We start from the raw sequence: 57671 nt of genomic DNA, 5'->3' as shown, positions 1-57671 counted from the left end.
AAGGCGATATTAAATTCGACTTGATTGTTTATTGCGCCATTGGCTGATTTGTTTTTATTTTGGTTATACCAATTGGCGTCGGCAAAGGTTTGTCTAATAAGTGCAATACTGCCCATTAATGATGACGGATAATCTTGTTCAGATGAGCCTTTATCGAATGCCATAAAAGGTTGACTGCGGGCGCGATAAATCACTTCATTGGCGGTTTTTTCTGCTAATGACAGGCTAACACCCGTCCCTCGGAAGATTCCGTCGAGTTTGCTACTTTGCACACTCGTAAAACCATTATTGATCCACTCTTTAGCGCGTTCTTTATTGGGATAAACGTAATTAAACCATTCTTTTTCAGAATGAATTGCGCCATTGTCCGCATTGCCGCCGATACGTTTAATATCATAGACAGGGCGAGTGAGCCCAAGTTTTGGATATTCGAACTCAATCCCATAATCGGTGAAAGGATCGATAAATCCAGGGTAAATAGTATAACCACTCAAATCGATTTTAAATGCGCCAGCGGGAATGTCACCGTGCTCAATAATGGCTTTAATTCGATTATTTTCAACCAATAAAGTGGCATCACTTAAACGCTTACCCGGCGCAATGATTAATTCAGCATGGGTAAAAGCCGTGAGTTTATTGGAGGTTGTCCCTGTATTGATTTGGGCATATGTGGTCTGTGAGACTAAGCTAGCGATTATGCTGCAGCTTATAATTATCTTATTGTTTATCTGCATTATTTTATTCAATCGAGTGAGGGTGAATAAAGAGTAACTGAAAGCAGATGTAAATACTAAGGTTGAATTGTAACGCAATTTGAGCGGGAATGAGGCGTGGGATTTACGCTTGTTGTTTTAGATTGCAGCCAATAATGGATATAAAAAAGCCCGCAATGAATGCGAGCTTTTATGCAAATAGGTGTTGGTTACTCGAACCGCCACACCGAATTGGATTAGATTAAGAAATCTTCCATAGAACGACCTTTGTTGATCTCGTTCTTAAATACGGTTGGCATACGGCCTTGGCCAGTCCACTGAACCATTTCACCGTCAACTTCGATTTGGTATTTAGCTGGACGAGGAGCGCGTTTTTTCGCGGTTGCTTTAACAGCTACGCCACCTAAGTCATCAATTGATAAACCAACGGCTTCCATTTGTTGACGGATTTCTTCAATCTTAGCATTACGAGCTGCCATGGCTTGTTCTTCTTCCTCAGCCATAGACTCGCGTTCTACTAAAATTTTATCTAATTTGTCGGCTAAATCACGTAACTCTTCAACGCTAAGTTCTTTAACTGCTGCTTTAAAACGACGGCCGTGAGTTAATATCTCTAAAAATTCGCTCATATCTATTTTCGTCCCACTCTAATTTTTAATACAGGATAATGGTGAACAACACCTAAATGATAGAAACTAATATAGCTCGAATCAAATAAAATTATGCGTTTTAAGTAAATTAAATATTATTTATATTTTGAACTTTTCTTATTTCCTCAAATAAGTGTTCAAAAAAGTAGCCGTTGCTGAGGATTAAAAAATGCAAACAGGCGTTTGACTTTGGTTGACGTTAACGTTAACAGGACGTAAAGTTGCTCTATCCTGCATTGGTATTAACCAATGTTTTGTCCATGTACATGAAAGTGTAGGAAGGAAACCCTATGAAAGTATTGGTGCCCGTTAAGCGCGTTGTTGATGCCAATGTGAAGGTCAGGGTCAAAGCTGACAATACAAGTGTTGACACCGCAAACCTGAAAATGGCGTTGAACCCTTTTTGTGAAATCGCAGTAGAAGAAGCGGTTCGTTTAAAAGAAGCGGGTAGCGCTACTGAAGTGGTTGTTGTCAGTATTGGTAATAAAGCCGTTCAAGAACAATTGCGTACTGCGCTCGCATTAGGTGCAGACCGTGCGATCCATATCGATACTGAAGACGAACTGGTGCCAGTATCTATCGCCAAATTGCTCAAAGCGGTACAAGACAAAGAACAAGCTGAACTGGTGATTTTTGGTAAGCAATCTATCGATGGCGATAACAATCAAACTGGTCAAATGTTCGCGGCGCTGATGGATATGCCACAGGCGACCTTTGCTTCTGAGATCAAATTAGAAGGTCATTCTGTGCAAGTCGCTCGCGAAGTTGACGGTGGTATGCAAACCTTACTTATGCCGCTGCCTGCAGTTGTGACTGCCGATCTACGTTTGAACGAACCTCGTTATGCTTCACTGCCTAACATTATGAAAGCCAAGCGTAAGCCATTAGAAGTCTTTACTGTGGCCGACTTAGGCGTGACATTAAAGAGTCACCAAACGGTTGTGAAGGTCACTCCGCCAGCAGAACGTAAAGCAGGCATCATGGTAGCGTCGGTAGCTGAGCTAGTTGAAAAGTTAAAAAATGAAGCGAAGGTGATCTAAATGGCCATTTTAGTATTAGCTGAACATGATAATGCCGCACTGAAACTCGATACGGCAAAAATCGTCACTGCCGCCCGCGCTATTGGCGATGAAGTGCACGTATTGGTTGCGGGTCACCAATGTGGCGCGGTTGTCCAAGCTGCACAAGCGCTACAAGGCGTTAGCCAAGTGCTCGTTGCCGATGCCAGCGTGTATGAAGCGCATTTAGCGGAAAATTTTGCCAAATTGCTGGTGGACTTAGCGCCAAACTATGGCCACATTCTGGCTTCTGCTTCGAGCTTAGGTAAGGACACGCTTCCGCGTGTGGCTGCATTATTAGATGTTGCGCAAATCTCTGAAGTCATTACCGTCGTCAGTGCGGATACTTTTGTGCGCCCTGTGTATGCGGGTAACGCCTTAGCGACAGTGCAAAGCCATGATGCCATCAAAGTGATGACAGTGCGCGCCAGTGCCTTTGATGCTGCACCAGAAGGTAACAGCGCGGCTGTGACGACACTCGATAAAGTGTTTGAAGCGAGAACTCAGTTTGTTTCTCAATCTTTGACGGTATCTGCTCGTCCAGAATTAGGTAATGCTGGCATTATCGTATCTGGCGGCCGCGGAATGGGTAGTGGTGAAAACTTCGGCATGTTAGAGCAGCTTGCTGACAAGCTCGGTGCTGCGGTTGGCGCATCACGCGCAGCCGTTGACGCGGGTTTTGTGCCTAACGATTTACAAGTGGGTCAAACTGGTAAGATTGTGGCGCCTAATCTCTATATTGCCGTGGGTATTTCTGGCGCGATTCAACATTTAGCGGGCATGAAAGACGCGAAAGTTATCGTTGCTATCAACAAAGACGCTGAAGCGCCTATTTTCCAAGTTGCCGATTATGGCTTAGTTGCGGACTTATTTGAGGCGGTTCCTGAGCTGATCACAAGTCTCGGTTGATTTAATCTGTGATCTGGGTCACATTAAGTGGCTTTGCGGTAGCATCTGCTAAGCCGCTTATGTTTTTATGTGCCTCACGCCCGCGTACGGGCGTTCTTAGAAGTAGAGGCGCGCCAAATATTAGTAGTGATCAGTAGGGTGATTCCGTTGATCGATTGCGAAAGGATTTGGTGCCGAAGTGGTTCGATTTATCACGATCAACTGCTGGGGTTGCACTTAATAGGTGCAACACTGCCATAGTATTTTCCGATACGGATGTTGGAAATAGTTACTATGGAGCGCTACTGATAGGACAGGTGACCTTGGGTATCTATTGCCTTTCCCCACCAGTTCAGTCGCCCTCCATTCGTATTTAACGAAGATAATAATCAATGACTGTTATGAATTATGCCGATTCGGCACTTTCCTTGCTGCCGCCTGCGGTGGCTATTGTGTTGGCGATCTTAACTCGCCGTGTACTGCTTTCTTTGGGGTTAGGTATTTTAATTGGTGCTTTATTGCTCAATCAATTTTCACCTGTAGCGACGGGTGAATTTGTATTTAATGGCGTTAAAGGACTTTTTTGGACGGGCGAAGGCCTTAATTCGTGGAACTTATATATTCTCGGTTTCTTAATTGTACTGGGAATGATCACAGCGTTAATTACCGTCAGTGGCAGCGCGCGGGCTTTTGCCGATTGGGCGCGTTTACATATACGTAATAAACGTGACGCTAAACTATTAACCATGTTTTTAGGTTGTGTGGTTTTTATTGACGACTATTTCAATAGCTTAGTCGTAGGTTCGGTCGCTAGACCTGTTACCGACCGTTATTATATTTCCCGCGCTAAGTTAGCTTATTTATTAGATTCGACTGCCGCTCCTGTGTGCGTTATTTCTCCTGTATCAAGTTGGGGCGCCTATATTATTGCGCTTATTGGTGGAATATTAACGGCCCACGGTTTTGCTGATACGGGTCATTTGAGTATTTTTATTCAAATGATCCCAATGAATTTCTACGCAATCTTCTCTTTGTTATTATTACTTTTCGTAGTTTTTATGGGATTAGATGTTGGGCCAATGCGCGAGCATGAACTCAATGCCCAACGTGGTAATTTATACGATGAGTCAAAGGGATTACCGCCAGGGGCGAATGCGGATTTACCCGAAGCCGAAACCGGTAAGATCTTAGGCTTATTCCTGCCAATTACTGTGCTGGTATTTGCGACCCTGTATTTTATGATCAACAGTGGCGCTCAAGTACTTGCCGCTGAAGGGATTGAATTTAATATTATTTCAGCGTTTGAGAAAACCGATGTCAGTTCATCCCTTTTCTTTGGTGCATTAATCGGTTTAGCGATTTCGCTGATATTGAATTTAGTCCAAGGCGTTGAGAAATCAATGATAGTCAAAGGCATAGTGCAGGGCGCTCGCTCTATGCTGCCAGCGATTTATATCCTGTTATTTGCTTGGACTATCGCAGGCGTGATTGGCCAGCTCGAAACTGGTAAGTTTATGGCGAGTCTCGCGACGGGCAATATTCCGTTCGCGTTTTTGCCAGCGCTTATGTTTGTGTTAGCGGGTATTACTGCGTTCTCAACCGGTACTAGCTGGGGCACGTTCGGTATCATGTTGCCGATTGCTGCGGATATGGCGATGGGAAGTCACACTGGCATGATGTTACCTATGCTTGCCTCTGTGCTGGCGGGCGCGGTATTTGGCGATCACTGTTCACCGATTTCCGATACCACGATTTTGTCGTCTACGGGCGCGAGTTGTCACCATATCGACCATGTGGTCACTCAGCTACCGTATGCATTGATTGCGGCGTTTATTAGCTTAACGGGTTATGTGGTACTTGGATTTACTGAATCAGTCTCCGCGGGTTTAGTCGCGTGTGCGCTAGTATTTGTGCTCAGTGTTATTGTGCTGAAAATTAAGTCTAAAAGTGTTTAACACGTAAGTTACGACTATTTTTATTTTAAACATGTAGGCGCAATACCAGTATTTTGAATCTAGAGTTTTGTAACATTGCGAATGCATAAGCATTAAGGCACAAGCTAAGGTTTGTGCCTTTTTTCATCTATAATGAAACGGGTTATGAATAGTAAAGGATAAGTGTGCGACCTAAAAATCATGATGACTACCAGCAGGATGCACTTATTGAGTTCAATCGGGATATCACTTGGCGCATGTTTACTGGTGCCCTCATTTATGTTGCCTGCTGGAGCTGTATTGTTATTCCTTACAATGTGCTATTAGGCAATATTATTCCTTGGGAATTGATGTGGGTATGTTTTGCATTCTTGGCGTCATCTGGCGTCATCTGGCGTAATTCGTTTGAGTTTTGTATATGATTTTTATGTGAAATCTAAGAAAGATCCGCATACCAATCGTTTAGGGCTTTATGTGGGATTGTTAGCCAATAGTGCCACTTGGAGTGGAGTGACTGCTTTTATTGTCTACCATCCAGAGTTTGAGTCTATGGGTCATTTCATTATGGTTATTTTTGGCATTTTATATGCCTTTATTAGCCTGAGTCTCTGTATCGATAAAGTGCAATTACGCATTTACCTCATTAGCTATATTTTGCCCATTTCGATTGCTTATTTTACCAAACAGGGGAGTGATAATGTGTATATTGCCTGTTTGCTATGGGCCTCTACAGTACCTGTTTATAGGATCGCTATGATGCACCATAGGGAATATTGGTCTTTGTTTCATCAGGCGTATTTGTTAAAAAACTACTCGGCTAAGCTCGCCGAATTGGCTCGTACCGATGACTTAACGGGTTTAATGAATCAGCGTAGTTTCAATCAGATTTTTGAACAAGAGATCCAGCAGGCAGTAGAGTCTCGTCAAAGCTATGGCTTACTTCTTGTCGATATTGACCATTTTAAAATGATCAATGACTCTTATGGACATTTGACAGGTGATCATTGTTTAAGCCAAATTGGTCTCATTTTAAATAGATTAATCGAGGATAATATAAAGGTTGCACGCTATGGCGGTGAAGAGTTTGTGATTCTATTGCCTAATGCAACTGAGGAAAAAGCGTTGGCGTTAGCTGAAACGATTCGCCAAAACTTGTCTGCGAGTGTTTTTCGTTTTATAGAGCGTGAGTTTACGATCACTGTTAGCGTTGGGGTGGCTGTCACTTATCCACAGCAGATAACGGATGCACAGCGATTATTTCAATTTGCAGATGAGGCTATGTATGCTGCCAAAGCAGCGGGACGTAATCGGGTTGCGTTATACCAATAATTTTTAGTATCTATATGATTATTAAGGTATAAATTGCTTTTAATCCGCTCTTTATTTGCCTTGCAGGCACACTCTTTACGTGTTGCATTGACTTAAAGGGATATGGCCATTTAAGTCAGTGCGTCTTGGATTCAAATGTCACTGATGCTCTGAATTGGTTAGATATTTAAGGTGATTGGTCTTAAACATAGCGGTGATAAGAAGAACTAAAAAAACAGCCAACAAATTGTTGGCTGAAGATTTATCGCCTAAAGGCATTCAATTGAGTGAAATTAGCTTGTTAGCATTAATTTAAATATTGCTATCTAGCCCGCGGCGTTTTAGCAATCCTTGTGTCGTTGGCTCTTGTCCACGGAAGTTTTTGTAGGCTTCCATTGGCGCTATGCTATTGCCCACTTCACGAATGGTTTTGCGGTACTTCATGCCGATTTCACGATTGAGCCCGCCTTGGGTTTGAACATAGGCAAAGGCATCCGCCGCTAAAATCTCACTCCACATATACGCGTAATAACTTGCCGAGTAACCGCCGGGGAAGGCATGGGCAAAATAGGTCGACTTATAACGCGGCGGTACGGCGCTGATATTTAAGCCGTGCTTTCTCAGGGCATTGGCTTCAAAGGTGGCCACATCTTGCAGTGGTGCATCTGGGCTTAATGAATGCCACTCCATATCCACTAATGCGGCGGCCATGTATTCCAGTGTGTCGAAACCTTGGTTAAAGCTGCCGGATTTCAACAGTTTTTGCAGTAGTTCATCGGGAATGGGTTTGCCGGTTTCATAGTGTTTAGCGTAGTTGGCCAACACTTTGGGATGGGCCGCCCAGTCTTCTTCGAAGGTTGATGGGAATTCGACAAAGTCGCGGGAAACCGAAGTGCCCGCCAGACTTGGATATGTCACTTTGGAGAACATACCGTGGGTACCGTGGCCCATTTCATGGAACATGGTGGTGACTTCGTTATAGCTGACGAAGGTCGGTTGACCCTCTGGCGCTTTCTTAATGTTCATCACATTGACGACCACAGGTTTAGTGCCTTCGAGGAAGGATTGGCCGACGAACGAACTCATCCAAGCGCCGCCACGTTTACCTTCACGGGCAAAATAGTCGGCGTAGAAAATGGCCATGCTTGAGCCATCGGCATCAAACATTTCGTAGGCTTTCACATCGGGATGATAAACCGGTAAATCTGGGCGAGGTTTTAGGGTGACGCCATAGAGTTCTTTGAGTGTGTAGAGCACGCCATCTTCGAGGACGCGGTTAAACTCAAAGTATGGGCGAATGCTATTACCATCAAGGGCGTATTTTTCTTGGCGGACTTTCTCGGCGTAGAATTCCCAGTCCCATGGCGCCAGTTCAAATTTGCCGCCAGTCTTGTCGATCATTGCTTGAATATCGGCCGCTTCTTTCTCTGTATTAGCGACTACGGCTGGCACCATAGAGCCAAACATGCTGTAAACCGCTTCTGGCGTTTTGGCCATTTGCGGCGCTAGGCGATAACTGGCCCAGTTTTCATAACCTAATAGGGTGGCGCGCTCAGCGCGCAGTTGTGCTAAACGAGATACCAGCGACGCCGTTTCGTTTTCACCACTTAAGCCACGGTTAGCTGAGGCTTCCCAAATGCGTTGGCGCAGTTCACGGTTTTCCAGTGAGGCCAATACGGGCTGACGAGTGGTGTTGGTGATGTTGATCAGATACTTGCCATCGTGACCCGCTGCTTTAGCATCGTTTGCGGCCGAAGTGATTTCGCTGTCAGTTAATCCTGTAAGCTCATCCTTAGACTCCACGACCACGGCGATTTCTTTGGTTAAGCGCAGTAAACGTTGGGAGAACTCGTTGGTCAGTGTTGACTGTTCTTCGTTAAGAGCACGGATCTTCACTTTCTGCTCGTCGGTGAGTTTAGCGCCCGCCATGATAAAGCGTTGATGATAGACCTCAACCAAACGCACAGCTTCTGGGGTTAACCCTAGGTTAGCGCGATCGTTATAAATGGCTTCGATGCGGGCAAATAGCGCTGGATTTAAGTTGATATTGTCCGAGTGGGCCGCCATTTTGGGTGCCATTTCACCTTGGATTTTACGCAGTTCTGGATTGCTGTTAGAACCCGCTAAATTATAAAACACACTCGATGCGCGGCTGAGCAGGGCGCCACTTTTTTCCATCGCGACAATAGTATTATCGAAACTGGCCGCGGCGGGATTATTCGCAATCGCGAGGATTTCTTGATAGTGCTCGGCCATGCCTTGCTCTAGTGCAGGTGTAAAGTGCTCATTCTTGATGATACTAAAGTCGGGCGCTTGATATTGTAGGCGACTGACTTGAAAGAAGGGGTTTTGGGCTTGTATCGACATGGCGTTAGGGGCTTTGCTTTCTGTGTTGCTACAACCTGCCATAAATCCGGCGGTGAGTGTGGCGCCGATGGCGATGGCAATAAAACGTTTACGCATAATTGAGTGACTTCCTTTGAATTGTTGTTTTTTTAGGACTGTAACGTTAGTAACTTAAATGGGACTGAAAATGGCTTGTTATCGGGCTGTGGCTAAATAAAAAGGAGTCCCGTTTTGATGAGACTCCTTTGACTATTTCCTTGCAGGGAAAATCGGTACCGCTTTTTACTGACTATTTAATCACGCGATGATGAGATGATTAATTAGCGAGTAAACTTGTGGTATTTATCAATACCAGAGCTTCTACCTGAGTTATGACATACTGCACAGGATTCAGTCGTTGGTTGTTTAAACCAATCTGCCACGCTCGGAACGCTGATCTCACCACCGTTGCTCACCATATGCGCTTTCGCAGAATCAATCGTATGGCAGGCATAGCAGTTCGCAGATACAGGGCTGGTCATCTTGCTGCCGGGTTCCAAAATGTATTGATTAGGAATGTTATCTAAATCAATCGCTTTATCATGGCAGGCAACACAACTGGTGACAGGATTGATCGCCCCTGCACCGTTAGCCGCATTCGCTTGAGTTCCATCCGCTTTCATTTCACCAACTTTAGCGCCATTACCCCAGTGCCAGCTGTGAACCATAGGGCCAAAACCTGCGCCTAAAGCGGCTGATGTGCGTGCCATACCGTTATCGTGACAGGCAATACAGCCATTACCGCCGTCATCGAAGGCCCCATTTTTGTGGAATGCAGTGGCATCGTTATGGCAAGTGGTACAGCTGTTAGCGCTCACTATCTCACGACGTTCGAAGCCAGAGACTTTTTGAGCCGTGACAGGGTTAACGACGTCTGAGTAGGCGGTAAAGGATACGCCCATGGAGCCGTCATAACCTGTCGCTCTTAGGCTACCATTACTTTGATAACGTTGATTGCCATCATATTCCATCCAACCTGCGGTACTGAATGTCACGCGGGCAGAGTAAATATAGTTAGCATTCACTGCGCTGATATCCGTCAGTAAGTGACAGATGTTCTTAGTGCCGTCGGTGTTGTAACCATAGTAATAGTTAGTACGATTACCTGGGCGGCCCACTAAACTGCCATTTTCATAGGCATGCAGATAGGCTCCGGCATATACCAGCGGTTTCTTGGCATCAAATACCAGCGGATCTGAGTAGTTGAAGTTATCTTTGATACTAAAGATATTGCCATCGACATCTTTTACTGTGAGGGTTGTACACCAGCCTGGGGCTGTGACTGCCGCTGCTGCACCTGTTGGTGCATAGTGATCTGTTTTCGTTGAAATATCATCGACTTTCACTGGGGCTGCTAATGTGACCTTGTATTTAGCGCGTATAGCTTGGCGTTCAGTAATGCCAGACTTGCCTTCATGCATAGTACGGACATCGGCACCTTTACTTGGGATAGTAACGCCTGGTACACCACCACTATCATGGCAATCGATACAACCGGGTCCTGCTAGGTTAATGTTAGTTGGGGCTTCAACTTGACAGGATGAACAGTTTTGTACTGAAAAGTCTTTAGTAAAATCTTGGTGATTGATATGGCCAATTTTAGATAAGGTGTTTGTCGTATAGCCACCCACAGAGAAACCTTCCGCATTGACCACTGCGCGACTTACTGAGCCGTGACACACTAAGCAGCCTTCTACGAAGGTGACTTCACCGTCCATACCGGTTGCAACATAGCTTGCATGGCGACGAGGACTTGTGGCGTAATCGACGTGACAGGAATAGCAACTATCGGTTGTGGTGGAATGAGTGCCTTCGGGTTTATTGACCACTAAGGGGGCCGAACGTGCGATACCTGTTGCGCTATTGCCGCCAACGCGTAACCACACAATGCCTTCAGTACTAGGATTGACGCCTAACATTGGGGCCACAAAAGTGTAGTGACCGTCGCCTAAAGAGGTCGGTGTGGCGCCTTCTGTCGCTTGAGTTGCCGCGCCACCAATATGCACATTGTCTGCAACGCCATTGAGATCATTTTCGGTACGGTTATCCTTATAAAACAGTATTTAAGGTTAAATTAAGCTTGTGTTAACAAAATTTAATCATTTGGTGGCTGGTGATGGCTTTTATCGTGCTAAGGATTAAATAAAGTGAGCTGGAGTTGGTTAAGTCGACGATGGGAGAGTAAAACGCTGGATAAGTCAGCGCAGTTGCAGTAATTCATGATAAAAGCTTAGTCGCTGCTAGTGTTCTGATGTGAAGCGCAATGTTAGACTAGCGGCCAATTTGGCTCCGATGGCAGACGCGTAAGCGCTAACGTTTTTTAAAGGGTATAAGTCTTGGCTCAATTGTATTTTTATTATTCGGCGATGAACGCTGGTAAATCCACTTCCTTATTACAGTCATCCTATAACTATCGCGAACGCGGTATGAATACCTTAGTGATGACAGCCTCCATAGATGACAGATATGGCAAAGGTAAAGTGGCCTCGCGCATCGGCATTGAAACGGATGCACAGGTTTTTAGTAGCCAAGATGATCTGACTCAGATGATTAGCGATGTGCATCAAGCCACACCATTAAGCTGTGTGCTGGTTGATGAGTGCCAGTTTTTGAGTAAAGAACAGGTTAAGCAGCTGACGCATGTGGTCGATAATATTGATATTCCTGTACTCTGTTATGGTTTAAGAACGGATTTCCAGGGCGAACTTTTTAGCGGCAGTCATTATTTATTAGCGTGGGCCGATAAGTTGGTTGAGCTGAAAACCATTTGCCATTGTGGCCGTAAAGCCAACATGGTGGTGCGCCTCGACGGTGACGGCAAAGTGATGCGCGAGGGCGAGCAAGTGGCGATTGGTGGAAATGAAAGCTACGAGTCCGTTTGCCGTAAACATTTTCGTGAGTTCATCTGGGATTAGTCTTTGCTAGCAGGGTGTTGTTGGCGGTGAGTTTTTTTGTGTGGCTTAATGAGTTGATGTCTTGTTTTACTGAGTGGCAACGGATTTGCTGAGTTGCATGAAAGATATTTATTTTAGTGTTTTTTGGAGCTGTTTTGCCTAATTCCCCGTCAGAGATGAAGTTCGAAAATTATCGTCCTCGTCCACCACAACCCGAACCTAAGGTGAAGGTTAAGACTCCGCGTAAAGCCAGATCTAAGGGCAGGGTCTGGTTCTTATTTTTTATCTTAATTTGCTGTATCGCACTATTGATTGGTCTTGAAGTTAAAACCTCGTTTTATCAAGCCAAATACATCAATCAACATGCTAAGACGCTCACCTATGAATTAGATAACTCACCGAGCACAGCGGTGATTTATCCAAGTTATGGCCCTTTCGATGAGCGCCATGGCTATAGCAAGTTACCTCAGTATATTGACAGGTTACTGCAACGGAATTTTCAGGTGACGCAGCAAGTGGCGTTTTCGCCTGCCTTGCTGGAATACGCGCAGCTGGGATTTTTCCCGCCTTATCACGAAAAGGCACAATCTGGCTTAACGCTGCTCGATTGTCGCAATACCGATTTGTACGAGTTCGCCTATCCCAAACGGGTTTATCAGGACGACGATAAGATCCCCAATGAAATCGTTAATACCTTATTGTTTATTGAAAACCGCGAGTTATGGACCACGGAAGATAAACTCAATCCGGTGATCGACTGGCCACGCTTTGTGGTGGCGGGGATGAGCCAAATTGCAGAGATGGTCGGCATGAATGTGTCCACCGCCGGTGGCAGTACGCTGGCGACTCAGATTGAAAAATTCCGCCATTCTTCCCAAGGCTTAACCTTAAGCATCAAGGATAAGTTACTGCAAATTGGCTCGGCCAGTGTGCGCGTGTACCAGCAAGGTGAGAATACTGAACCCGCTCGTAAGCGTATTGTCCAAGATTATTTAAACACAGTGCCATTATCCTCGGCGCCCAATCATGGTGAAGTGCATGGTATTGGTGACGGGCTGTGGGCCTGGTTTGGCACCGATTTCGATACTGCAAACAAGCTGTTAGCATCGCCACAAATCAAGGGTAATGCCGCCAAGCGCGGACAAGTATTCCGCCAAGTGGTCGCCTTGATGATTGCCCAGCGTCGCCCTTCATACTATTTATTGCAAGGTCATGAAGATCTTGAAAACTTAGTCGATAGCCATATCCGCTTACTCGGTCAATATTATCTTATTGACCGTGGTCTGCGCGATGCCGCACTCGCGCAGAAATTGCAGTTTAGGGTCACTAAGCCGCAACGAAATACTCAATCGGGCGCCGATAAGGGCGTGAATACAGTGCGTATTCGTACCGCGGGCATGTTAAATGTGGGGCTGTACGATTTAGACAGACTCGACTTAACAGTAAACAGTAGCTTGCACAGTGATTTACAGCAGCAAGTGAGTCACTACCTACGCAGCTTGGCGCAAGTGTCGACCGCTGAGCAAGTGGGTTTATTGGGCGAGCGTTTACTCGAGCCAAGCCAACTGCAAAACGTGCTGTATAGCTTTACGCTTTACGAGCGTACCGACACCGCCAACCGAGTTCGTGTGCAGACCGACAGTACCGATCAACCCTTTGATATTAACGAAGGCAGTAAGTTGGAACTGGGTTCAACCGCTAAATTGCGGGTGATGGCGACCTACTTAGAAATCATCGCTGAGATCCACGAAAAATATTCTAAAAAACATGGTATTGAACTGGAATCTATCATTATCGAACCTAGGGATCACTTAACCCGTTGGGCGATTGATTACTTGATTGTGAATCCTGATAGACGTTTAGATCGCATGTTAGATGCAGCGCTACAGCGGGAATATTCTGCCTCAACCAGTGAGCAGTTCTTTACCGGTGGTGGTTTGCATGTGTTTAATAACTTTAAAAAATCGGAAGATGTTAAGACACCGACACTTTATCAAGCTTTGCAGGATTCGATTAACTTGCCGTTTGTGCGCCTCATGCGCGACATAGTCAATTACAGCAGCAGTATGCAAAACGAGGGCAATATGGCCCAGTTGCTGCGTAATGATAAAGATCCGCGCCGCGACGAATACCTGCGAGTATTTGCCGATAGAGAGGGTAATACCTTCGTCACTAAGTTTTATCGCAAGTATAAAAAAGTGGCTGCGAATGAGCGTTTTGGGATGTTCTTCGACGGTTTATCCCAGTCGGAGCAACAATTAACGTCGGCGTATCGCTACCTCTTGCCCGATGAATCTATGTCGGCATTTAAGGCTTTTCTGCAGCAAAGACTGCCGCAGGTGAGTTATACCGATGGTCGTATTAAGAGCTTATATAACAAGTACGGTCCAGATAAATATAACTTGCCAGATCAAGGTTATATCGCACGGGTGCATCCGTTGGAATTGTGGGTGCTGGATTATCTTAATCACAATCCCGATGCCAATTTGAACGATGTGAAACAGGCGAGTGAAGCACAACGCCAAGAGGTTTATCGTTGGTTATTTAGGACGCGACATAAAAACGCCCGTGACGTTCGAGTGCAAGTGATGCTCGAAGTGGAAGCCTTCCTCGACATACATCAGCGTTGGGCCCGTTTAGGTTACCCCTTTGATGCTATGGTGCCATCCTTAGGTTCGGCGCTCGGCAGCTCGGGTGATAGACCTGCGGCCTTGGCCGAGTTGATGGGGATTATCCAAAATGACGGCTATCGTTTGCCTACCGTGCGTATCAATCAGCTGCATTTTGCCGCCGATACGCCCTATGAAGTGACGCTGCAGAATCAGAACACCCAAGGTGAACGAGTTATGCGCCATGAAGTCGCGCAAGCCTTAAAAGCGGCGCTGGCGAACGTAGTGCAAAACGGTACTGCCCGTCGTTTGAAGGGCATTTTTACCGATGAAAAAGGCGAGATGTTAGCCATAGGCGGGAAAACCGGCACCGGTGATAACCGTATTGTGACTCAGATGCAGCAAGGTAAAAAAGTGGCGACGACTGCCATGAACCGCACCGCAACCTTTGTGTTTTATCTGGGGGATAAATACTTCGGCACTTTAACCGCCTTCGTGCCCGGCAGTAAATCTGATGATTTTAGTTTTACTTCGGCGCTGCCATTGCAGGTGATGAAAGGCATGATGCCTATTCTGTCTCCCTATGTGAAAACCGAGCAGGGAATGTGCGTGGTAAATGAATAAAGGCAGGAGGTTAGTGCCGCGCTAACAACTGCAAGTTAGCAAAGCTCGCTAGTAACAAAGAGTGTTCCTGATGAACACTCTTTGTCGTTTTAAGGCTTTAATTTTCTATCGATTGAGCTTGTTGCAGTGGTTAAAAGGCTGTGGTTAAAAGACAGTGGTTAAAGCGAGTGCTTAAGATTGATGCGGTGAGATTTGGTAAATTTTTGATTTCGCTTCATCGGTCACAAGATAAATCAACCCATCAGGCCCTTGCACGATTGAGCGTAATCTTTGTCCCAATTCATTTTTTAGCAACCGCTCTTCTTTAATAATCTTGTCGCCATCAAGCACTAAACGTACTAGCGTTTTTTCCTTTAGGCTGGCGAGTAAAATATTATTTTGCCACTGCGGAAATTTATCGCCCGTGTAAAACATAAAGCCCGCCGTGGCAATTGAGGGAACCCATTTGTAGACGGGTTGCTCCATTCCAGCCTTGTGGGTGCCTTCGCCGATTTTGCCGCCGCCGTAATTCTCACCATAGGTAATCACAGGCCAGCCATAGTTTTTGCCTGCCTCATCAATGTTGAGCTCATCGCCGCCCTGCGGTCCATGCTCACCCGTCCACAATACTTTGCTGGTGGGATTAATGGCCGCGCCTTGCATATTGCGATGACCGATAGACCAGATCTCGGGCAAAGCGCCCGCCGTATTAACGAAGGGGTTATCTTGAGGCACAGAACCATCGGCATTAATCCGCACCACTTTGCCTAAATGATTATCTAATGTTTGGGCGCTATCTTTTTCGCTGTAGCGGTCGCCAAGCGTAATAAACAGCGTGCCGTCAGGCGCCCACACTAAACGAGATCCAAAATGGTGGCCGCTGTTGATTTTAGGTTGCTGACTAAAAACGCGGCTGAGATTTTGAAGCTTGTTGCCATTGAGAGTAGCAAAACTCACCGCAGTGCTATTGAGTTCACTTGCATCACCTTCAGCGGGCTCTGAATAACTGAAATAGATTTTTTTGCTGCTGGCAAAATCTGGTGCAAGCACCACATCGAGTAAACCACCTTGACCTTTGGCATATAGTGGTGGCAAACCCGTTAAGGGGGCGCCCACTTTACCTGCGGCGCTGACAATGCGCATTCTGCCGGCGCGTTCAGTCACGAGCATGCTGCCGTCGGGTAAAAATGTCATGCCCCAGACATTTTCTAACCCTTGGACTATGGTTTTTACCTGAATGTTACCCGTTTCCGTTTTGACGCTAATGGTTGCAGCACTAGCGGTTTGCGCGTAGATAGCGGGCGAGCTTGCAACAAGACACAGGGCAAGACTTAAGGTGCTCAGCTTCAAGGTCTTTAGCTTCAAGCTGCATAGTTTCTTCAAGCTGCATAGTTTAAAGGTGATCCGTTTCATCGCTATCCTTAGTCACAGTGCTTTCCTAAATGATGGCTCAGAGTAACAAGCCAGTAACCTAAGGGCAATTTCTCGATTTGACCTTGTATCTAAACTCACTGTCTTGTTCCCTTGAGTCCAAGAACTGCGCGTTGGCGAATGCATTCAAAGGCTAACGTATTAAAACCTTGTTTCACGCATAAACAGCTCAGCGCATGAAAAACCCTAAGGCCATTGCCAACCCAACTATCACAATAAAGCCGCGCAGCAAGGGCTGTGAAATACGATAGGCCAGCGCCGCGCCGACATAGCCGCCGATAATCGCCATCACAGCAAGCAGCAACAGATATTGCCCATCGATAACATTGCCCGCGGCATAAACCACAACGGCGATGGCGGTGAGCAGGGCTGAAATCAGATTTTTAAGTCCGTTCATCCCATGTAGATTGGTTTGCCCCATCAGCCCAAAACTTGCGAGTAGTATGATGCCTAAGCCACCATTAAAATAACCGCCATAGATACACACAGCCGACAGCATTATCAGTGCCGTTATCGGACTTAACATTGGCGTAGAGGTGTTTTCGCCTTGCTCAGCGATTCTTCGTTTGAGCAACCAAGGGCCAACAATAAAGGCCGCGGTGGCCAGTAAAATCAGCCAAGGGATCAGTTTTGCGAAGACTTGCTCGCTGGTGGTCAGCAAAATACCCGCGCCAATACTGCCGCCGATAAGGGCAATCAAGATCAGATGCTTAAGACTAAGACTCGCCGGATATTCGATATCTTTTCTAAAACGCCAAGCACTGGCGATATAACCGGGTAACAGCGCGGCTGTCCCCGTTGCATTCGCCGCAATCGGTGGAACCCCGACAAACACTAACGCCAAAAGGGTAATAAAACTGCCACCGCCGGCAACCGCATTGAGCATTCCGCCTAAAAAGCCAGCGAGTGCAATAATAAACCAGTCCATAGATACCGCTCCTTTGGACAATGAGAGAGTTAAACAGAGAGTTTATTTGAGTACTAAGAATGAGTCTGTTCTCGTGAGTCAATCTAAGTACGTCACCCTAACAGGATGATTTCGATATTGAAAGTCGAGCAATGATTCGTTACATAATCGAAAGTCGCTTAATGGATAGTCACATACAGCCATTCGTAAATGTGAACACACAGAATGAGTGAACAGGCTTTTACTTGCTTAGTGCTAGGGGACTTGATCCCAAACACCAGACATAAAAATAACCGCAGCGATGGCTTCACTTTGCTCTGTAAAAACATCTTCTCCCCAGCAGTTTTGCCCACGTTCTTGGTAATAAACTTCAAAGGTACTGAGCATAGGTGTTCGAATACAGTACCAACCATCGAAGGTATTCTTGGCAAAATGCACCCAATGCTGCGCATCGGCAGTTTGGATTTGCTGTACGAGTATTTCATTTTGCGACAGTAAAGCCGCAAGTTCACTCTGGGTGGTGATCTGGTGCTCGGCTTTTATTGCCCCGAGAAGATTTTTCAGTCTAATCACGCAGTCCCTTGCTTCTGGCTGCGAACCTAAACCACTTGCTAGCGAATTGCAGCTGCTATTGATGATTGGATCAGCGTCTCATAAATATCAGCTTGGCCTGCAGGAATAAGCTGCCTGTGAATTTCGCGGCGTTTTGCACTGTCGAATAAGCGCTCCGCAACCCAGCCGGTTAAATAGAGTGAGGACAGGCAGCCACCCGCAGTGGCTATATTGCCATTGATAACCAGAGCGCAGTCTTCTACATCCACACCCATGGCCACTAATGCGGGTTTGGCATCGGGATGCGTCGTTGCCGAGATATTGTCGAGTAAGCCTAATTTGGCAAAGAAGAATGAACCCGCGCAGATACTGCCAAGCAATTGCCGTGTGGGATCTAATTTAAGGGCGGACATAAACTCAGTATCTTCGAGTGCGGCTGGCACGCCTTTGTAGCCACTGCTAAATAACACCACGTCTGCATCAGCGACTTCGGCCACATGACCATCGGTTGCAACCGTCATCCCTAAACTCGATCTGTGGCTAGGCTTTGTCCCGAGTACTTTTACTGTCCAATCGGTTTTTGTACGGCCGAGGATGTCACGCATTAGGAAAAAATCGATATCGGTAAATTCATCAAATATCACAATCGCAATCTGGTACATAAGCTTTCCTCTGGCTTGTATTGTGGATGACTTAAGGCTTGAATACGCTCAGCCTTAAGCCTTGGGTCCTCAATATGAATAGAATCATGATTTATTGGTTATCCATTTTTTATGAAAATTTGGTTAATCAAAATCTTAACCAGCACTAAACGATGGCAGTCGCTTGGCGAAAATAGCATGGGCATCAAAATCTTGGCTTTGCATTCTGGTTAATGTGTTGGTTAACACCTCATCGGCAGCATCTTCAATCCGCTGTATCCCTAACGTTGCAACATAATCACTAAATGATGTGGAGACTTGTTCAAACAAAGCTGTGATATCGCCAAAGGCTGGATGACTGAATTGTGGGTTAGGCAAACCCCTAAGGGATCGCAGTTTCAGCAGCATTAACGCTGTCAATGGTAAATATGTGTGCGGCCCACCATTGAACTCAAAAAAGCACTTTTTATCCCCAATAACTGCTTGTTCTACCTGATTATCACACAGGGTTTGCAGCATAGTGCTGATGAATTCGATATCCTGAGTGTCCCAGTTATCTAAAAATGGCGCATAGGGGAAAGGAGCCGTTTTTCGCAGTGTCACTTGCACTTCCGTGGCAAAAGGCGGCTCAATAACGCCCAAATAGCACCCATACAGCAGCACCAAAAAATCGCCTATAAAACTGTGGGAGCGAATTATCCAGCCTGAGCGCCAAGCCATTGCGTTGGCATAATACAGCTCGTCCGCCTCGCGTTTAAGCCCAGCTAACAGCATCAGCACAAGCCGAAACACGCTGATTGTAGACCACATAGCGTTTGCTATCCCGCCAGTTTTTTCTAGCGATGAGCAATATTTATAGTAATCAATGGCGGTTGCAAAATAACCGTAAGCAAGCGAGCACATAAGCGGCTTAGGCTCAAGCAAGCCCGATTCAATATAGGTAAGTTGGGCTACATAGCCCCAATGACACTCGGGTACACCAAACTCAGCTCCAAATAATTCCCACTGGCGAAAATCCTTATCAAACTCACGATATTGTTTCACTCTCTCGAAACCATCTGTCATCCCACTGTCGATATAATCGGTCAGTAAATACTGGTCATATTCAAAGACGTTTTTGGCATAATCGCGCATATGTTTACGACTGCGACTGCGCTTATTGAGAAACTTGGCTAACATCTTGAGCATCCTTATTATTTAGGCTGCGGCAAGTTTACCGCAACGGCGCCAAATATGACTATCTGTAGCATTTTTGAAGCAAGCATTAAGCGACTCCGTTGTAGCGATGGTGAACACACATTCGCCAGCAAAGAACCTTACTAACATATGGTGTTATCAGTTTAATGCGCGACATTGTTCATTATTGAATATGCTGGGATGGGTGAGTAAACCGCACTTTTGCGTTGGCGACCATCGGAAAAAGGGACTTTTTCGTTGAGCCCCCAAGGATGGGTTTACGGCGTGTCGCCAGAGCATTAGTGCTGTTTATGGCGATAAGCTTTCAAAAAGTACCTAGACTGCAAAAGCTCACAGAAAACAAGGTTTGTAGTGAACAAGCTGGTGGTGAATTTTACTCATGGTTCTCCGCTTCGTGGGGACAACAAAAGCAACGAGGCCCAGAATCATTTTCTGGGCCTTGTTGGTATCGTAAAACGTCGGTTAACGCTCAAAACTCTTTAGGCTAAAGCTTCAAACTAACTTGAGTTTCAACCTTAGCCGCTATACGTTACTTGCGCATTTTAGAGAACGCTTAAAACACCATTTCTGGTACATGCTCTGGCACGATTAATTTGCCGGCGGTTTTGCTGACGATTTCTTCTACGCTGACGCCTGGCGCGCGCTCTAACAAATGAAATGCGCCATCTTTGATTTCGATAAAGGCTAAATCTGTGACGACGCGTTTAATGCAGCCGTAACCAGTCAGCGGCAATTCGCATACGGGTAGCAGCTTAGAATTACCGTATTTATCGGCGTGCATCATAGTCACGATAATGTTTTCAGCGCCGGCGACTAAATCCATCGCGCCGCCCATGCCTTTGATGAGTTTGCCGGGGATCATCCATGAGGCGATAGAGCCGTTCACATCGACTTCAAAGGCGCCGAGCACGGTTAAGTCCACATGGCCGCCACGGATCATGGCAAAGCTTTCCGCCGATGAAAAAAACGAGGCGCCTTTGACTGCGGTAACGGTTTGTTTACCCGCGTTGATTAAATCCGGATCTATGGTGTCTTCGGTGGGGAATTCGCCCATGCCGAGTAGGCCGTTTTCCGATTGCAGCATGACTTCCATGCCGCTGGGAATATAGTTAGCGACCAGTGTTGGAATGCCGATGCCGAGGTTGACGTAGTAGCCATCTTTTAATTCTTTGGCGACGCGCTGAGCCAGTTGTTCTCTTGATAATGCCATGATATCTATCCTTTCTATTTGGCTTTGACGCTTTGGCCTTTACTCTTAGGTTTTTACCCTTAGTTTTTACTTTCGGGAGCTAAGTGCCAATTGCGTTAACTGTGTTTCAAGGTTTTGCCAGCGCCTTTTATTTCGCGGCTTTTACCGTGCGCTGCTCGATACGTTTCTCGAACTTGCCTTGAATAACGCGGTCAACATAGATGCCCGGCGTGTGGATATGATCTGGGTCTAGCTCGCCCGGCTCAACAATAAACTCGGCCTCAACCACAGTGATTTTGCCCGCGGTCGCCATCATAGGGTTAAAGTTGGCGGCGGTTTTACGGAACACCAAATTACCCATGGTATCGGCTTTCCATGCGCGCACTAAGGCAAAATCTGCGGTCAGCGACTCTTCTAACACGTAATGGCGCCCTTTGATTTCGCGGGTTTCTTTACCATCAGCGACTGGCGTGCCGTAGCCTGTAGCGGTGAAAAATGCCGGAATACCTGCGCCGCCTGCGCGGATCTTTTCCGCCAGCGTGCCTTGGGGCGTTAAAATCACGTTCAGTTCACCAGAGAGCATTTGCTGTTCAAAGGTGGCATTTTCGCCCACGTAAGAGGCGATCATAGTGGCGATTTGGCGATGTTTTAACAGTAAACCAAGGCCAAAGTCGTCAACCCCAGCGTTGTTTGAAATGGCGGTTAAACCGTTAACGCCCATCTTAACCATTTGATTAATTAAGCCTTCGGGAATGCCGCACAGGCCAAAGCCGCCGACCATAATGGTCATGTCGTTTGATAAGCCGTTTAACGCTTCTTCATAGCTGCTGACGACTTTATTGAGTCCTGCCATTGTGATGTCCTTTTATGCTTTATAAAACGCGCGGGAAATAACGCGCGTTTTTAATAACGGTTGTTGGTGTCGTTAATTATTGTTGTTCTATTTTGCTAACAGGGCAGTGGCCACTTTTGAACCATTGTTGCGATTCAGCTGTGTGTTGATCGCTTGCCCTGCTAACGCGAGTTTTTGTAAATCGATACCTGTTTCGAATCCCATGCCGTGCAGCATATACACTAAGTCTTCGGTGGCAAGATTGCCCGACGCGCCTTTGGCATAGGGGCAGCCGCCAAGACCTGCGACCGAGGAGTCAAACACCCGTACACCTAAGTTTAAGCAGGCCAAAATATTAGCGAGTGCTTGGCCATAGGTGTCGTGAAAGTGTAGCGCCAGTTTGTCCATAGGCACACGTTCTGCCACGGTTTGCAGCATTCTACGGGCTTTTTGCGGCGTGCCGATACCGATAGTGTCGCCAAGGGATATTTCGTAACAGCCCATTTTGTAAAGGATTTCAGACACGCGGGCCACTTCGCTGACCGCTATCTCACCTTCGTAGGGGCAGCCGAGCACACAAGATACATAGCCGCGCACCGGAATATTGTGCGCTTTTGCTAATTCCATCAATGGGATAAAGCGTTCAATCGACTCTTCAATCGAGCAGTTGATATTGCGCTGACTAAAGCTTTGTGAGGCGGCGCCAAATATTGCCACCTCACTCGCTTTTGCATCCAGCGCCAGTTCAAAGCCTTTGACGTTGGGCGTGAGCGCGCTATACACCACGCCGCTTTGGCGCTGTATTTGCTTGAGCACATCGGCAGAATCGGCCATTTGTGGCACCCATTTGGGTGACACAAAACTGCCGGCTTCGATGCGCTTAAGCCCTGCATCTGCCAGCGATTCAATCAAGGCGATTTTAGCTGCCGTTGGCACAGCAACTTCGTTTTGCAGGCCGTCGCGCGCGCCCATCTCGAAGATGCTGACCCTGTCTTTGGCGTCCGCTGCTTGGCTTAGATTGACTAAAGACATCTTAGGCTTCCTTGATCGCGGTTGGCTCGTCGTCAGATACGAGCGGCGCTTCACTTAGCGGCTCAACGTTGAGCAAGGTTGCGCCATCGGTCACTAGCTCGCCTGCCTTAAAGTAGAATTCACTGACTATGCCATCAAAGGGTGCTTCGATTGTGTATTCCATCTTCATGGCTTCCATCACTAGCAAACCTTGGCCCGCTTTAACTTGTGCGCCGACATCGACTAAATGGGTCACTACCGTGCCGTTCATGGGCGCTTTTAACTTGTCAGCATTGCTAGCTTGTTCTTCGATCACTAGCGTTTGCACTGCTTTAAAGTGGTAACTGCCAGAGGATAAAAATAGCGTAAAGTCATCACCTTGTGCGCTAACCGGCACTTTACTCTTATGGCCGTTGATTTCGGCGAGCAGTAAGTCTTGTTTCAGTTCGCCATTGAGCAACCAATCTTGGCCGTGCAGTGGCAACTGATACATGCCGCCTAAATCGAGCATCACCAACTGCTGTAATTCATGGGCGTCATCAAGCAGTGCAATATTGTGTTGGCTACAACTGTTGAGTCTAAAGCCGCTCACTTGACCCCAAGGTGAGTAAGGATCGGCGCTGTTGATCGCTTGCGCTTTGGCGGCTTCTTTACGGGCAAGTACTTGATACAGCGCGGCAAAGGCGAGTGCAGTGTCGGCTTCACTTGAAGCTGTACCAATTAAGGTGTCGCCATAACGGCCAATAAAGTCAGTGCTAAAGTCAGCATTGGCAAACGCTGGGTGCTCGGCAATGTTCGCCAAAAACTCAATGTTGTGCTTAAGGCCGCTGATTTGATACGACTCTAGGGCATGCACTAAACGCTGCAGGGCGCGCGGGCGCGATTCATCCCACACAATAAGCTTGGCAATCATAGGATCGTAGAAGTTACTGATCACATCGTTTTCGCGAATACCCGAATCGATACGGACAAACTTACTTTGCTCAGGTTCACGCAAAAAGTTGAGCTTACCGCTGGCGGGTAAAAACTCATTTTGCGGATCTTCGGCGTAAATACGCACTTCAAAGGAATGGCCGTGAATACGCACTTCATCTTGCTTAAGGGGCAGTGGCTGACCGCTGGCGACCAGCAATTGCCATTTGACTAAATCTTGGCCTGTGACCATTTCGGTGACAGGGTGCTCAACCTGCAGACGGGTGTTCATCTCCATGAAATAGAAGCTATTGTCTGTGTCTAACAGAAACTCTACCGTCCCCGCACCAACATAATCGATGGCTTTGGCAGCGGCGACGGCCGCATCACCCATTTGGGCGCGCAGGGCATCGCTTAAGCCCGGTGCCGGCGCCTCTTCGACCACTTTTTGGTGGCGACGTTGAATCGAGCAATCGCGATCCGATAAGTAAATCGCGTTGCCAAAAGTGTCGGCAAACACTTGTACTTCGACGTGGCGTGGCTGGCGTAAATAACGCTCCATCAATAACTTATCGTTACCAAAAGAAGAGGCCGCTTCACGGCGCGCCGAGTTAACGGCTTCCATGATTTCGCCTTCATTCTCGACGATACGCATGCCTTTACCGCCGCCGCCATACGCCGCTTTAATCAGCATAGGGAAGCCGATTTTCAGTGCCTCCGCTTTTAAGGTCGCATCGGTTTGGTCATCGCCGTGGTAACCGGGCACTAAGGGCACGTTTGCCGCCGTCATAATAGATTTAGCGGCGCTTTTGCTGCCCATGGCATCGATAGCATCGCTACCTGGGCCAACAAAGACGATGCCTGCGGCTTCACATTTACGGGCAAAGTCGGCGTTTTCAGATAAGAAACCATAACCAGGGTGAATGGCTTGGGCGCCCGCTTTTTTGGCGATATCGATAATCAAATCGCCCTTTAAATAGGAGTCTGCCGGCGCACTGCCACCTAGATAGAAAGATTCGTCGGCCATTGCGACATGGCGCGCTTCTTTATCGGCATCGGAATATAGGGCAACGGTGCGAACGCCCATGGCATGGGCGGTTTTGATGATGCGACAGGCGATTTCACCGCGGTTAGCAATCAATAGCTTGGTAAACATTTGCTTGGTTAACATCAAAGGGCTCCTTGGGTATCACTTGGCTTTTGCATTGGCGTAGGAGAGGGGGCGGAGTGCGTTTGTTGCCAGTTCGGCTGACGTTTCTCAAAAAAGGCATTTAAGCCTTCTTGGCCCTCGGTTGATACCCGAATGCGGGCGATACGCTCGCTAGTGTAATCAATGGTGTTTTGGTCTATCACGCCATCTTCAAGGCGTGATAATAAGGTTTTTACCCATGCCATGCCCTGTGGGCTATTGGCAAGGAGCGCCTCAATCATCGGCTTAGCGGCGGCGTCTAAGTCATCGCTTACCTCATGGATGACATTAAGTTTTAGTGCAGTATCGGCATTAAAACGCTCGGCGGTCAGCATGTAGCGGCGCGATGCGCGGTTACCCATAGCGCGGGCAACGTAAGGGCTGATTACCGCAGGAATTAATCCGAGTTTCACTTCGCTCAAACAAAAACTGGCGCGCGTTGTGGCGATAGCGATATCGCTGGCGCAAATCAGCCCCAGTGCACCGCCAAAGGCTGCGCCTTGCACTAATGCAATAGTAGGCTTAGGAAAAGTATCTAAATCTTGCATCAGTTTCGCTAAGGCTTTGGCATCATTTAGATTTTGTTCAAAGTCCATTTTGGCTTGCTTGCGCATCCAATTGAGATCGGCGCCGGCGCTGAAGTTTTTGCCGTTCGCTTTGAGTACCAGCACTTGGCAATCCTTATGCTCAGCAAAATAGCTAAGGACGCTAATCATCTCGCTAATCATCACTTCATCGAAGGCGTTGTGTACTTCCGCTCGGTCAAGAATAAGCTCGGCAACGCCGTTATTCAGCCTGTAGCTCACGTGCTGCAAGTTGCTTAATTCCTGTGGCGTTATTGGTAAATTTGTCATAACTGTTTCCCTATCTTATTGATTTGCTGTGTATACGTATGGTTTACATACGGAACACACCAAAGCGGGTGTCTTCGATAGGGGCATTTAATGCCGCCGATAGGGCAAGGCCGACCACATCACGAGTTTGCGCCGGGTCAATAATGCCGTCATCCCATAAACGGGCACTGGCATGATATGGATGACCTTCTTTATCGTACTGGGCGACAATCGGCGCCTTAAAGGCTTTCTCATCCTCTAATGACCAATCTTCGCCTTTACGGGCTAAACCGTCGCGGCGCACTGTGGCGAGAACGCCAGCCGCTTGCTCGCCGCCCATCACAGAGATACGGGCGTTAGGCCACATCCACATCATGGTCGGTTCGAACGCGCGGCCACACATGCCGTAGTTACCCGCGCCGTAGCTGCCGCCGATAATCACAGTAAATTTAGGCACATTGGCACAAGAAACCGCGGTCACCATTTTAGCGCCGTGTTTGGCTATGCCTTCGTGTTCGTACTTTTTACCCACCATAAAGCCGGTGATATTTTGCAGGAACAGCAGCGGAATTTTGCGCTGGCAGCATAGTTCAATAAAGTGTGCGCCTTTTTGCGCCGACTCTGAGAACAAAATGCCGTTGTTGGCGACAATGCCGACAGGATAGCCGTGAATACGGGCAAAACCACACACTAAGGTCGCGCCATAGTTGGCTTTAAACTCATCAAAATCAGAATCATCGACGATACGGGCGATCACTTCTTTGACATCAAAGGGCTTTTTCAAATCAGTGCCGACAATGCCATACAGTTCGCTAATGTCGAACTTCGGCGGTTTGACTGGGCCATTATTTGATGGGCTTAGGAGTGATTTGATTTCTTTTTGATGATTCAGGCGTGATACCGCGCGGCGGGCAAGCTCTAGCGCGTGCTCATCGTTTTGTGCTAAATGGTCCGCTACGCCGGAAATTTTAGTGTGCACTTCGGCGCCGCCCAGTTCTTCGGCGCTAACTTCTTCGCCAGTGGCCGCTTTCACTAATGGCGGGCCCGCTAAGAAGATAGTGCCTTGATCTTTTACGATAATGGATTCATCCGCCATGGCGGGCACATAGGCACCCCCTGCGGTACATAAACCCATCACCACTGCAATTTGTGGGATGCCTTTGGCGGACATTTGCGCTTGGTTGTAAAAGATGCGGCCGAAATGGTCGCGGTCGGGGAACACTTCATCTTGGCGGGGCAGGTTAGCGCCGCCCGAGTCGACTAAATAAATACAAGGCAAGTGACAACGGCTGGCAATATCTTGGGCACGAAGGTGTTTTTTGACGGTAATCGGGTAGTAAGTGCCACCTTTCACTGTGGCATCGTTGGCGATGATCATGCATTCCACGCCACTCACACGGCCGATACCGGCAATAATGCCTGCGGCGGGCACTTCTTCGTCGTAGACTTCAAACGCGGCAAATTGCGACAGTTCTAAAAAGGGCGAGCCCGCATCGAGCAGCTTTTCAACCCGTTGACGTGGTAGTAATTTACCACGGGATAAATGGCGCTCCAGCGCCACAGGGCCGCCGCCGAGTTCGATTTTATTGAGTTTAGTTTTAAGATCGGCCACTAGGGCGGCCATATCGTCGGATTTTGCTTTAAATTCATCGCTACGGGCGTTGATACGACTGCTTATTTGCGTCACTTTGATTGTCCTTATAAAGCGGAAACTCGGTATCACCTTGCTCGAATGGGTGGCGCAAACTGTAAATTACAGTGAGGGGCTACCCATTCACTTGTGAGAGATTATTTGAACGCGCGTTATTTCGACTCATTGAACAGTTCGCGGCCAATCAGCATGCGGCGAATTTCTGAGGTGCCGGCGCCGATTTCATACAGCTTAGCATCACGCAGTAAGCGGCCGGTGGCGTATTCGTTAACATAACCATTGCCGCCGAGCAGTTGGATTGCATCCAGTGCCATTTTGGTTGCGAGTTCTGCGCTATACAGAATGGCGCCCGCGGCATCTTTACGGGTGGTTTCACCGCGATCGCAGGATTTTGCTACGGCATACACGTAGGATTTGGCGGCATTCATGCCGGTGTACATGTCGGCTAATTTGCCCTGTACCAGTTGGAATTCACCAATCGATTTACCAAATTGCTCACGCTCGTGGATGTAAGGTACAACGATATCCATGCAGGCGTTCATGATCCCCAGCGGGCCACCAGATAGCACGACGCGCTCGTAATCTAGGCCGCTCATTAGCACTTTTACGCCGTTGTTGAGGCCGCCTAAAATGTTTTCTTCTGGCACTTCCACATCTTCAAACACTAATTCGCAGGTGTTAGAGCCGCGCATGCCGAGTTTGTCGAGTTTTTGTGCTTGGCTAAAACCTTTCGAATCACGCTCAACGATAAAGGCGGTAATACCGTGTGCGCCTTTGGTTAAGTCGGTTTTAGCGTAAATCACATAGGTGTGCGCATCGGGACCGTTGGTGATCCACATCTTGTTACCGTTTAAGATGAAACGGTCGCCTTCTTTACGGGCGTGTAACTTCATCGAAACTACGTCAGAACCTGCGTTTGGCTCACTCATGGCGAGTGCGCCAATATGTTCACCGCTCACCAGTTTTGGCAGATACTTGGCTTTTTGCGCAGCATTACCGTTACGGTTGATTTGATTCACACACAGGTTTGAGTGGGCGCCGTAGCTTAGGCCGATAGAGGCCGATGCGCGGGAGATTTCTTCCATTGCCACGACGTGGGCAAGGTAGCCCATGTTCGCGCCGCCGAATTCTTCAGCGACCGTCACACCGAGCAGTCCCATACTCCCCAGTACAGGCCAAAGTTCATTGGGAAAGGCGTTGTCGTGATCCACTTTCGCGGCAATTGGAGCGATTTCATTCGCGGCAAAATCCTGCACTGCATCGCGCAGCATATCGACGTCTTCGCCTAGACCAAAATTCAGACTTGTGTAGAGAGAGTTCATTGCTTGTGTCCTTTCAGATGTTCTAATTTCAGATGGTTAAACTCTGATGTTTAAATTTATAGTTTTTATGATTTTTAGGTGCTTGAGTCTTTTAAATCTTGTATTTAATCCTAGTGCTAACATCCTGCGTCTTGAGATGCGCGAGCCAATCATATTGACTTGATCTTGTTGTCACTGGGATTTAGGCTTTTGCCGTTTTGTTATCTTCTAAGGCTAAGCGGCATTGCTGCTCGGCGGAATTGAGTTCCATCAACACCACTTTAATGTCGTCCATTTGCTGCTGTAGGGCGGATTTCTTTTCTTCCACTAGCGCCAGCATGGTATTGAGCTGTGCGGTGCTGCTCTTGTCGGCATCGTATAATTCGAACAGGCGACGGGTTTCTGCTAAAGAAAAGCCCAAGCGTTTACCGCGAAGAATGAGCTTGAGGCGCACCCTGTCTTTGAGGCTATAAATACGGGTTTGGCCGCGGCGTTTAGGCTTAAGCAAACCTTGGTCTTCGTAAAAACGAATACTACGCGTAGTGATATCAAATTCTTTTGAGAGATCACTGATCGAGTAAGTCGTTTGTGGTGTGTTCGTTGCGCTCATTCATGCACCCTAAATAATCAGTTTTAAGCAAGATATATGAAGTTTACGTAAAGGTAAAGATTTTGGCTTTTATTCTGTTGCCATAAAAGTGTCAATCCCAATTGCCATCAGCCTGTGCGGCCAGATTAAAACGGGTGCTTTAAATTAATGTTCTCACATAAAACCACAAATCTTTTCTGGTTATAGGCTAACGTCTAATAGTGGGCTGGATGCCCCCCTGTTAATAATGGTTGTTGGAAGGGGTAGTTATTGCGGCTGACGATTTTAGCCGCGTCCTGATTGGAGGACATATGTTGACCGAACAGCAAAATGCATCTGTAGCGCAAGCCGCAAATCAAAAACAGAACCAACAAAAACATCAAGCGTTGCACCAAGCATCCTTGCTTAATAAAGCCGAATTCTGGGGAGAAGCGGCGAAGACGCTCGATTGGATTAAACCTGCGCGCACTGTGCTCGATGAGTCGCAGGCACCGTTTTATCACTGGTTCGCCGATGGTGAGATGAACACTTGTTATAACGCCGTTGATCGCCATGTGTTGGCCGGACGCGGTGATCAAGTGGCGATCCAATATGTGAGCCCAGTGACAGACACTGAATACGGCATTAGCTACGCGGAGTTACAGGCTCAAGTAAGCCGACTCGCGGGTTTTATGCAATCGATTGGGATAGAGAAGGGCGACCGTGTGGTGATTTATATGCCTATGGTGCCGGAAACCGCCTTCGCTATGCTGGCCTGTGCTCGCATAGGTGCGATTCATTCTGTGGTTTTTGGTGGCTTTGCCGCCAATGAACTCGCGACTCGGATTAACGATGCCAAGCCTAAATTGGTACTGTCGGCATCCTGCGGAATCGAGCCCTCGGGCGTCATTCCTTATAAGCCTTTACTAGACAAAGCATTGAAACATGCTGTTCATCAGGTTGAGCATTGCCTGATTTTAAATCGTAGCCAGTATCAAGCCGATTTGCAGGAGGGCCGTGACTTAGATTGGCAAGCCGCGTTAGCGACTGCACCTAAGGCTGATTGTGTTTCTCTTAAGGCCATAGATCCCTTGTATGTGCTTTATACCTCTGGCACCACGGGTCAGCCTAAAGGTGTGGTGCGCGATAATGGCGGCCATGCCGTGGCTCTGGCTTGGTCGATGCAACATATTTACGATATTCAAGCGGGCGATGTGTTTTGGGCCGCGTCTGATGTGGGCTGGGTTGTGGGTCACTCTTATATTGTGTATGGACCGCTGCTGGTGGGCGCTACAACCTTAATGTATGAAGGCAAACCTGTCGGTACGCCCGATCCCGGCGCTTTTTGGCGCACGATTGCCAAATATAAAGTCAAAAGTTTTTTCACCGCGCCGACGGCCATTCGCGCAATCAAGCGTGAAGATCCTGATGGTGAGTATCTACAAGGTGTTGATTTAGCTTGTCTTAAAAATGTGTTTTTGGCAGGTGAACGTTGCGATCCCGACACTTTAGTTTGGGCACACACTAAACTCGCTAAACCTGTTATCGATCACTGGTGGCAAACCGAAACGGGTTGGCCAGTCGCGGCAAATTTGATGGGCACAGCGCCCGTCGCCATTAAGCCGGGTTCACCCGCTTTACCTGTGCCTGGTTATGCGGTTGAAGTGGTGGATGAATTGGGTGAACAAGTTGCGCCCAATACCTCGGGGAATGTGGTGATCAAGCTGCCTTTGCCGCCGGGAACCTTGACAACACTGTGGCAAAATGATCAACGCTATCAAGACAGTTACCTGTCTATGTATCCAGGTTATTACTTAACTGGCGATGCGGGTTATACCGATCAAGACGGTTATCTCTACATTATGAGTCGTATCGATGACATCATAAATGTGGCGGGGCACAGGTTATCGACGGGACGTTTTGAAGAAGTCTTGTGTCAACATCCTGATGTAGCCGAAGCGGCGGTGATTGGTGTGGATGATCAACTTAAAGGTCAGGTGCCTTTAGGATTAGTGGTGTTAAAAAAGGGCGTGACGATCAGTGATGAAGAACTGCATAAACAGCTTATTACTCTGGTGCGTCAAGAGATTGGTCCCGTAGCCTCCTTTAGGTTAGTTAGTGCGATTCAAAAATTACCTAAAACGCGCTCGGGTAAGATTTTACGCGGTACTATGCGAAAAATTGCCGATAATCAGCAGTATACCGCACCAGCGACCATAGAAGATCCACAGACCTTAGAGCTAGTGCGCACCGCGCTCACTCGCATGGGGTATGCCGATGCCTTAATCTAAGCTTGCGTTTAGTGAATGGGGATTTCATGTAGGAAATTCCCATTCTAAAAATCGCTTGCTGTTGCGAATTGAAACAAATATCCCCGCTCAATTTGAGCAATAGTCCATTATGATTTGCTATTCTTGCCGCGTATTTATTGAATGTTTTTGCTACTCAATTGCATTATTTTGAGTTGTTTATATGCGGGAATTGAACATTAGCAATTGTTTAATTCATTCAACTAAACCACCACTAGAAGCAATGTGTATCTATGGAGATTTTAGATACACTTCACTGACGACTTTGTATTCTCACCGGCTTAGGGACGACCCTAAACATGCCTTAATTTGGTAGGGGACGACCCCTAATTAGGAGTTCACTATGAGTTGGTTCTTATTAGTCCTTGCGGGTTTATTCGAAATTGGTTGGGCCATAGGGCTTAAATATACCGAAGGTTTTACACGTTTGTGGCCAAGTATCTTTACAGTGGCGTCGATGGCCGTGAGTGTGTTGCTACTAGGACTCGCGGTTAAGCAACTGCCTATCGGTACGGCTTACGGCGTGTGGGTCGGCATTGGCGCTATGGGCACCGCTATCGCGGGAATTATCCTGTTAGGAGAAGGAGTTAGCTTACTTAAGATTGCCAGTTTGATACTGATATTACTGGGCGTTTTAGGGCTTAAACTCGCAAACTAAGTTGTCGATAAACGTGCCAATACAAGTATCACTTGGGCTAAGTCCTAACTAACCCGTTTCGCAATACGGGATTGGCAATCTCACTGTAATCGAGATTGCCAATCGTATGCATCGCCTTTTCTCTCTGGTAATTAAGTTACAAAGATCGGTATAATTACCCCTCAAAATTGGTTAGCTCTAACCTCTGTGACCCGTGGGAATTATATAATGCAAAACCACAGCAATCTTAATGATATCGGCGTAATTGGCCTTGGCGTTATGGGTAAAAACCTAGCGCTAAACATCGCGGATAACCAATATCACGTCAGCGCATTTGACCTCGATCCTGTTAAAGTTAATGGTGTTATACAGCAAGAAAAACAGGAACGCGCTGGACTCGAACCTCGCATTCTTGGCTGTGCTAATCTTACCGAAATGTTAGCCAGTCTCACAAAACCCCGCATTCTTGTGCTTTCTGTTCCCGCGGGCGCACCCGTCGATGGTGTCTGTAGTGCTTTGATTTCTGCCGGAATTGAGTCCGATGATATCGTTATCGATACCGGTAACAGCCTATGGACTGACACTGTTGAGCGTGAAGCGCGCTACAAAGGTCAGTTTGTATTTTTCAGCTCTGCGGTTTCGGGCGGTGAAGTCGGTGCGCGTTTCGGTCCATCACTTATGCCAAGCGGCGATATCGATGCATGGCATCACGTGGCACCTATTTGGAAAGCTATTGCCGCTAAGGTTGATTCAAGTACAGGTTTACCCATAGAGCGCTTCGAACCGGGTAATCCAGTGACAGAAGGCGAGCCATGCACGACTTATATTGGTCCTGCGGGTTCTGGCCATTACGTGAAGATGGTGCATAACGGTATTGAATACGCAGATATGCAGTTGATTTGCGAAGCCTATCAAATGCTGCATGACGGTTTAGGCATGAGCGCTGCAGAAGTGGGCGATGTGTTTAAACGCTGGAACAAAGGTAGCTTAAACAGCTATTTGATGGGGATCAGTGCCGAAGTCTTAAAACAGGCCGATCCATTAACGGGTAAACCGTTGGTGGAAATGATCTTAGATAAAGCGGGCCAAAAAGGCACGGGTTTGTGGACGGCCGTAAGCAGTTTACAAATTGGTTGTCCGGCACCGACGATTGCTGAAGCTGTATATGCTCGCGCCGTAAGTACCCAAAAATCCTTACGTTTACAACTTAGCCAGAAATTGGCTGGGCCAAATGCACCTGCTATCGATGAGGCGCAAAAAGCGCAGTTGATTGAAGCCCTTGAAAGTGCGTTATATTGCGCGAAAGTGTGTTGTTACGCGCAAGGCTTCCAGTTGATGGCAATGACGGCCCATGAGCAAAAATGGCAGTTAAACTTTGCTGAAATTGCAAAAATTTGGCGTGCGGGTTGTATTATTCGCGCGACGTTCTTGCAATCAATCACTCAATCCTATGAAGACAATGCCGAGCTTAGCAATCTGTTGATGGCGGACAGTTTTGCGTCAGCTTTATCTGAAAAGCAAGGCCTATGGCGCATTGCGGTAGCGACTGCGGTAATGCAAGGCATTCCAGCGCCTTGTATTAGCTCAGCACTGGCATATTACGACAGTTATCGCTGCGAAACATTACCAGCGAACTTGCTCCAAGGTCAGCGTGACTTTTTCGGCGCTCACACCTTCGAGCGAATCGATACGCCAGCTGGCGAGAAATATCACTTAGATTGGAGCGCTAAAGAGCGCACCTTAGCTAAGGTTTAATCTAAGGTTCTGCCCGCTATCAAAATGAAAAACGCCCCTTGATAAGGGGCGTTTTTGTTTATGGTCGATGATTATATAACGGCCTATAACTTTTTGACTTCAATTCATTTTAAGTCACTAAGCTAAATCTTAAGCTTGAATTCCTAAGTATTCAGCTCAGATGAAAAGGCTATCAGCTTTTGCCAGAGTGCTTGGGCGACTGGGCCTAAAGGCGAGTGAGGTTTTCGCATCACATAGTAATCGAGTTGAATATTGTTTTGTCTTTCGCGTAGATCCAATGCAATCAATGCACCTTTTTTGAGTGAATCTTCAATCATATAGTGCGGCAGTTTCCCCCAGCCCATGCCACTTTGAATAAGCATTTTCTTGGTATAAAAATCATTAACATACCAACGCCGTTGCCCCGCTTGTACCCCAAACTCAATATTCGCAGTACCTGAGCCCGTATCTTGGATCACGATTTGATATTCGTTAACGAGCTCTCGTGCGTAGTTCAGTGTCGGATGGCGCTCAAGCATGCGCGGCGCGGCGACATCGAGCAGGCTACCGGAAAATAGATAGGCTAATTCTAAATGGCTCGAACGTATGGGCTCAATTCCGCCTGCGGAGATGATGATTTCGGCTTTATCTTGATTCAGCGCTTCGAGCGCACCAGTTAAAAATTCTTGTTTGAGAATGATTTGAGTATAGGGGAACTCATTTTGAGTCAGTTCTAAAATCGGTAGAATTCGAGCGAGATTGAAAGAAGCTTCAAAAGCTAAGGTGATACTCGCTTCGTTGCCTTTGGCTAAATGTTTCGCCACTTGCTTCATTTCCTGCGCTTCATTCAGCACCCGCTGGGTATGTTGCAGCAGTTTTCGGCCTTGCTCTGTGATGGCGAGTCGATATCCTTCACGGTTAAATAAGATGAGATCGAGTTGAGATTCTAACTGTTTGATACTTTGACTAATGGCGGGTTGGGTTTTATGTAGCTTGTCACTGGCGGCTTTGAGTGAGCCCGCCTCAGCCACGGTTTTAAACATCAGCAGTTGGTCTAAGGTCACTGGGATTGCTCGCAAGTCATAAATTATTAGTTTATGAGATATTAGATTTTATTCCATATTTATTTATCTTTTATCGGCTCATAATCTACTCCATTCTCGCTCGTGGTCTGCGCATTTATGCCCAAGACTGATGGCAATATTAAGATCAATGGGGTGTGTGCGATGCGATTTTCAAACTTATGTGTTGCTAAGGGCTCAAGTATCAATGGCTTAGTTGCTGAGGCCGATACGCAGAAGCTATTCCTTTGTGCCAATACACTCAATCGCGCCGCCGCAACCGTTACACTGGCGATGAGTATAGTGTTTTTTATCTCGGGATTTGCCAAGTTATTTGGCGTGCCTATGTTCCATGTTCCGTTTACTTTGATGAATCTTCCCACCGGATTTGGTTATTTTATTGGTTTGATGGAAGTGATTGGCGCCCTTGGATTGTGTCTACGTGACTACCGAGTGCTATCGGCGAGCGGTTTGCTGGCGATTATGATGGGGGCGATTTATTTCCACTTTAACTATGAAGCGGCGATTAATGCACTGCCTGCATTGAGTTTATCGGCTGGACTCTTTCTGGTTATTAAATTGGATGAAATTATTGAGCGTTTAGTGCAATTTCAGCGGCAGTTAGCGCTGAGTCGCTCCGCATTTTAAGTGATAAAAATTGAGTCTGAAGTCAGTCGTGCCGATTTAAGTTAATTAACAAGAGAAAACCATGATGCAAGTTAAAGCGAGTCGTATGCCTGTGCTATTTGTGCCCCACGGTGGTGGCCCAATGCCTTTGCTAAATGATGCCAATCATAATGAGTTACGTGCTTTTTTAACCTCAGTGACTGCGCCCATTCCAACCCCTAAGGCGATTGTGCTGATAACCGCCCATTGGGAAGAATCTATAGTGACCTTGTCGAGTAGCCCTAAGCCCGGAATTTTATACGATTATTATGGTTTTCCACCCGAAGCGTATCAGCTGACGTATCCTGCACCGGGTGAGCCAGAATTAGCCGCACAGATTGCGAATATGCTCGTGGATAAGGGGATCGCCGCTCGCTTAGATAGCGAACGCGCATTTGACCACGGCACCTTTGTACCACTTAAGTTGATGTATCCCGAGGCGAATATTCCCGTAGTACAAATGTCGTTAGTCCGCAGTCTCGATCCTGAGACCCATATAGCGATTGGCGAAGCTTTAGCGCCGCTGCGGGACCAAGGGGTGTTGATTGTGGGCTCAGGGATGTCGTTTCACAATATGCGGGCGTTTTTCTCAAGCGACCCCATGGTACAAAGCCGCAGCGCAGAGTTTGACTATTGGCTGACGCAAACATTAACCGCAAGTGATAGTTCTGCTGAGGTAAAAACAGCATTAACTCATTGGCAATCAGCCCCAGAAGCGCGGTTTAGCCATCCGCGGGAAGAACATTTATTGCCTCTGCATGTGTGTTTTGGTGCTGGTCACAGTGATTCATCCCAAGCTTTGTGTAATTTTAACGGCATTTTATTAAATACACTGATCTCAGGCTATATCTGGCAGTAGGCTGGTAATAGTCTGATGTTGGATTGCCGTGGCTGAACATGGCAGTAAACCTAAGGCTAAGCATATTCAGCCAATAAAAAAGGTTCGTATCTATTGAGGATACGAACCTTTTTCGTATTTAGGATTAAGCTGCGGCTGCTTGTAGCGACCAATTGATTAGCCTAGCGGTGTGACTCTTATGCGGTAAACACTAAACCCACGCTAAACAAGGTACTGAAAATCATGGTTAACTTAGCCGTGCGGCCGAGTAACGGATTTAATGCTTCACCGGACACCGCATAGAAATCGCTGCTGAGTTTACGGGCGATAAGCAGTGATAAGCCCGCAAGTAATACTGGTAACCCAGGTAAAATCCCCATTAGAAAGCCTGCAATCACTAAGCCGAAAGGCAGATAAATCAGCGCTTGATATAACACTTTTGATTGTGCTTCGCCGATACGTACTGCCAGTGTGTGCTTTCCCGCTTGGGTGTCGGTGCGAATATCGCGGGTGTTATTGACCAGCATGATCGCCGCATTGAACAGCCCAATGGCGCAGCCTAATAACCAAGCATTGATTGTTGTATCGCCCGCCTGCAGATAATAACTCCCCACGACGGCGACTAATCCGAAAAAGATAAAGGCCGCGACTTCGCCCAGCCCATGGGACGCGAGGGGATAGGGGCCACCACTGTAACCGAGTGCACCTAAAATGGCTGCCGCGGCGAGAATCGCGATAGGCCAGCCTCCGTGCCAAATTAAATAGGAACCCACAGCAAGTGCCATTAATAGGCAAAATATCATGGCATTGCGGACGCTCGTTGGTGGAATTAAACCACTTTGCGTCACGCGAACGGGTCCTAAGCGTTCGGCCGTGTCTATGCCGTTTTTAAAGTCAAAATAGTCGTTAGCGAGATTGACGGCAATTTGTAATAGCACAGCGCACAGCATAGAAGTGGCAGCAATTAACCAGCTGTAACTCTCAAGATGCAGGGCGAGAATATTGCCTATCAATAGGGGACCTATGGCCGCGGGTAGCGTACGGGGTCTTATAGCTAAAATCCAAGGATTCATGGCGTCCAGTCGTTATTGGTAAATGGGAATGGTATCGAGCAAGGGCTCAATTAGCGCATAGCATAACAAGATTTAACACGAAAGTGAGCACTATCTAATAAACGCATTTAACAGAGTTTGAATTGGCGCACATATGTTCACTGATGTAGACGGAGATTTGTCGTCAAGCTCAAAGAAAATCAAAAAAGTCTGTGTTTCTATAGCTGATGTTGTTGGAGACGCTGCGCCGCTCAAGACATAGGCGTAACGCTAAATCCTATGTTCAACTGGAGATACCACAGGTGCGAGTCGCCTTATGCGGGTTGTTTTCGCGCATTCATTGGCTGCGTTTTGCCGCTACTGTTATGCCGATAAGGATATATTGGGATGCGTTTCGATAATAAGGTGGCGTTAGTCACTGGTGCGGCGGTTGGGCTGGGTAGAGCTTATGCCATTATGTTGGCTGAGCGGGGCGCTAAGGTGGTGCTTGTCGATCAGCCGTTATCGTCCAATGAGTCTCTTTCTACCTATGGCCCTCAAACAATTGCAGCCAACATAGCATTGATGCAAACCTACTGCAGCATTATTAAACTCGGTGGTGACTGCCTCTACTTTGTGCTCGATGTTAGCAAGCGGGATGAAGTAAACCGCATGGTCGAAGAAGTGGTCTTACGTTGGCATCGCATTGATATCTTGATTAATAACGCGGGGGTCTACGGTGCTTGTCCGTTCGAGCACATTAAGCTTGAGCAGTGGCAAAGGCAATTGGATGTCGATCTCAATGGCAGTTTTTATCTGACGCAGGCCGTTTGGCCCTATATGCAACAACAGAATTATGGTCGGATTATGATGACTACTGGGGTTTCGGCCTTGTTTGGTGATGTGCATCAAGTCGGTTTTAGCGCGAGTAAGATGGCGTTGGTGGGTATGGTAAATTGCTTATCAATAGAAGGGGAAATCCATAGTATTCGCGTCAATAGTTTATGCCCGCAGGCCGTCACCGCGATGACAGCCAAACATTTAGCGAGTGCGATTCAGCCGTTATTTTCCTTTGAGTCATTAACCGCAACGACGGCTTTTTTAGTGAGTGAACAGGCCCCCAATGGTCAACATTTGCTCGCAGGTGCGGGCAGTGTCAGCCATGGCATGTTTGTTGAATTTCAGCCTATGTATTTTAATGAGGGGCTCTTTACTCCCGATAATCTCGCGCAGCAGTGGCCCCAAATACATCAATCCTTTCCTGTTACTTTGCACTCCAGTGGCGAGGATAAAGTTTTGTCTTGGTCTCAGTTAAGTGCGCTAGAGCACCATATTAAAATCGATTAATTTGATTGTGGATAATCGATAGAAGACTGGTCAGCTTAAGGTGAACTGGGTTACCCTTAAATATTAATGGCTAATTATGCAGTAGGATCTCATGAGTCAGGTATTAGACGATCTTTTATCATTACTTTCCCTTGAGCAAATTGAAATCGGCCTCTTTCGTGGTCAGAGCCAAGATCTGGGATTTGGGCATGTGTTTGGTGGTCAAGTGATGGGGCAAGCACTGAGCGCCGCTAAGCAAACCGTCCCCGTTGAGCGTAAGGTCCACTCATTACACTCTTACTTTTTACGTGCCGGTGACGAGAAGTTACCGATTGTGTATGAAGTCGAAAACATGCGTGATGGCGGAAGTTTTAGCGCCCGTCGCGTGAGTGCAATTCAAAAAGGTCGGCCGATTTTTCACATGACCTGTTCCTTCCAAGAACCTGAAGAAGGATTTAGTCATCAAGCGATCATGCCGCAAGTACCAGGACCAGACGGTCTCTTGAATCAGCAGGAATTAGCGCTGACTATGCGGGATAAAGTGCCGCCGAGCATACTGGAAAAGTTTATGGCCGATGCGCCCATTGAGATGCGACTGGTTAATCCATTACATCCCTTTGCGCCCAAAGAAACCGAGCCATACCGTCATGTGTGGATGCGGGCCAATGGTCCCATGCCAAATGATGCCCATATTCATGAATATTTACTCGCCTATGCCTCGGACTTTAATTTTCTGGTGACAGCGGCTCAGCCCCATGGCGTGTCGTTTTTAAGTCCTGGAGTGCGCATGGCTACCATAGATCATGCGATGTGGTTCCACCGCCCGATTAATATGGGAGAGTGGTTGCTTTATAGTATTGATAGCCCCAATGCCAGCGGTGGCAGAGGTTATGTCAGAGGGCAGTTTTTCAATCAACAAGGCGAGTTAGTGGCTTCTTCTACCCAAGAAGGTCTGATCCGCATGGTAAAAGGACGTTAGTATGTTGCTTAAAATAAGGTCGTTCGTATTAGTCTCGCTCATGGCTATTCTGCTCAATGGCTGCGTGACGGTTAAACCTGAACCCCCAATTATTATCAATGGTGCAGCGGGTTATTTAGAGAAGATCCCCTTGCCTCAAGGTTGCCAAATCACGATTGCTATCATTGATTTGAATACCCCGGGTGTTATCGTTGCGCAGAAAACCTTTAACATCGCCAGAGCGCCAGTGCCGTTTAAATTTACGCTGCCTGCAAAATCGATCGATAAGAGTATCCAATATGGCGTAGTGGCGATGATCAAGTTCCAAGACCAAGTGATCTTTCAAACCTATGACAGGTTCCCTGTCGTCAATAATGATAAGTTCACGACAGAAGTGTTAATGAAGGCGGTCATGGCGAATTAATCACTCCTAATTATTGCCTGCGCATTATTTTTGTATTGCTGAAGATGTAGCCCTTTCAATTTATATTGCAAGGGCTTTTTTTGGTTAATATTCGGGTATTCATGCTGTAAATGTAAAATCAAATATGATTTTGCTTTACACAGAGCTAAGAATATTAATGCATAAGTTAGTCTCTATTTATAAGGGGTGCCATTTTGTAAAAAGATATCTTCATCGGTGTTGTTAAGAATTGGTTTTAATATTGTTATTAATTTGATTTAAATTTGTTTGGTTTTATTTGTTAAAATGTTTGATTTGTAACGGGAGGTTTTTGCGAATAATAATATTTTTACGGTCACTTGTTCTGCTTTTTAGTGCGCTATCTTGGTGCTACAAGATTTAAGTGTTCAAGTTAATGTGCTGATTTTAAATAACTATTTATATTTTGCATTTTTTGTTTATGAGCTTTAATTTACCTGCTATTCAACCTGCGAAACAGTCTATTTCTCTTTTTTAAGATAAATAGAAGCTGATATACGATTTACTGAATTACGTTCTGTTAACTTGATGTTTTAATTTGTATCTTTGCGTGTTACAAATTGTCGCGATAAAACTCAGTGATCATCATCACAGTAAATTGAATGGTTATTCATAAAAAATGTCAGTTACAGGTGACGTTCTTGGTTGTTGCAGTATGTTCATGCCACCAACCTGAGTTTTATAAATCATACAACTTATAAGAATTAGGGAAGTCACAATGAAAACTAAAATAGCACTAGCAGTGTCTATGGCGCTGCTATCGTCGGCGGCAAATGCGCAAACAGTTTTATCACCTACGGGTGAAACCTTGCAGTTAGATATTCCAAGTGAACTACAAGCCACATCATTACGCGGTAATGCTGCCGGGGCTGAAGTTAAGTTTGTACCAGAAGCGGATTTAGGCGAGGGTGAATTTACTTATATCGTTCGTTTACGTGACAGTTCAGTCGCCAATTATCAAGGAACGACTCCTGGCTTTAAAGCGACGAGCTCACAGAGAGTGCAGACAAGTGGCACTTCAAAAGTCGCGGTGAATGGCAAACTCGATGCTTCAAGACCTGAAGTCAAAAGCTATGTTAGCTATTTAAAAGTCAAACAAAACCGATTTTTAGCTAACGCGAGTGCGGCTATTGGTACCAATCTGCAGCCATTAACGACCTATCAGTATGCGTTAAACGGTATGGCAGTTCGCATGACTCAAGCTCAAGCGAAGAAAATGGCTGAGTTACCTGAGGTTGCGTTTGTTGAGCGCGAGCGCATGGAACAAATGGAAACCGACGTCAGCCAAGCGCTTATCGGTTCTCCAAATGTATGGGATGGCAGTGCAACGGGCACTAAAGCCATGGGTGAAGGTGTGATCGTCGGTATTATCGACTCAGGCATTAACTCTGACCATGCTTCTTTTGCTGATGTTGGCCAGGATGGTTATGACCACACTAACCCATTAGGCCAAGGCATTTATATTGGTGACTGTAAAACTGACTTCGTCAGCATGTGTAACGACAAACTGATCGGTGTCCGTAGCTATCCAGAAATCACCAATAACTTTGATGATGTTAAAGTGTATGGCGATACCCCTCCGGCTAAAAACGGTGAGGATTACGGCGGACATGGTTCGCACGTCGCCAGTACAGCAGCGGGTAACATTTTAGTGAATGTCCCTTATGTGCAAGGTGAAACGGGTAAGTTAGAAGGTGATGGTATTGCGACGGGTCTTGAATTTGCGCAAATCTCAGGTGTTGCACCACATGCAAACATCATTGCTTATCAAATCTGTAATCCGGGTAATGCGGGCGACACTTATTCTGGCTGCCCGACCGCACCTATTTTAAAAGCGTTAGACGATGCAATCAAAGATGGCGTCGATGTGATTAACTTTTCAATCAGCGGTGGTGGAAATCCGTGGAATAGTGCAACAGAGCAAGGTTTCTTAGCTGCACGTAATGCGGGTATTTTTGCTGCCGTTGCTGCGGGTAACACACGTGCCGCGACAAATACTAGCCCTGCTATTAATCAAACACCTTACTCAACGCCTAAAAATGCGCCTTGGTATACTTCGGTTGCTAACTCGACCCACAATCGCGACATAGTTCGCGCCGTTGAATTTAATGGTAAAAACTACCACTACACTGCTGGCTCTGGCCCGGTTCAAACTGAAGTGCTCAAAGGTGTACCTGTTTATGCTGGCACAATCGATGCCGCTAATTTTGAAGCCTGTAAACCATTCGCAGCGGATGCTTTTAAAGACAAGATCGCTGTTTTAAGACGCGGTGGTTGTTCATTCGATATTAAAGTCGCTGCGGCGATGAAAGCTGGCGCTAAGGGTGTGATTGTTTTCAATAGAGATGGTGAAAATAATGCGCGTCTGACCATGTCTGGGCTAGATAAATTGGATATTCCAGCGGTATTTATTGGCGATATCGATGGCTTAGAACTGATTGCTGCTATGGCGGCAAATCCAGCGCTTGAAATCACGCTGTCTCCAACCCCTAAAGTCATCAGTAAAGAAGCGGATGTTTTAGCTGCCAGCTCATTGATTGGACCTAACCTGACTAACGATGTACTCGTGCCTTATGTTGCTGCACCGGGTAGTGACATTTACGCTGCTTATGCAGATCAACAATTCGGCCATGATAAGACGGGAACTGATCCTGCTGATTTCACGTTGATGTCAGGTACTTCGATGGCGAGTCCTCACGTTGCCGGTGCTGGCGCGTTACTTAAATCACTGCATAAAGATTGGACCCCAGATAACATTCGTTCTGCGCTAATGATGACAGCAACGACAGCCCAAGCGATGAAAAAGGCTGATGGCAAAACTGTTGCAGATCCGTTTGACGTAGGCGCAGGCCGTATTCGTGTGGATTTAGCGGCTAAATCTGGCTTAGTGATGGATGAAAGTGCCTTAAACTACGAGATTGCTAACCCTACAACAGGTGGCGATCCACGTAAGTTAAACATTCCAAGCATGGCTGATTCACGTTGTATCGATACTTGTACTTGGACACGTACTGTCACTGCAACGGCTGACGGTAGCTGGACTGCAAAAGGTGTTTCCGCAACCGATAAGTTCGCGTTAACTGTGACGCCAGAAAGCTTCAACCTGAAAAAAGGTGAGAGTCAAACGATCACAGTGACTGCGGATGTGACTGACGTCGGTGCAAGTTGGGGCTTTGGTAACTTAGTATTAGCTTCGGAAGCCTTACCAACGGCTAACATGCCGATCGTGGCTAAGATAGCTAAACGCGATTTACCTACGGTTGTACCCGTTTCAGCTTCACGTGATGCCGATGAGCGCAATTTGGCGCACTTGAAAGCGATCGATCTACCGGGTGTTGCGGCGACAGTGACTGCACTTAAGTTAAGCGACACTTATGAATCAAGTGTGAAACAGGATTCAAATACCGATAGTGCATTTGATGATTTAGCCGATGGCGTAAAAGTATTTAGCTTTAACGTTGAAGACAAAGCGTTATATTTCAATGCATCAATCGGTAATACCACCTCTCCTGACTTAGACATGTTTGTGATACTCGATAAGAAAGATGGTAGTCCACTTTCTATCGCGGCATCTTCTGCGTTTGGTGGTTCAAAAGAAAGCGTGTCTATTAAGGACCCAGTGAAAGGTGAGTATATTGTCGTGATACAAAACTATCAGGCATCTGCAGCCGATGCGGATGATGCTTTTAGTTTGAAACAAGTGACCTTATACGATGAAGCGGGTGATAACTTAACGGCAAATCTTACCGGTGATCATAAAGATTTCAACGTCAACTTAGCTTGGAAACAAGCGATGTTAGTGGGCGATGCTGGCTTGGCAATGCTGACTCTGACCACTACTGATGACAAAGTCGCACCGGTTAAAATTCCGGTTATATTTGAGCGCGTCAGTGATGATGTTTTACCGCCTCTAGGTAGCACTGTTTCTGGCGAGTTAACGCCAGGCGCCGCTAAAGTGATGAAGACACGTGTCGAAGCGAACAAAACGCAAGAAACCCGCGTTTACACCTTAGAAGCGTTATTACCAGAAGGTCATGAAGTGGCTAATATCAGCCATCAAGGTACGCAAGTGGGCAATAAGATCACTTGGACTATCGAGATGGCCTCTGGTGCCGCGGCGCAAGATGTGACGTTTGACTTAGTGCCACGTAAGGCAAGCCAAGACAACCTTGTGACTTTGACCAACAAAGTGAACAACGAGTCGGCTGAAATCTTGAAGCAAGAATATCAATTTGATGTTCCAGAAGTAGCGCCAGTGGCAGTGATTGAAGCACCGGTATCTGTTCAAGAAGGTAAACCACTGTTTATCGATGCGAGCAAGTCATCCGATGCCAATAATGATCCATTAACCTACAAATGGACTCAGTTAGGCGGCGCGAGCTTTAACTTTGACGCTAATGCAGCCAAGCTTAATCTAGTGGCGCCAGAAGTGAGTGGTACAGCTCAAACAGTGTCATTCCAACTTACTGTAGCGGACAACCATGGCAACAAGGATTCAAGTGTCGTGTCTGTGTCTGTGACTGAAACACCAGCTAAGAAAGATGATGGTGGTTCATTAGGTTGGTTAAGCTTGTTATTGCTACCATTTGCCTTTGGTCGTCGTAAACAAGGCTAATCGCTCAGGGTTAAATCGAAAGGTTTAACAGTAATTTAATAGTAAATAGAGAAGGGCTGATATTGATATCAGCCCTTTTTGTTTAATCGATTGAAGTTAGCGATTACTCATCAAAAAATCGACAAAGGCACGGTCTGCTTGACTGACGGGGCGTTGTTTTTTCCATGCGATATGCAGGTTCAAAAATACTGGTGGATCGAAGGGTTTAGCTAGAATGTCATCTTTTGAACTTATTGCCATTTCGAGCACGCTGGTGATCCCAAATCCTTGGGAAACAATCTGTTTGATAAGGTTAATCAGATTAGTCTCGAAGGCGACATTGGGCTTTTTCCCCAGATCCTTGGCTTGCGATAGGATCCACTCGCGGTGGAAATAACCTGTCTTGAACATGACTAATTCATGGTCGAAAAAGTCATTGAGACTGACGGCGTTATGTTCCGCTAAAGGGTGTTCGGCTCCCATAGCTATCACCATTTGCTCACGGATCAACAGCTGACTATCAAATTCGGGTTGTAGGTCTTGGGCGGTAATGATCGCAATATCCACTTCTTCCTGTTGCAACATACGCAACGCGTCGCGCGTCCCGCCTTCAAACAGTGATAGTTTTAACTCGGGGTATTTATGCCGAAAAGCCATTAAGCGCGAGGGCAGGTAGAAAGACCCCAGCATGCCCGGCACGGCAATGCGGACTTCCCCCGAGGTGAGATTGGCCATGGCACGGATTTGCGCTTCGGCCTGCTTAATCTGTTTCAGGATCAAAGTGGCATGTTGATGCAAGACTAAACCTTCGGCCGTGAGTGCGAGCAGCTTGTCATTCTTGTTGCTCGTACGATTGACTAAAGTCACGCCGAGTGCAACTTCTAAGCGCTTGATACTTTGGCTTAACGCCGGTTGAGCCATATTCAGTTTCTTGGCTGCAGCGGTAAAGCTACCAGTACTGGCAAGGGCATCTAAATGTTTGAGTTGGCGGATATCCATCAATCGGGCCCATACTGTTGAATAGTGGCAAGGTCGGTGCGTTGTGGCCATAACAAAAATCAATGATAGCGATAGATATTATCTATTATTGTTATGTTATGCCCAGTGATAACCTTTGTCTATCCTATGAGTGATGCTTTGTCGAGGCTCCTGTGCAAGCCGTGTTAGATACTATGATTGATCATAAACAGCGTGATACCCGACTGATGTGGGCGCTATGTGTTGCCTCTGTGGTGGTGTATATCAACTTGTATCTGATGCAAGGCATGCTGCCGCTGATTGCGGAGCATTTTGCGGTATCAGGGTCTAAAGCGACGTTAATCCTGTCGGTAACCAGTTTTTCTTTAGCCTTTTCATTGCTCTTGTATGCGGTACTGTCAGACCGTATCGGTCGACACACACCGATTATTGTCAGCTTGTGGTTGTTGGCGCTATCTAACTTACTGTTAATTTGGGCACCGGATTTTAACGGGCTAGTGCTAGTGCGATTGCTGCAAGGTGCGTTACTCGCTGCCGTGCCAGCAATTGCTATGGCGTACTTTAAAGAGCAGTTGTCACCGAGCACTATGCTCAAAGCCGCGGGCATTTACATTATGGCGAACAGCATTGGCGGCATTGTTGGCCGTTTGCTCGGTGGCGTTATGTCGCAGTTTTTATCTTGGCAAGAATCCATGTGGCTGTTGTTTTTAGTCACCTTAGCGGGCGTGGCTTTAGTGAACTATTTGCTGCCTTCACTTGCCGATGCGCAGGCCATGTCACAGAGTAAAACCGAGCCCTCTTTATCAAAACGTGCCCGTTTAGCCCAAGATCTTCATGGTTTTAGCCATCATCTGACCGATGCGCAAATGCGCTTGGTTTACGCGATTGGCGGCTTGACCTTTATGATGATGGTGAATCAATTTAGTTTTATTCAGCTGCATTTGATGGCGGCGCCCTATGAATGGAGCCGCTTTCAAGCTACCTTGATTTTTCTGTGTTATTCGAGCGGGACTATTGCGTCGTATTTTACCGCGAAATGGCTCGCCAAATTTGGCCAACATAAGTTGTATCAGTGGTCTTGGTGCGTGATGTTGCTCGGCAGTTTATTGACCCTGTTTGATACCACTTTGACCATTAGCTTAGGCTTTTTGATGACGGCCTGTGGCTTTTTCCTCACTCACAGTTGCTGTAATTCCTTTGTCGCGATGCGCGCCAGTCGCGATCGGGCTAAGGCGACATCGCTGTATTTATGTTGTTACTACTTAGGCGCTGCGATTGGTGGCCCTTATTTGATGATGTTTTGGCATGAGGCGCAGTGGCGCGGCGTGGTGATGGGCTCGTTAACCTTACTGGCCTTGATTGCCTTAGCCATCACCCGTTTGCATTACCATCAAACGCATGTCAAACGGGTATTAGTCTAGCTTTCAATTTGTTGTTTAGTCGTCGGAATTAATGTACTGCTTGCGGTCTAAATCATATTTACGCATTTTGTCGTAGAGGGTTTTGCGGGGCAGTTCCAACTGTTCCATTGTCTGCTTAATGCTGCCCTTGTTGTGGCTGAGCGCTTCTTCAATCAGTACCCTTTCAAAAAACTCGACTCGTTGCAGTAATGACATGCTCGAGTGCAGGCTTGGGGTATTGCCCAAAGTGCCAGCAAAGGCGGCTTCTCCGCCCAGCAGTACAAAGCGTTCGGCGAGATTACGTAACTCACGCACATTGCCCGGCCAGTCGTGGGAGGTGAGAATGGCGTTTTGCTCGGCATTTAAGGCGATAAGCGCTTTGTGGTAGCGTGCCGATGCAACTCGAGCAAAGTGCAGGAAGAGTAACGGAATATCTTCACGGCGATCCCGCAGGGGAGGGATAGGCACAGTCACCAGATTTAAGCGATACAACAAGTCTTGGCGAAATTCCCCCGTGTCACACAAGCTTTTTAAATCCACCTTAGTGGCGGCAATCACACGTATATCTAAGTTGATGCTTTTGTTTGACCCTAAGCGTTCAACCTTACGGTCTTCAAGTACCCGTAGCAGTTTTACCTGCAGTGACAGTGGTGTACTTTCAATTTCATCTAAAAATAATGTGCCGCCGTTGGCGTATTCAAACTTACCCATGCGCATCTTATCAACGCCGGTAAAGGCACCTGCCTCGGCGCCAAAGAGCTCACTCTCAATTAAGTTTTCAGGGATCGCCCCACAGTTGATGGCGACAAAGTTGGCTTGGCTGCGGCTGCTGTGATCGTGTAAATAGCGGGCGACGAGTTCTTTACCTGTGCCTGTTTCACCTTCGATTAACACGTCAGCTGGGGTATCTATCACTTGATCTATGATGTGGCGCATGCGGTTGATGCCGACACTGTTACCCAAAATGCGCGGGCCTGGTACGCTCTGACTTTCGAGATCCTTTTTAAGTTTACGGTTTTCTAAGGTCAGGCTGCGTTTATCTAAGGCGCGCTTCACCACATCGAGTATATGCTCGTTATTAAAGGGCTTTTCGAGAAAGTCGTAGGCACCTTGCTTTAAGGCATTGACTGCCATGGCGATATCCCCAAACCCTGTCAATAACACAACGGGGAGATCGGGGTCCTGCAGGCGGATTTGTTGCATTAAGCTGATGCCATCTAATTGCGGCATGTTGACATCTGATATCACCATTCCCGCCCAATCCTTATGCAGGAGTTTAGCGATCCCTTTCGGCTCAGTGGTAGCGAGCGCCTTAATGCCCTCAAGTTCAAATAGCTGAACGAGAACTGTGCCTATGTGCGGCTCATCGTCGATGATGAGTACAGAATAATCTTGTATAGAATTGGGCACACTCATGAGACTAACATTCCTCAAGCAAATAAATAGGTAAAATAATCTGGAAAATGGCGCCACCTTCTTCGGCATTGGCGACGTTAATTTGGCCTTGCATAGATTCGATAATACGCTGAGAAATGGATAAGCCAAGCCCTAGGCCATGCCGCTCGTTGGTGGTGAAATAAGGTTCGAAGATTTTCTCCATTTGGCTTTCACGTACGCCAGGACCTGAATCTTGGATACTGATGCAGAACTTATCTTCACTGGTTACGCGGATAATCAAGCGGCGTTTATCCGATTGCTGCATAGCGACAATGGCGTTACTCATGATGTTGACAAATACTTGCTGCAATCGGACCTTATCGCCCCAAACTTGATAGCTACCATTGGGAAGTTGCACATCGAGCTCAACACCTTGTTTGTCTATTTCTGGCTGAACGATAGTGAGCGCTTGCTGAATGCAGCGCCCAATATCGGTAGCGCTATCTGTGCCTTGGCTCTTGCGGGTGAAGCTTTTAAATTGGCCGACAATATCGGCCAATCTATCGGTCAGCTCAATAATAATCTTGATATTATCCAGTGCTTTATCTTGCATATTACGGGCTAGAAAGGTTTGAGTGTTTTGGGCATAGCTGCGAATCGCGGCAAGTGGTTGATTAAGCTCATGGTTAATACTGGCGGATAAACTGCCGATCACTGTGAGTTTAGCCGCTTGAATGAGTTCATCTTGAGTATCTTTAAGCTGATTGTTCGCCTGCTGCAAGTCTTGAGTTCGTTCTTCTACGCGTTGTTCTAACAGGCTTTGTGCCAGTTGCATGCGCTGTAGGTTGCGGCGCCGCTCGGCACTAAACAAGATGCTGAGTGCCAGCAATAGATAAATACTAGCCGACAATAACATCAGCGCAGGTAAAGACGACAGCAAGGGTTTGATGGGTGCTAAGATATGCACCCGCCAGCCAGCTTTGGCCATTAACTGATGATTATCCATGTATTGCTCATGATCTCTACCCGTTTGCAATTGGTAGAGCATGGCTTGGCTGCCACTCTCATAGGGTGGCTTCATTAACAGCTCACCTATGGGGCGTTCTGCGTAACGCTTTGATGCATTGAGCATATACTGTTTGGCTTGGGTAAGTGGGGTGAGTGACTTTAACCGCCACTCATCGACACTGGAGATAAAAACAATGTCCTCTGGGTCGCTGATAAGGAATTGATACTGGCCCGCAATTGCCATGCTTGTGCTTTGCTGCTCGATACCGCTAATGTCCACTTTGACAATGATCGCGCCGAGTATGCCTTTACCGCCTTGCTGATAAATAGGGTAGGAGAAATAAAAGCCACGCTTATCTGAGCTGGTACCCACGGCATAATAACGGCCTAAATTGCCCGAGATAGCATCTGTGTAATAGGGCCTAAAGGAATAGTCCTTGCCGATAAAGGAGAAACTCTGTTGCCAGTTACTGGCGGCAATGGCAATCCCTAAGGCATCAATCAGATAGATATCGGACGCCTCAGTGACATGCTGGATTTCTTCCAGATATAAATTAAGTTCTTGGATCTTATCGGGGTTTTGTTGGTCGTTCAGTACATTGGCGAGCATAGGGTTAGTTGAGAGCACATGGGGAATGCTTTCGTAGCGCGATAATGCCCCATCAAGGAAACTGATTAATTCTTTTAGTTGTTTCTCAGATTGAGTTTGTATCTCGATTTTACCTTGATGCAAATGCACCCAATAGGTCAGTTTGAGCGTTGCAAATAGGCCTGCAAGTAACACTACAGTGAGAAAGAGGCGTTTCTTGGCCTTAGGCGTCATGGGCAACATGGTGGCTATCCTGATAAAGCGACGGTATCAATCATTGAGACTGTACATCATAAAACAAAGCGAGCCTGACTAGGCTCGCTTAAAAACTAACTGTAATCAAGGGGTAATCTTATTACCTTGAATTTCAGCTTAATATCCACGCATCGAATCCAACCATTCTGGTAAGAAGAGCGAAATCTGCGGCACGTAAGTGATCAAGGTTAAGAAGGCTAACATCAGCAGTAACCAAGGCAAAACCGATTGAATGACCCAACCAATACTCTTACCTGTGATCCCCGCGGTAACAAAGAGGTTGAGCCCCACTGGCGGCGTGAGCATACCTATCTCCATGTTCACCACCATGATGATACCTAAGTGAATAGGATCTATGCCTAAGTGAGTCGCGATAGGGAAGAGGATCGGCGCCATAATCAGGACAATCGCCGATGGCTCCATAAAGTTACCAGCAGCAAGTAGCAGTAAGTTAACAATGATCAGGAAGCCCCAAGCGGGTAAACCCATATTAACAATATGCTCAGCGATAATATGCGGGATACGCTCAGTGGTTAAGACATGCGCGAACAACATAGCGTTAGCTATGATAAACAGCAGCATGATACTGACCTTAGCACCATCACGCACTACGTTACGTATGTCTTTGTCGATAGGCGTTTTAATTAGCCCAAGGAACATGTGACCTAAGTTACGTGCAGCGGCTTTAGGTAAGCTTTCACCTTGATTGCGCCAAGCCACTTCTTTTAATGGCCCAATGTCACGGTAACCAAATACCGCAATAAAGTACGCATACATACAAGCCACAGCTGAAGCTTCAGTCGGGCTCGCAACGCCGCCATAGATAGAGCCGAGTACGATAAGGATGAGTGCTAATCCACCCAAAGCTTTAGCGCTTGAAATCCCCAGTTGTTTAAAGCCTGGGAAAGGACGCGAAGGCAAGTTCTTAAAGCGGGCGACAATGTAGATAACGATCATCAGGATGAATCCCATCATTAAACCTGGGATTAAACCTGCCATAAACATTCTTGCTGCGGACACTTCGGTCGCTGCCGCATACACCAACATCACAATCGAGGGGGGGATCAAAATACCGAGTGTGCCTGAGGTCGTGATAACCCCCGCCGCAAACTTCTCGGGATAACCCGCTTTAACCATGCCCACAATCACGATTGAACCAATCGCCGCTACGGTTGCGGGTGATGATCCAGAAACCGCCGCAAACAGCATACAGGCCATAACAGATGCCATCGCTAATCCACCACGGACATGTCCAATACTGTCCATGGCAAAATCGATAATCCGTCTCGCGACGCCACCAGTTGAGAGGAAGGCGGATGACAGAATAAAGAAGGGGATAGCGAGTAGAGTGTAATGCTCCGATGAAGACTCATACAGTTTGAGTGCCACTGAGGCTAAGGAGTCATTCGAGAAAAACAAAATGGTGAGCATGCTGGAAAAACCTAACGCGATAGCGATAGGCATACCGAGAAACATACACACTAATAGGGCGGTAAATAGGGTTGCAATCGCCATTATTTAGTCTCCTTTTCGTCAGAGACGGGTTCTTCATTGGCGTTTTTAACGCTTTCATCGATTAAATGCATACTTTCTTTCGCTTCATCGGCAAATTGGAAGCCAGTGACTTGGTCACGTAGGATGGCAATAAAGAGTTCGGCGAATCGCCAAGTCAACATCGAAAAACCAATGATCAAGATGCTCTGGGATAACCAAATCGGTACCGCGCCATCTTCAACATCAATCCTTAAGGTGTTCCAAGCAAAGTCTGGGTCGAGGCTTTTTAAGAAAAATTGGGGGAAATTAATATCTTCCATAGGCACACCAATTTGATACATCTGGCTTAAGTAATCCCAACTGCCTTTTAAAAACAGTCCGCAATAGACAATACAGACAAAGGCGGTAACGAGGGACGTTATCTTTTTGGCCCGAGGCGCTAAGTTTTTAACGAAGGCATCGACACCAATGTGCGCGCCAACTTTTACCCCATAAGACATACCAAACAACACAAACCAACCGCAAAAGGTCAGTGTGAGTTCTTGGATCCACAGAAAACCCGTATTGAAGAAGAATCGTGCGACGACTTCTGAAAACACTAACAACGTCATCAGAGTGATCAATAAATTGAGCACACCTTCTTCAAAATAACCAAATATTCGCGATATCACAGCCATAATCCCCTCGCTGAAATGGCCGCTTAACCTCGGTTGAGATTAAGCGGCTATCATCATTATTATTTATTTGCAGCTACAGCAGCATCAATCACATCTTTACCGATTTGCTCTTCAAACTTAGCCCAAACTGGTTTCATCACATCGACCCATTTTTGACGTTCAGCAGGCGTTAAAGTCACTAACTGTGAACGTTTAGAATCTAGGATTAACTGTTTGTCTTGGTTATCTTTCTCAGCGGCAATTTTGTTACCTAATGCGATAGATTCATCTAAAGCTTCTTTGATGATCTTACGTTTGTCAGCAGGTAAGCCTTTCCAGAAAGTGTCAGAGGTCACGACCATATAGTCGAGCACACCGTGGTTACTTTCTGTGATTTGGCTTTGCACTTCATAGAACTTTTGTGAGTAAGTATTTGACCATGTGTTTTCTTGACCATCGATAGCGCGGGTTTGCAGCAGGGTAAATACTTCAGAGAAAGGTTTTTTCACTGGAATAGCGCCGACAGCATCAAACTGAGCCGCCAAAACATCAGACGCCATTACGCGGAACTTCAAGCCCTTTGCATCAGCAGGATTTTTAAGTGGCGTGTTAGCCGAGAACTGTTTCAGACCATTGTGTAAATAGCCTAGACCGACAATCCCTTTACGGGTCATAGAGTTCAGTAGTGTTTGACCTGCTTCACCTTGTTGGAAACGGTTTACCGCATCCATATCATTGAAGAGGAAAGGTAAATCGAATACTTGTAGGCGTTTAGTGTAACGTTCAAATTTTGAGAGTGACGGCGCAACAAATTGCACGTCGTTTAACAGTAGTGCCGCTAACTCGTTGTTATCCCCAAATAACTGTGAGTTAGGAAATACACTGACCTTGTATTCACCCGGTAAACGTTGTTCAACGAGTTCTTTAAACTTAAGTGCCATTTGGCCTTTGGGCGTATTTTCTGCCACAACGTGCGAAAACTTAATTTCAATAGGTTCTGCAAATACGTTAAAGCTGGTTGCGAACACGGAGGCAACGGCGAGCATTTTGACTAAGGTTTTGAGTGGACGGGTCAATCCAGTTTGTTGATTCAATGTCATCTTGAGTTCCTTTTTCTGTTGTTAGGATTTGTCCTCAGTCTTGGTTAGTTTGTTACCAAGTTTGAGTAGGAATACAGCCTTGATTTCCCTGAGGTCTGTCTTACTAAAGGCAAATACCACGCCAACTTACACTGACTTCTGTAAGTGTTTGGTTACTAAAGTGTAGTTCATTTGATGTTTGTCACACTTTTAGTTTTGTGGGCGAGATCTCGCTCACAGTGATTTTGTATTTGGGTGGGAACCCACCCATGGCGCGGATCTGCCTCAAATAGATAGCCCTTGGCGGTGCAGGTTTATTAAACAAACTTAGTTATTTTCAGATCAAAAAATGCCGCAAAAGTATGCGCTACGCTGAAACATGCGTGATGGATTATTTTGGGATAAGCAGTGTAGGCTGATTGTGTGGTTAATTGTGGTCAAGTCGATGGTGTTTGTCGTCAATCAAGACAAGGAGTCAGTTGGCGCAGTTAATCATCATCTAAAAGGATACGTTTTAGGATCGTATCGCTAGGCAACAACTCTAAGTGGCCTTGTTCGTCAAAGTACCAACCGGTAATAAAGCCCTTTTGGCGCATACTGACGAGATTATGCATGACTTCCCGTGCTTCCTTGAGTGCCGTTTGCTCATCGCAAGCGTGGGTATGCTTTAAATAAGCGGCAATATTGGCAAGAGAAGCGGATTGACTGACGCTGGCCATAATGTTGATCTCCAAACAATGCTAAAAGCAGAATGAAATCAGGCTGAGTGTCGATAGAGCTTGGTATTTTACGGATTATAAAAGGCGAAAGAGTAAAATTTAGCACTCGCTGATTGAGATCAAGCATAGTTGAGTCAGCGTGTTGGTAAAGTTTATTGGGGGGATAAATATGGTGGTCGCTACTGGGCTCGAACCAGTGACCCCCTCCTTGTAAGGGAGGTGCTCTCCCAGCTGAGCTAAGCGACCTGGGATGTAACTTGTGTATTGCAGAATATGGTGGTCGCTACTGGGCTCGAACCAGTGACCCCCTCCTTGTAAGGGAGGTGCTCTCCCAGCTGAGCTAAGCGACCTGGGATATAACTTATGTATTACAGAATATGGTGGTCGCTACTGGGCTCGAACCAGTGACCCCCTCCTTGTAAGGGAGGTGCTCTCCCAGCTGAGCTAAGCGACCTGGGATATAACTTGTGTATTGCAGAATATGGTGGTCGCTACTGGGCTCGAACCAGTGACCCCCTCCTTGTAAGGGAGGTGCTCTCCCAGCTGAGCTAAGCGACCTGGGAATTCTGATATTACACAATTTTTAAGTCATTATTCACTGAAGAATGGTGGTCGCTACTGGGCTCGAACCAGTGACCCCCTCCTTGTAAGGGAGGTGCTCTCCCAGCTGAGCTAAGCGACCTGGGAATGACTTTCACACAATGATGTACATTAAGTTATATGGTGGTCGCTACTGGGCTCGAACCAGTGACCCCCTCCTTGTAAGGGAGGTGCTCTCCCAGCTGAGCTAAGCGACCTGGGATATAACTATTTTGTACAGCCATTATTTCTTTACAAATCTTGTATAAAACAATGGTGGTCGATACTGGGCTCGAACCAGTGACCCCCTCCTTGTAAGGGAGGTGCTCTCCCAGCTGAGCTAATCGACCTCGCTGTGTGGAGCCGTATTATAGGGAGGTTCGATCTAGTGTCAACGCTTTTTAGTTAAAAAAGCATTGGTCGCGCTATTTTTGTTCGCATTGGCTTAATGCTAATCACGCCGCCGATCAAAGTGTTAGTTTATTCGCCTGTCAATGGCGTGCAATTTGAGTGTTTGGGATGCCGCGATAGCTAGATTCATGTTATTCGTGAGCATTTTGGGCGATAAAATGACTGGGTGTGAGTGACTCGCAATGATTAGATGTTAGAGATTGAGTGGATAGCGGTGTATAGGCGTTGCGCCAAAGACACACTATTTTATAGCTGGAGGCATGATAGGGGCAAAAGTAGGGCTGGGATCTAAGCGTTGCGAAAATCAATCCATGAGTCATAAGTCAGATAAATGGGGCGTAGGTTTTCGGGTGATGGCTGTGGCAGCACTTTAATATGTGTACCTTTATATAGGCTTCTCTATATAAGGAGGGGATTTAGCGTTACGATTTTATCAGATAAGTGATACTGCAGAGCTTGTCCCATTTGCAGCGCCTGCTTTGACTGTTAGAATAAGCCCACTTTTTTATCGTGATTGTCTTTATCTAGACGACTTTATATAGGTTAGTGTCCCATTATGACAACTAAGACGCGTTTTGCCCCTAGTCCTACTGGTTTCTTGCATGTTGGTGGTGCCCGTACTGCACTTTATTCTTGGTTACAAGCCCGTGCCAATAACGGTGAGTTTGTATTACGTATTGAAGACACTGATATTGAGCGTTCGACTCAAGCCGCCTGCGATGCGATTTTAGAAGGTATGAACTGGTTAGGTTTGACATGGGACGAGGGCCCGTACTACCAAACTAAGCGTTTTGACCGTTATAACGAAATCATTGCTCAAATGTTAGCAAAGGGCACTGCATATAAATGCTATTGCTCACGTGAACGTATTGATGCGTTAAGAGAAGCACAAGCCGCCAACGGTGAAGCACAAAAGTATGATGGTTGCTGCCGTGACTTGCCAGCTCGTGACACTGATGAGCCATTTGTTGTGCGCTTCAAAAACCCTATTGGCGGTTCAGTGGTATTTGATGACCATGTTCGTGGCCGTATTGAATTTTCGAACGATGCATTAGATGACTTGATCATCGCCCGTACCGATGGTGTGCCAACCTATAACTTCTGTGTGGTCGTTGACGATTGGGATATGGGAATTACCTGTGTAGTTCGTGGTGAAGATCATATCAACAATACGCCACGTCAAATCAATATCCTTAAAGCATTAGGGGCGCCGATCCCTGAATATGCTCATGTTTCTATGATTCTCGGTGATGACGGTGCGAAATTATCTAAGCGTCATGGCGCAGTGAGCGTAATGCAGTACCGTGACGATGGTTATTTGCCAGAAGCACTATTGAATTACCTAGTACGTTTAGGGTGGTCACATGGCGATCAAGAAATCTTCTCATTAGAAGAAATGAAGCAATACTTTAAGCTCGGTGATATCAATAAAGCCGCTTCAGCCTTTAATACCGATAAACTGGTGTGGTTGAACCAACACTATATTAAGAGTCTTGCTCCAGAATATGTGGCGACACACTTACAATGGCACATGGACGATCAAAAAATTGATATGTCAAACGGCCCATCATTAGCGGAAGTGGTTACGGCATTAGCTGAACGCGCTAAGACACTAAAAGAGTTAGCCGCTTCTAGCCGCTATTTCTATGAAGACTTTGCAGAGTTTGATGAGGCCCAAGCGAAAAAGCATTTACGTGGTGTTGCGTTAGAGCCATTGCAACTGGTTCAACAAAAATTAGCCGCATTAACTGAGTGGACTGTAGAAGCTATCCATCAGGCGATTGAAGACACTGCAACAGAATTAGATGTGGGTATGGGCAAGGTTGGTATGCCTTTACGTGTTGCTGTAACAGGGGCAGGGCAGTCACCAGGCCTTGATATCACATTATTTTTAATCGGAAGAAGCCGTTCTGAGCAAAGAATATCCAAAGCGATTGAATTTGTAGCAGATAGAATAAATTCCTAAAAAACGAGTTGACACTTTTAGGTGCGCTGCATAGAATGCGCCACGCAGTTGAGACACAGACGAGCAAATGCTTGTAGTGCACTTAAATGTAGCTTGATAAGTTTTGGGGTTATAGCTCAGCTGGGAGAGCGCTTGCATGGCATGCAAGAGGTCCACGGTTCGATCCCGTGTAGCTCCACCAAACTTACTGCAGATGTTAAGCAGGAACGTAAGTTCGAATTAATATGTCTGAGGTTACCTTCCTTCTTTAGAAGAGAGTGCCTAGGACACCGTAGATGTTAAACGGGAACAATAGGTTCAAATTAATA

43 protein-coding genes, 8 tRNA genes, 1 pseudogene and 1 riboswitch (1 of these 53 running past the window's edge) are annotated in these 57671 nt (G+C 46.6%); of the genes and pseudogenes, 19 read left to right on the top strand and 33 right to left on the bottom strand.

The features are described from left to right. Together NE536_RS00260 and NE536_RS00255 are read right to left on the bottom strand one after the other, a co-directional pair. A protein-coding gene (locus NE536_RS00260; RefSeq protein ID WP_261271419.1) for an amidohydrolase family protein crosses the window boundary here: on the bottom strand, positions 1-734 show its start. 2356 nt of this gene lie to the left of the window's left edge; 734 of the gene's 3090 nt are visible here — the first part of the coding sequence; the start codon lies at positions 732-734; its stop codon lies off the left edge, out of view. 215 nt (positions 735-949) lie between these two features. Further along, positions 950-1342, bottom strand: coding sequence for an H-NS histone family protein (locus NE536_RS00255; RefSeq protein WP_006082339.1), 393 nt, complete (start codon positions 1340-1342; stop codon positions 950-952). Positions 1343-1653: 311 nt separating this feature from the next. Here NE536_RS00255 and NE536_RS00250 point away from each other — a divergent pair, with 311 nt between their 5' ends. The 4 genes from NE536_RS00250 (at position 1654) to NE536_RS22900 (ending at position 6572) form a co-directional block, all read left to right on the top strand. Beyond that, positions 1654-2403: an electron transfer flavoprotein subunit beta/FixA family protein gene (locus NE536_RS00250; RefSeq protein ID WP_106651012.1), complete on the top strand. Its 750-nt coding sequence runs from the start codon at positions 1654-1656 to the stop codon at positions 2401-2403. Then, complete coding sequence (locus tag NE536_RS00245; RefSeq protein ID WP_063884896.1) at positions 2404-3330, top strand: electron transfer flavoprotein subunit alpha/FixB family protein; 927 nt, start codon at positions 2404-2406, stop codon at positions 3328-3330. A gap of 95 nt (positions 3331-3425) precedes the next feature. Further along, a riboswitch (Lysine riboswitch) is annotated at positions 3426-3622 on the top strand. Between the two features lie 79 nt (positions 3623-3701). Then, positions 3702-5264: a Na+/H+ antiporter NhaC family protein gene (locus tag NE536_RS00240; RefSeq protein ID WP_261271418.1), complete on the top strand. Its 1563-nt coding sequence runs from the start codon at positions 3702-3704 to the stop codon at positions 5262-5264. A gap of 408 nt (positions 5265-5672) precedes the next feature. Beyond that, positions 5673-6572, top strand: coding sequence for a GGDEF domain-containing protein (locus NE536_RS22900; RefSeq protein ID WP_261271417.1), 900 nt, complete (start codon positions 5673-5675; stop codon positions 6570-6572). 291 nt (positions 6573-6863) lie between these two features. On the opposite strand, the gene NE536_RS00230 is transcribed toward NE536_RS22900, so the two are convergent. Beyond that, entirely contained in the window at positions 6864-9014 is a 2151-nt protein-coding gene (locus NE536_RS00230) for a M3 family metallopeptidase (RefSeq protein WP_261271416.1), read from the bottom strand. 203 nt (positions 9015-9217) lie between these two features. Next, a pseudogene (locus NE536_RS00225) lies at positions 9218-10984 on the bottom strand (multiheme c-type cytochrome); the annotation flags it as partial. A gap of 288 nt (positions 10985-11272) precedes the next feature. Here NE536_RS00225 and NE536_RS00220 point away from each other — a divergent pair. Together NE536_RS00220 and NE536_RS00215 are read left to right on the top strand one after the other, a co-directional pair. Next, entirely contained in the window at positions 11273-11851 is a 579-nt protein-coding gene (locus NE536_RS00220) for a thymidine kinase (protein WP_261271414.1), read from the top strand. 134 nt (positions 11852-11985) lie between these two features. After that, positions 11986-15063 (top strand): transglycosylase domain-containing protein, encoded by a 3078-nt coding sequence (locus NE536_RS00215; RefSeq protein WP_261271413.1) that lies wholly within the window; start codon positions 11986-11988, stop codon positions 15061-15063. Between the two features lie 171 nt (positions 15064-15234). On the opposite strand, the gene NE536_RS00210 is transcribed toward NE536_RS00215, so the two are convergent. The 5 genes from NE536_RS00210 to NE536_RS00190 all read right to left on the bottom strand — a co-directional run bounded on the left by NE536_RS00210 (position 15235) and on the right by NE536_RS00190 (position 19752). Continuing rightward, complete coding sequence (locus NE536_RS00210; RefSeq protein WP_261271412.1) at positions 15235-16455, bottom strand: PQQ-dependent sugar dehydrogenase; 1221 nt, start codon at positions 16453-16455, stop codon at positions 15235-15237. Between the two features lie 187 nt (positions 16456-16642). Further along, a complete protein-coding gene (locus NE536_RS00205) occupies positions 16643-17401 on the bottom strand; it encodes a sulfite exporter TauE/SafE family protein (protein ID WP_261271411.1) in 759 nt (252 codons plus the stop codon). A 234-nt stretch (positions 17402-17635) separates the two neighbouring features. Then, positions 17636-17953, bottom strand: coding sequence for a cytoplasmic protein (locus NE536_RS00200; RefSeq protein ID WP_261271410.1), 318 nt, complete (start codon positions 17951-17953; stop codon positions 17636-17638). A 38-nt stretch (positions 17954-17991) separates the two neighbouring features. Next, positions 17992-18594 (bottom strand): DJ-1/PfpI family protein, encoded by a 603-nt coding sequence (locus NE536_RS00195; protein WP_259574164.1) that lies wholly within the window; start codon positions 18592-18594, stop codon positions 17992-17994. Positions 18595-18729: 135 nt separating this feature from the next. Then, entirely contained in the window at positions 18730-19752 is a 1023-nt protein-coding gene (locus NE536_RS00190) for a hypothetical protein (protein WP_261271409.1), read from the bottom strand. Positions 19753-20021: 269 nt separating this feature from the next. Between NE536_RS00190 and NE536_RS00185 the strand changes: the two genes are divergently transcribed. Beyond that, positions 20022-20258 carry a hypothetical protein gene (locus tag NE536_RS00185; RefSeq protein ID WP_261271408.1) on the top strand — a complete coding sequence of 79 codons (237 nt, stop codon included), beginning with the start codon at positions 20022-20024 and terminating at the stop codon, positions 20256-20258. A gap of 65 nt (positions 20259-20323) precedes the next feature. On the opposite strand, the gene NE536_RS00180 is transcribed toward NE536_RS00185, so the two are convergent. From NE536_RS00180 to NE536_RS00145, 8 genes are all read right to left on the bottom strand, one after another. Next, on the bottom strand, positions 20324-20980 hold the full coding sequence (locus tag NE536_RS00180) for a 3-oxoacid CoA-transferase subunit B (protein WP_006082325.1): 657 nt from the start codon (positions 20978-20980) through the stop codon (positions 20324-20326). A gap of 127 nt (positions 20981-21107) precedes the next feature. After that, positions 21108-21812, bottom strand: coding sequence for a CoA transferase subunit A (locus NE536_RS00175; protein WP_063884906.1), 705 nt, complete (start codon positions 21810-21812; stop codon positions 21108-21110). Positions 21813-21899: 87 nt separating this feature from the next. After that, positions 21900-22823, bottom strand: coding sequence for a hydroxymethylglutaryl-CoA lyase (locus NE536_RS00170; RefSeq protein WP_261271407.1), 924 nt, complete (start codon positions 22821-22823; stop codon positions 21900-21902). A gap of 1 nt (position 22824) precedes the next feature. Beyond that, positions 22825-24885, bottom strand: coding sequence for an acetyl/propionyl/methylcrotonyl-CoA carboxylase subunit alpha (locus NE536_RS00165; RefSeq protein ID WP_261271406.1), 2061 nt, complete (start codon positions 24883-24885; stop codon positions 22825-22827). After that, entirely contained in the window at positions 24885-25757 is an 873-nt protein-coding gene (locus tag NE536_RS00160) for an enoyl-CoA hydratase-related protein (RefSeq protein WP_261271405.1), read from the bottom strand. The genes NE536_RS00165 and NE536_RS00160 overlap by 1 nt, the downstream gene beginning before the upstream one ends. A 43-nt stretch (positions 25758-25800) precedes the next feature. Next, the gene (locus tag NE536_RS00155; RefSeq protein WP_259545202.1) at positions 25801-27423 is read right to left on the bottom strand and encodes a carboxyl transferase domain-containing protein; all 1623 of its coding nucleotides are present in this window, start codon (positions 27421-27423) and stop codon (positions 25801-25803) included. A gap of 116 nt (positions 27424-27539) precedes the next feature. Continuing rightward, positions 27540-28709 (bottom strand): isovaleryl-CoA dehydrogenase, encoded by a 1170-nt coding sequence (locus tag NE536_RS00150; RefSeq protein WP_261271404.1) that lies wholly within the window; start codon positions 28707-28709, stop codon positions 27540-27542. A 181-nt stretch (positions 28710-28890) separates the two neighbouring features. Then, positions 28891-29298, bottom strand: coding sequence for a MerR family transcriptional regulator (locus tag NE536_RS00145; RefSeq protein WP_006085528.1), 408 nt, complete (start codon positions 29296-29298; stop codon positions 28891-28893). 290 nt (positions 29299-29588) lie between these two features. On the opposite strand from NE536_RS00145, the gene NE536_RS00140 reads away from it, so the two are divergent. From NE536_RS00140 to gndA, 3 genes are all read left to right on the top strand, one after another. Next, positions 29589-31547 carry a propionyl-CoA synthetase gene (locus NE536_RS00140; protein WP_261271403.1) on the top strand — a complete coding sequence of 653 codons (1959 nt, stop codon included), beginning with the start codon at positions 29589-29591 and terminating at the stop codon, positions 31545-31547. Between the two features lie 361 nt (positions 31548-31908). Then, positions 31909-32223 (top strand): quaternary ammonium compound efflux SMR transporter SugE, encoded by a 315-nt coding sequence (gene sugE, locus NE536_RS00135; protein ID WP_011847232.1) that lies wholly within the window; start codon positions 31909-31911, stop codon positions 32221-32223. Between the two features lie 207 nt (positions 32224-32430). Next, complete coding sequence (gene gndA, locus NE536_RS00130; protein ID WP_261271402.1) at positions 32431-33957, top strand: NADP-dependent phosphogluconate dehydrogenase; 1527 nt, start codon at positions 32431-32433, stop codon at positions 33955-33957. A 143-nt stretch (positions 33958-34100) separates the two neighbouring features. On the opposite strand, the gene NE536_RS00125 is transcribed toward gndA, so the two are convergent. After that, positions 34101-35000 (bottom strand): LysR family transcriptional regulator, encoded by a 900-nt coding sequence (locus NE536_RS00125; protein WP_261271401.1) that lies wholly within the window; start codon positions 34998-35000, stop codon positions 34101-34103. Between the two features lie 162 nt (positions 35001-35162). Between NE536_RS00125 and NE536_RS00120 the strand changes: the two genes are divergently transcribed. After that, a complete protein-coding gene (locus tag NE536_RS00120) occupies positions 35163-35645 on the top strand; it encodes a DoxX family protein (RefSeq protein WP_261271400.1) in 483 nt (160 codons plus the stop codon). 61 nt (positions 35646-35706) lie between these two features. Further along, complete coding sequence (locus NE536_RS00115) at positions 35707-36522, top strand: DODA-type extradiol aromatic ring-opening family dioxygenase (protein WP_261271399.1); 816 nt, start codon at positions 35707-35709, stop codon at positions 36520-36522. Positions 36523-36698: 176 nt separating this feature from the next. Here the strand turns inward: NE536_RS00115 and NE536_RS00110 are convergent, their stop codons facing one another. Further along, positions 36699-37574, bottom strand: a complete 876-nt coding sequence (locus NE536_RS00110; protein ID WP_220777983.1) for a 1,4-dihydroxy-2-naphthoate polyprenyltransferase — start codon at positions 37572-37574, stop codon at positions 36699-36701. Positions 37575-37940: 366 nt separating this feature from the next. On the opposite strand from NE536_RS00110, the gene NE536_RS00105 reads away from it, so the two are divergent. The 4 genes from NE536_RS00105 to NE536_RS00090 all read left to right on the top strand — a co-directional run bounded on the left by NE536_RS00105 (position 37941) and on the right by NE536_RS00090 (position 44873). Beyond that, complete coding sequence (locus NE536_RS00105; RefSeq protein WP_261271398.1) at positions 37941-38879, top strand: SDR family NAD(P)-dependent oxidoreductase; 939 nt, start codon at positions 37941-37943, stop codon at positions 38877-38879. A 91-nt stretch (positions 38880-38970) separates the two neighbouring features. Continuing rightward, entirely contained in the window at positions 38971-39837 is an 867-nt protein-coding gene (gene tesB / locus NE536_RS00100) for an acyl-CoA thioesterase II (RefSeq protein ID WP_261271397.1), read from the top strand. Between the two features lies 1 nt (position 39838). Then, positions 39839-40240, top strand: coding sequence for a YbaY family lipoprotein (locus NE536_RS00095; protein ID WP_220590659.1), 402 nt, complete (start codon positions 39839-39841; stop codon positions 40238-40240). A gap of 736 nt (positions 40241-40976) precedes the next feature. Then, positions 40977-44873, top strand: a complete 3897-nt coding sequence (locus NE536_RS00090; protein WP_261271396.1) for a S8 family serine peptidase — start codon at positions 40977-40979, stop codon at positions 44871-44873. Between the two features lie 96 nt (positions 44874-44969). On the opposite strand, the gene NE536_RS00085 is transcribed toward NE536_RS00090, so the two are convergent. Beyond that, positions 44970-45851 carry a LysR family transcriptional regulator gene (locus NE536_RS00085; protein WP_006082306.1) on the bottom strand — a complete coding sequence of 294 codons (882 nt, stop codon included), beginning with the start codon at positions 45849-45851 and terminating at the stop codon, positions 44970-44972. A gap of 152 nt (positions 45852-46003) precedes the next feature. Here NE536_RS00085 and NE536_RS00080 point away from each other — a divergent pair, with 152 nt between their 5' ends. Beyond that, entirely contained in the window at positions 46004-47251 is a 1248-nt protein-coding gene (locus NE536_RS00080; protein WP_261271395.1) for an MFS transporter, read from the top strand. Between the two features lie 15 nt (positions 47252-47266). On the opposite strand, the gene NE536_RS00075 is transcribed toward NE536_RS00080, so the two are convergent. The 13 genes from NE536_RS00075 to NE536_RS00015 all read right to left on the bottom strand — a co-directional run bounded on the left by NE536_RS00075 (position 47267) and on the right by NE536_RS00015 (position 55336). After that, on the bottom strand, positions 47267-48646 hold the full coding sequence (locus tag NE536_RS00075) for a sigma-54-dependent transcriptional regulator (RefSeq protein WP_107948256.1): 1380 nt from the start codon (positions 48644-48646) through the stop codon (positions 47267-47269). Positions 48647-48650: 4 nt separating this feature from the next. Then, positions 48651-50447: a sensor histidine kinase gene (locus NE536_RS00070; protein WP_261271394.1), complete on the bottom strand. Its 1797-nt coding sequence runs from the start codon at positions 50445-50447 to the stop codon at positions 48651-48653. 129 nt (positions 50448-50576) lie between these two features. Next, positions 50577-51974, bottom strand: a complete 1398-nt coding sequence (locus NE536_RS00065; protein WP_006082297.1) for a TRAP transporter large permease — start codon at positions 51972-51974, stop codon at positions 50577-50579. Next, positions 51974-52630, bottom strand: a complete 657-nt coding sequence (locus NE536_RS00060) for a TRAP transporter small permease (RefSeq protein ID WP_006082296.1) — start codon at positions 52628-52630, stop codon at positions 51974-51976. The genes NE536_RS00065 and NE536_RS00060 overlap by 1 nt, the downstream gene beginning before the upstream one ends. 59 nt (positions 52631-52689) lie before the next feature. Then, a complete protein-coding gene (locus NE536_RS00055; RefSeq protein WP_006085509.1) occupies positions 52690-53709 on the bottom strand; it encodes a TRAP transporter substrate-binding protein in 1020 nt (339 codons plus the stop codon). Positions 53710-54176: 467 nt separating this feature from the next. Continuing rightward, entirely contained in the window at positions 54177-54407 is a 231-nt protein-coding gene (locus NE536_RS00050) for a hypothetical protein (RefSeq protein WP_261271393.1), read from the bottom strand. A gap of 170 nt (positions 54408-54577) precedes the next feature. Next, positions 54578-54653: transfer RNA gene (locus tag NE536_RS00045), tRNA-Val, on the bottom strand. Between the two features lie 28 nt (positions 54654-54681). Then, positions 54682-54757 (bottom strand) — tRNA-Val (locus NE536_RS00040). 28 nt (positions 54758-54785) lie between these two features. Continuing rightward, positions 54786-54861: transfer RNA gene (locus tag NE536_RS00035), tRNA-Val, on the bottom strand. A 28-nt stretch (positions 54862-54889) separates the two neighbouring features. Then, a tRNA-Val gene (locus NE536_RS00030) sits at positions 54890-54965 on the bottom strand. A 48-nt stretch (positions 54966-55013) separates the two neighbouring features. Beyond that, positions 55014-55089: transfer RNA gene (locus NE536_RS00025), tRNA-Val, on the bottom strand. Positions 55090-55128: 39 nt separating this feature from the next. Beyond that, positions 55129-55204 (bottom strand) — tRNA-Val (locus tag NE536_RS00020). 56 nt (positions 55205-55260) lie between these two features. Then, a tRNA-Val gene (locus NE536_RS00015) sits at positions 55261-55336 on the bottom strand. A 617-nt stretch (positions 55337-55953) separates the two neighbouring features. Here NE536_RS00015 and gltX point away from each other — a divergent pair. Beyond that, a complete protein-coding gene (gene gltX, locus NE536_RS00010; RefSeq protein WP_261271392.1) occupies positions 55954-57363 on the top strand; it encodes a glutamate--tRNA ligase in 1410 nt (469 codons plus the stop codon). A 105-nt stretch (positions 57364-57468) separates the two neighbouring features. Next, positions 57469-57544: transfer RNA gene (locus NE536_RS00005), tRNA-Ala, on the top strand. The last annotated feature ends 127 nt before the right edge of the window (positions 57545-57671 follow it).

Source organism: Shewanella septentrionalis (genome assembly GCF_025370265.1).
Taxonomy (GTDB): domain Bacteria; phylum Pseudomonadota; class Gammaproteobacteria; order Enterobacterales; family Shewanellaceae; genus Shewanella; species Shewanella hafniensis.
The sequence above is the reverse complement of the archived record's forward strand: the minus strand, read 5'-3'. Positions and strand labels throughout refer to the sequence as shown.

What these genes read in the sequence shown, in the direction of transcription:
- gndA (WP_261271402.1), top strand. Translation starts at nt 32,431, where the DNA reads ATGCAAAACCACAGCAATCTTAATGATATCGGCGTAATTGGCCTTGGC.
- gltX (WP_261271392.1), top strand. Translation starts at nt 55,954, where the DNA reads ATGACAACTAAGACGCGTTTTGCCCCTAGTCCTACTGGTTTCTTGCAT.
- NE536_RS00150 (WP_261271404.1), bottom strand. Translation starts at nt 28,709, where the DNA reads ATGAACTCTCTCTACACAAGTCTGAATTTTGGTCTAGGCGAAGACGTC.
- NE536_RS00090 (WP_261271396.1), top strand. Translation starts at nt 40,977, where the DNA reads ATGAAAACTAAAATAGCACTAGCAGTGTCTATGGCGCTGCTATCGTCG.
- NE536_RS00140 (WP_261271403.1), top strand. Translation starts at nt 29,589, where the DNA reads ATGTTGACCGAACAGCAAAATGCATCTGTAGCGCAAGCCGCAAATCAA.
- NE536_RS00050 (WP_261271393.1), bottom strand. Translation starts at nt 54,407, where the DNA reads ATGGCCAGCGTCAGTCAATCCGCTTCTCTTGCCAATATTGCCGCTTAT.
- NE536_RS00115 (WP_261271399.1), top strand. Translation starts at nt 35,707, where the DNA reads ATGATGCAAGTTAAAGCGAGTCGTATGCCTGTGCTATTTGTGCCCCAC.
- NE536_RS00195 (WP_259574164.1), bottom strand. Translation starts at nt 18,594, where the DNA reads ATGTACCAGATTGCGATTGTGATATTTGATGAATTTACCGATATCGAT.
- NE536_RS00145 (WP_006085528.1), bottom strand. Translation starts at nt 29,298, where the DNA reads ATGAGCGCAACGAACACACCACAAACGACTTACTCGATCAGTGATCTC.
- NE536_RS00250 (WP_106651012.1), top strand. Translation starts at nt 1,654, where the DNA reads ATGAAAGTATTGGTGCCCGTTAAGCGCGTTGTTGATGCCAATGTGAAG.
- sugE (WP_011847232.1), top strand. Translation starts at nt 31,909, where the DNA reads ATGAGTTGGTTCTTATTAGTCCTTGCGGGTTTATTCGAAATTGGTTGG.
- NE536_RS00110 (WP_220777983.1), bottom strand. Translation starts at nt 37,574, where the DNA reads ATGAATCCTTGGATTTTAGCTATAAGACCCCGTACGCTACCCGCGGCC.
- NE536_RS00230 (WP_261271416.1), bottom strand. Translation starts at nt 9,014, where the DNA reads ATGCGTAAACGTTTTATTGCCATCGCCATCGGCGCCACACTCACCGCC.
- NE536_RS00255 (WP_006082339.1), bottom strand. Translation starts at nt 1,342, where the DNA reads ATGAGCGAATTTTTAGAGATATTAACTCACGGCCGTCGTTTTAAAGCA.
- NE536_RS00240 (WP_261271418.1), top strand. Translation starts at nt 3,702, where the DNA reads ATGACTGTTATGAATTATGCCGATTCGGCACTTTCCTTGCTGCCGCCT.
- NE536_RS00205 (WP_261271411.1), bottom strand. Translation starts at nt 17,401, where the DNA reads ATGGACTGGTTTATTATTGCACTCGCTGGCTTTTTAGGCGGAATGCTC.
- NE536_RS00070 (WP_261271394.1), bottom strand. Translation starts at nt 50,447, where the DNA reads ATGTTGCCCATGACGCCTAAGGCCAAGAAACGCCTCTTTCTCACTGTA.
- NE536_RS00095 (WP_220590659.1), top strand. Translation starts at nt 39,839, where the DNA reads ATGTTGCTTAAAATAAGGTCGTTCGTATTAGTCTCGCTCATGGCTATT.
- NE536_RS00165 (WP_261271406.1), bottom strand. Translation starts at nt 24,885, where the DNA reads ATGTTAACCAAGCAAATGTTTACCAAGCTATTGATTGCTAACCGCGGT.
- NE536_RS00245 (WP_063884896.1), top strand. Translation starts at nt 2,404, where the DNA reads ATGGCCATTTTAGTATTAGCTGAACATGATAATGCCGCACTGAAACTC.
- NE536_RS00065 (WP_006082297.1), bottom strand. Translation starts at nt 51,974, where the DNA reads ATGGCGATTGCAACCCTATTTACCGCCCTATTAGTGTGTATGTTTCTC.
- NE536_RS00055 (WP_006085509.1), bottom strand. Translation starts at nt 53,709, where the DNA reads ATGACATTGAATCAACAAACTGGATTGACCCGTCCACTCAAAACCTTA.
- NE536_RS00170 (WP_261271407.1), bottom strand. Translation starts at nt 22,823, where the DNA reads ATGTCTTTAGTCAATCTAAGCCAAGCAGCGGACGCCAAAGACAGGGTC.
- NE536_RS00060 (WP_006082296.1), bottom strand. Translation starts at nt 52,630, where the DNA reads ATGGCTGTGATATCGCGAATATTTGGTTATTTTGAAGAAGGTGTGCTC.
- NE536_RS00180 (WP_006082325.1), bottom strand. Translation starts at nt 20,980, where the DNA reads ATGGCATTATCAAGAGAACAACTGGCTCAGCGCGTCGCCAAAGAATTA.
- NE536_RS00105 (WP_261271398.1), top strand. Translation starts at nt 37,941, where the DNA reads ATGCGTTTCGATAATAAGGTGGCGTTAGTCACTGGTGCGGCGGTTGGG.
- NE536_RS00210 (WP_261271412.1), bottom strand. Translation starts at nt 16,455, where the DNA reads ATGAAACGGATCACCTTTAAACTATGCAGCTTGAAGAAACTATGCAGC.
- NE536_RS00120 (WP_261271400.1), top strand. Translation starts at nt 35,163, where the DNA reads ATGCGATTTTCAAACTTATGTGTTGCTAAGGGCTCAAGTATCAATGGC.
- NE536_RS00075 (WP_107948256.1), bottom strand. Translation starts at nt 48,646, where the DNA reads ATGAGTGTGCCCAATTCTATACAAGATTATTCTGTACTCATCATCGAC.
- tesB (WP_261271397.1), top strand. Translation starts at nt 38,971, where the DNA reads ATGAGTCAGGTATTAGACGATCTTTTATCATTACTTTCCCTTGAGCAA.
- NE536_RS00085 (WP_006082306.1), bottom strand. Translation starts at nt 45,851, where the DNA reads ATGGATATCCGCCAACTCAAACATTTAGATGCCCTTGCCAGTACTGGT.
- NE536_RS00175 (WP_063884906.1), bottom strand. Translation starts at nt 21,812, where the DNA reads ATGGCAGGACTCAATAAAGTCGTCAGCAGCTATGAAGAAGCGTTAAAC.
- NE536_RS00185 (WP_261271408.1), top strand. Translation starts at nt 20,022, where the DNA reads ATGGGTTTACGGCGTGTCGCCAGAGCATTAGTGCTGTTTATGGCGATA.
- NE536_RS00160 (WP_261271405.1), bottom strand. Translation starts at nt 25,757, where the DNA reads ATGACAAATTTACCAATAACGCCACAGGAATTAAGCAACTTGCAGCAC.
- NE536_RS00190 (WP_261271409.1), bottom strand. Translation starts at nt 19,752, where the DNA reads ATGTTAGCCAAGTTTCTCAATAAGCGCAGTCGCAGTCGTAAACATATG.